At 34.3% G+C, this 57,671-nt stretch carries 34 protein-coding genes and 7 pseudogenes (2 of these 41 only partly in view); 13 read left to right on the top strand and 28 right to left on the bottom strand.

The annotated features are described in order from the left end of the window. Positions 1-763 (top strand): annotated as a pseudogene (locus ACPWTF_RS15675) (M16 family metallopeptidase) (it extends 1,285 nt beyond the left edge of the window). Between the two features lie 229 nt (positions 764-992). Here ACPWTF_RS15675 and ACPWTF_RS15670 read toward each other — a convergent pair. Continuing rightward, positions 993-1,859: a DMT family transporter gene (locus ACPWTF_RS15670; RefSeq protein ID WP_427872024.1), complete on the bottom strand. Its 867-nt coding sequence runs from the start codon at positions 1,857-1,859 to the stop codon at positions 993-995. 102 nt (positions 1,860-1,961) lie between these two features. Between ACPWTF_RS15670 and ACPWTF_RS15665 the strand changes: the two genes are divergently transcribed. Continuing rightward, positions 1,962-2,339 (top strand): heavy-metal-associated domain-containing protein, encoded by a 378-nt coding sequence (locus tag ACPWTF_RS15665; RefSeq protein WP_250834223.1) that lies wholly within the window; start codon positions 1,962-1,964, stop codon positions 2,337-2,339. A gap of 319 nt (positions 2,340-2,658) precedes the next feature. Here ACPWTF_RS15665 and gldD read toward each other — a convergent pair whose 3' ends face one another. The 4 genes and pseudogenes from gldD to mutY form a co-directional block, all read right to left on the bottom strand. Next, positions 2,659-3,219 (bottom strand): gliding motility lipoprotein GldD, encoded by a 561-nt coding sequence (gldD, locus tag ACPWTF_RS15660; protein ID WP_427872022.1) that lies wholly within the window; start codon positions 3,217-3,219, stop codon positions 2,659-2,661. Then, on the bottom strand, positions 3,212-4,522 hold the full coding sequence (locus ACPWTF_RS15655) for a gliding motility-associated protein GldE (RefSeq protein WP_427872021.1): 1,311 nt from the start codon (positions 4,520-4,522) through the stop codon (positions 3,212-3,214). The genes gldD and ACPWTF_RS15655 overlap by 8 nt, the downstream gene beginning before the upstream one ends. Positions 4,523-4,541: 19 nt before the next feature. Further along, the gene (locus tag ACPWTF_RS15650) at positions 4,542-4,979 is read right to left on the bottom strand and encodes a single-stranded DNA-binding protein (RefSeq protein WP_095928033.1); all 438 of its coding nucleotides are present in this window, start codon (positions 4,977-4,979) and stop codon (positions 4,542-4,544) included. A 35-nt stretch (positions 4,980-5,014) separates the two neighbouring features. Next, positions 5,015-6,060: pseudogene (gene mutY, locus ACPWTF_RS15645) on the bottom strand (A/G-specific adenine glycosylase). A 140-nt stretch (positions 6,061-6,200) separates the two neighbouring features. On the opposite strand from mutY, the gene ACPWTF_RS15640 reads away from it, so the two are divergent. Together ACPWTF_RS15640 and ACPWTF_RS15635 are read left to right on the top strand one after the other, a co-directional pair. Further along, positions 6,201-6,491 (top strand): HU family DNA-binding protein, encoded by a 291-nt coding sequence (locus ACPWTF_RS15640; RefSeq protein ID WP_007805026.1) that lies wholly within the window; start codon positions 6,201-6,203, stop codon positions 6,489-6,491. A gap of 413 nt (positions 6,492-6,904) precedes the next feature. After that, positions 6,905-8,448 (top strand): annotated as a pseudogene (locus ACPWTF_RS15635) (Rne/Rng family ribonuclease). A 315-nt stretch (positions 8,449-8,763) separates the two neighbouring features. Here the strand turns inward: ACPWTF_RS15635 and pbpC are convergent. Both pbpC and ACPWTF_RS15625 read right to left on the bottom strand, forming a co-directional pair. Continuing rightward, on the bottom strand, positions 8,764-11,139 hold the full coding sequence (pbpC, locus tag ACPWTF_RS15630) for a penicillin-binding protein 1C (protein WP_427872018.1): 2,376 nt from the start codon (positions 11,137-11,139) through the stop codon (positions 8,764-8,766). 212 nt (positions 11,140-11,351) lie between these two features. Beyond that, positions 11,352-17,040 (bottom strand): annotated as a pseudogene (locus ACPWTF_RS15625) (alpha-2-macroglobulin family protein). A gap of 151 nt (positions 17,041-17,191) precedes the next feature. On the opposite strand from ACPWTF_RS15625, the gene ACPWTF_RS15620 reads away from it, so the two are divergent. Then, a complete protein-coding gene (locus ACPWTF_RS15620) occupies positions 17,192-19,924 on the top strand; it encodes a COR domain-containing protein (protein WP_427872016.1) in 2,733 nt (910 codons plus the stop codon). Between the two features lie 10 nt (positions 19,925-19,934). Here ACPWTF_RS15620 and ACPWTF_RS15615 read toward each other — a convergent pair whose 3' ends face one another. After that, entirely contained in the window at positions 19,935-20,378 is a 444-nt protein-coding gene (locus ACPWTF_RS15615; protein ID WP_095928040.1) for a nucleoside deaminase, read from the bottom strand. A 60-nt stretch (positions 20,379-20,438) separates the two neighbouring features. On the opposite strand from ACPWTF_RS15615, the gene ACPWTF_RS15610 reads away from it, so the two are divergent. From ACPWTF_RS15610 to ACPWTF_RS15585, 6 genes and pseudogenes are all read left to right on the top strand, one after another. Further along, positions 20,439-21,404: an energy transducer TonB gene (locus ACPWTF_RS15610; RefSeq protein ID WP_427872014.1), complete on the top strand. Its 966-nt coding sequence runs from the start codon at positions 20,439-20,441 to the stop codon at positions 21,402-21,404. 80 nt (positions 21,405-21,484) lie between these two features. Next, positions 21,485-22,303, top strand: a complete 819-nt coding sequence (locus tag ACPWTF_RS15605) for an energy transducer TonB (protein WP_427872012.1) — start codon at positions 21,485-21,487, stop codon at positions 22,301-22,303. Further along, positions 22,303-22,944 carry a hypothetical protein gene (locus ACPWTF_RS15600; RefSeq protein ID WP_427872010.1) on the top strand — a complete coding sequence of 214 codons (642 nt, stop codon included), beginning with the start codon at positions 22,303-22,305 and terminating at the stop codon, positions 22,942-22,944. Before ACPWTF_RS15605 ends, ACPWTF_RS15600 begins: the two co-directional genes overlap by 1 nt. A 134-nt stretch (positions 22,945-23,078) precedes the next feature. Then, complete coding sequence (locus tag ACPWTF_RS15595; RefSeq protein WP_427872009.1) at positions 23,079-23,651, top strand: hypothetical protein; 573 nt, start codon at positions 23,079-23,081, stop codon at positions 23,649-23,651. 37 nt (positions 23,652-23,688) lie between these two features. Further along, positions 23,689-25,477, top strand: a pseudogene (locus tag ACPWTF_RS15590) (1-deoxy-D-xylulose-5-phosphate synthase). Positions 25,478-25,511: 34 nt separating this feature from the next. Next, positions 25,512-26,512: pseudogene (locus ACPWTF_RS15585) on the top strand (DUF3078 domain-containing protein). 60 nt (positions 26,513-26,572) lie between these two features. On the opposite strand, the gene ACPWTF_RS15580 reads toward ACPWTF_RS15585, so the two are convergent. The 17 genes from ACPWTF_RS15580 to ACPWTF_RS15500 all read right to left on the bottom strand — a co-directional run bounded on the left by ACPWTF_RS15580 (position 26,573) and on the right by ACPWTF_RS15500 (position 49,471). Further along, on the bottom strand, positions 26,573-27,919 hold the full coding sequence (locus tag ACPWTF_RS15580; RefSeq protein ID WP_095928204.1) for a deoxyguanosinetriphosphate triphosphohydrolase: 1,347 nt from the start codon (positions 27,917-27,919) through the stop codon (positions 26,573-26,575). Between the two features lie 98 nt (positions 27,920-28,017). After that, positions 28,018-28,260 carry an Lrp/AsnC ligand binding domain-containing protein gene (locus tag ACPWTF_RS15575; protein WP_427875761.1) on the bottom strand — a complete coding sequence of 81 codons (243 nt, stop codon included), beginning with the start codon at positions 28,258-28,260 and terminating at the stop codon, positions 28,018-28,020. 73 nt (positions 28,261-28,333) lie between these two features. Next, positions 28,334-28,849 carry a hypothetical protein gene (locus ACPWTF_RS15570; RefSeq protein ID WP_427872007.1) on the bottom strand — a complete coding sequence of 172 codons (516 nt, stop codon included), beginning with the start codon at positions 28,847-28,849 and terminating at the stop codon, positions 28,334-28,336. A 79-nt stretch (positions 28,850-28,928) separates the two neighbouring features. Beyond that, a complete protein-coding gene (locus ACPWTF_RS15565; RefSeq protein ID WP_427872005.1) occupies positions 28,929-29,321 on the bottom strand; it encodes a hypothetical protein in 393 nt (130 codons plus the stop codon). Next, a complete protein-coding gene (locus tag ACPWTF_RS15560; protein ID WP_427872004.1) occupies positions 29,305-29,712 on the bottom strand; it encodes a hypothetical protein in 408 nt (135 codons plus the stop codon). The genes ACPWTF_RS15565 and ACPWTF_RS15560 overlap by 17 nt, the downstream gene beginning before the upstream one ends. 140 nt (positions 29,713-29,852) lie before the next feature. Next, complete coding sequence (locus ACPWTF_RS15555; RefSeq protein ID WP_427872002.1) at positions 29,853-30,365, bottom strand: hypothetical protein; 513 nt, start codon at positions 30,363-30,365, stop codon at positions 29,853-29,855. A gap of 12 nt (positions 30,366-30,377) precedes the next feature. Continuing rightward, a complete protein-coding gene (locus tag ACPWTF_RS15550) occupies positions 30,378-30,539 on the bottom strand; it encodes a hypothetical protein (protein ID WP_427872000.1) in 162 nt (53 codons plus the stop codon). Between the two features lie 93 nt (positions 30,540-30,632). Next, on the bottom strand, positions 30,633-31,061 hold the full coding sequence (locus ACPWTF_RS15545; RefSeq protein ID WP_427871998.1) for a hypothetical protein: 429 nt from the start codon (positions 31,059-31,061) through the stop codon (positions 30,633-30,635). 3 nt (positions 31,062-31,064) lie between these two features. After that, on the bottom strand, positions 31,065-31,670 hold the full coding sequence (locus ACPWTF_RS15540) for a hypothetical protein (protein ID WP_427871996.1): 606 nt from the start codon (positions 31,668-31,670) through the stop codon (positions 31,065-31,067). Then, on the bottom strand, positions 31,615-33,774 hold the full coding sequence (locus tag ACPWTF_RS15535) for an RHS repeat domain-containing protein (RefSeq protein ID WP_427871994.1): 2,160 nt from the start codon (positions 33,772-33,774) through the stop codon (positions 31,615-31,617). The genes ACPWTF_RS15540 and ACPWTF_RS15535 overlap by 56 nt, the downstream gene beginning before the upstream one ends. 525 nt (positions 33,775-34,299) lie before the next feature. Beyond that, on the bottom strand, positions 34,300-34,749 hold the full coding sequence (locus ACPWTF_RS15530; RefSeq protein WP_427871992.1) for a hypothetical protein: 450 nt from the start codon (positions 34,747-34,749) through the stop codon (positions 34,300-34,302). Between the two features lie 110 nt (positions 34,750-34,859). Next, the gene (locus ACPWTF_RS15525) at positions 34,860-39,626 is read right to left on the bottom strand and encodes an RHS repeat domain-containing protein (protein ID WP_427871990.1); all 4,767 of its coding nucleotides are present in this window, start codon (positions 39,624-39,626) and stop codon (positions 34,860-34,862) included. Positions 39,627-39,725: 99 nt separating this feature from the next. Continuing rightward, a complete protein-coding gene (locus tag ACPWTF_RS15520) occupies positions 39,726-40,529 on the bottom strand; it encodes a hypothetical protein (protein WP_427871988.1) in 804 nt (267 codons plus the stop codon). Then, entirely contained in the window at positions 40,451-44,749 is a 4,299-nt protein-coding gene (locus ACPWTF_RS15515) for a SpvB/TcaC N-terminal domain-containing protein (protein ID WP_427871986.1), read from the bottom strand. Before ACPWTF_RS15515 ends, ACPWTF_RS15520 begins: the two co-directional genes overlap by 79 nt. Positions 44,750-44,793: 44 nt before the next feature. Continuing rightward, positions 44,794-47,748, bottom strand: coding sequence for a T9SS type A sorting domain-containing protein (locus ACPWTF_RS15510; RefSeq protein ID WP_427871984.1), 2,955 nt, complete (start codon positions 47,746-47,748; stop codon positions 44,794-44,796). A 328-nt stretch (positions 47,749-48,076) separates the two neighbouring features. Next, a complete protein-coding gene (locus ACPWTF_RS15505; protein ID WP_427871982.1) occupies positions 48,077-48,664 on the bottom strand; it encodes an outer membrane beta-barrel protein in 588 nt (195 codons plus the stop codon). 222 nt (positions 48,665-48,886) lie between these two features. Further along, positions 48,887-49,471 (bottom strand): outer membrane beta-barrel protein, encoded by a 585-nt coding sequence (locus ACPWTF_RS15500; RefSeq protein ID WP_427871980.1) that lies wholly within the window; start codon positions 49,469-49,471, stop codon positions 48,887-48,889. 148 nt (positions 49,472-49,619) lie between these two features. On the opposite strand from ACPWTF_RS15500, the pseudogene gldA reads away from it, so the two are divergent. Continuing rightward, positions 49,620-50,517 (top strand): annotated as a pseudogene (gene gldA / locus ACPWTF_RS15495) (gliding motility-associated ABC transporter ATP-binding subunit GldA). Positions 50,518-50,889: 372 nt separating this feature from the next. After that, a complete protein-coding gene (locus ACPWTF_RS15490; protein ID WP_427871978.1) occupies positions 50,890-53,010 on the top strand; it encodes a TonB-dependent receptor domain-containing protein in 2,121 nt (706 codons plus the stop codon). A gap of 266 nt (positions 53,011-53,276) precedes the next feature. On the opposite strand, the gene ACPWTF_RS15485 is transcribed toward ACPWTF_RS15490, so the two are convergent. From ACPWTF_RS15485 to ACPWTF_RS15475, 3 genes are all read right to left on the bottom strand, one after another. Then, positions 53,277-54,434, bottom strand: coding sequence for a PepSY-associated TM helix domain-containing protein (locus ACPWTF_RS15485; RefSeq protein ID WP_427871976.1), 1,158 nt, complete (start codon positions 54,432-54,434; stop codon positions 53,277-53,279). Between the two features lie 99 nt (positions 54,435-54,533). Beyond that, positions 54,534-55,763, bottom strand: a complete 1,230-nt coding sequence (locus tag ACPWTF_RS15480; protein WP_427871974.1) for a DUF4374 domain-containing protein — start codon at positions 55,761-55,763, stop codon at positions 54,534-54,536. Positions 55,764-55,787: 24 nt separating this feature from the next. Next, positions 55,788-57,671 carry the 3' portion of a TonB-dependent receptor gene (locus tag ACPWTF_RS15475; protein WP_427871973.1) on the bottom strand. 480 nt of this gene lie beyond the right edge of the window, so the window shows 1,884 of its 2,364 coding nt (coding positions 481-2,364); its start codon lies off the right edge, out of view; the stop codon is at positions 55,788-55,790.

The following is a 57,671-nucleotide window of genomic DNA, read 5'->3' as shown; positions in this document are numbered from 1 at the left end:
TGTTAGACAATATGCGTATCGTAATTGTTGGTAAAGGTTCTGATGTACTTCCTGGTTTAGAAAAATTACAAATTCCGATTCATTATTTCGACAAATACGGAAATCCAGTTGAAAAACCTGCTACAAAAAAGAGGCTCCTAAAGATGTTAGCGCAAAAACGGTTTTTGAAAACTACATTAATGCAATTGGTGGAGAAAAAGCTGTTACCGCAGTAAAAACATTATACATGAACGGCACAACAACGGTTCCGCAGGCTCCTAATCCATTAACTTTTATTTCTAAATTAGATTCAAAAGGAAAAATGATGGTTTCGCTTTCTATGGGAACTATGAATTTAATGAAACAGGTGGTTAACGAAAAAGGCGCTTATGTTGAACAGCAAGGCCAAAGAAAAAACCTTGAAGGTGAAGATTTAGCCGAAATGAAAGCTAATGCCGCTCCTTTTGAAGAATTACAACTTGTAAAAAGAACAGACCTTAAAGTAGAAGGAATTGAACCAATTAACGGAAATGATGCTTACGTAATTAAAGATGGCAAAACAAAGTATTATTACGACGTTAAATCTGGATTAAAAACTGCAGAATCTAAAGTTCGCGAACAAGGCGGAAAATCAGTTGAACAAATCACTAATTTCAACGATTATAAAGAAGTAAAAGGCGTTAAGGTTCCTTTTAACTTAGTTCAGAATGTTGGTTTTGAATTGGATATTAAAATGTCTGACATTAAGATCAACGAAGGAGTTTCTGAGAAAGATTTTCTTTAAAAGATGCTAAGTTCTGAGATACTGAGATACTAAGTTGCTAAGAACCTAAGATTTTAAGGCTTTGTCAAAGTTTAAAACTTTGACAAAGCTTTTTTTATTTACTAAGTTTTGTTAGGCTCAATGATTTGATACTATTAAAGAAAAAAGCCCCTCTTTTGTCAGGCTGAGCGGTGACATTCGCATCAAATTACATTTTACCTTTTACAAGCAACATTTTACATTAAAAAAACTACTTCTTCGCCGACAAATAAACTCCAATCAAAATAATAAACGCCCCGACAGATTGAATTGGCGTCAGGAATTCGTTATCTAACAATCCCCAGAAGAATGCTACGATCGGAATTAAATATGTCACAGATGTTGCAAAAACTGGCGATGACATCTGAATTAGTTTAAAGAATAGAATGTTCGCGATTCCTGTCCCAAGAACACCTAAAATCGCTACAAAAAGTATAGAATGTTGTGTTTCTGCTAAATGTATTTTCTGACTGATATCGGTTGTGCTTAAAATGATTAATGCCGGCAAAAGCAAAACTGCAAAATTTCCTGTTGTGATACTTACAGAATTTAGATCGTGAAGATATTTTTTAATCAGATTTACGTTGATAGCATAACTAAGCGTTGCAATAACAACCAATAAAACATAGAGGTAATTTTGAGTTCCACTTGCAGAATCTCCGCTTAAAACCAAAAGAAGACAACCTACAAGTCCGACAAAAACACCTAAAACCTGTCGCTTTTGAAACTGAATCCCAAATGCTATAATTCCTAAAATCAAAGTATTTAAGGGTGTTAGCGAATTTAAAATCGCTACAATTGAGCTGTTAACCTGAGTTTCTGCAATGGCAAAAAGATAGGCCGGCATGAAAGTTCCGAAAAGCGAAGTTATGGCGACATATTTCCATTGGCGACGAGAAATCTTTTTCAGACTATTAAAACCCACAATCAATAAAAACAAAGCAGCAAAAATAATTCGAAACGATCCTACTTGAACAGCACTTAAGCCTATCAATCCTTTTTTTATCAGAATAAAAGAGCTTCCCCAGATAAGAGAAAGAATAGTCAAGTAAATCCACTTTAACTGTTTTGTTTCCATAAATTGTTATTTACTGCAAATTTGTAATTATTTTACGAACTAAGCATTCTCTTTTTATTAATTTTGCAAGAATCATATTCGCAATTTTTAAATTTATATATAATGAAAATTTCAAAAATCTTATTCGCTGCAGCAATCGCTGGTTTAGTATTTGTTGGATGTAAAAAAGCAGAAGACAAAAGTCTTGAAGTCGTAAATGCAGAAAAAAGTGCTCCAAAAGAGCACAAACCTATTGCTGCCGAAAATCTTCAAACAGCAAGCTTTACAATTGACGGAATGACTTGTGCTATGGGATGCGCAAAGACAATAGAAGAAGAATTAGCTAATCTTGACGGAGTTGATAAAGCAACTGTCGATTTTGACAAAAAAACTGCAACGGTAAGTTTTGATAAAACAATCCAAAACTCAGAATCTTTAACAAAAGTGGTTCAAGAAACTGGAGATGGAAAAACATATAAAGTTTCGAATTTTAAATCTTAAATTCTAGATTAAAAATCAAATAGGCACTCAATTGAGTGCTTTTTTTTTGTAAAAACATTCCGTAGGAATGTCTGGTTGGTAGTAGTAGTAGTAGTAGAATTAAATTTGAATTATGATTATACGTTCCGTAGGAACGTTTGATAAACACATTCGATTTTTCTAAAAATCAGGTATCCCTACAGGACACGATGCAGCACAACATTATCTTTTTTCTACCGACGAGATATTCCTACGGAATATTATACATAGCTATAGATATAACTAATAAAAAATAATCTTTTAAACGTAAAAAAAAAGGATTCAAAATTGAATCCTTTTTTTATTTCCATTTCAATGTTTCCATCAAACGCTGCATATCGTTTTTAACGTAACTCGCGGCAGGCATAATCGAGTCGAAATTTGGTTTTGCGTAAAAATAAACAGAACCTATTAAAAAATGTTTTGTGCTGTCTGTAACGTAAAATTGAGAGTTTGTCGCTGCATTTCCATCCACTTGATAAAACATTCCGTAAACCTTTTTCTGCGGATTTAAATACGGCTGTTCCAAAATATCATCGGCTTTAATAACGTGTTCGTAAGTCAGTTTTTGTGCATCACGCAATAACTTATCAATATTACCATTTACAGGCTTATATGTCAAATAAATGGTCGCTTTCATCTTTGGATATGTGATAGCAAATCCGCATTCTTTCTCTCCTTTGATAATTGCATCTTCATTCATTTGAAAAGCAAACGGACAATTGTTTTCAAAATTCACATATTTTGCTTCCGGATAATCTAATCGCAGGTAACTTGCTGGTTTTGGCAAAACATCATTTTTACAGCTTATAACCGTTAGAGCAAGCAAAATTACTGTTATTGAAAGTATTTTATTAAACATTTTTATTTATGGTTACTTTTATTTGTTTTACACGCTTTTTATCCACTGTTTCTATGGTGAAAATACAGTTTTCAAAAGGCACTTTTTGATCTTTTTTGGGGAAATTACCCAATATCTCCAGAATGAATCCGGCCAATGTTTCGGCTTCTCCTTTGTGAGCTTCAAAAACATCTTCGTCGACATCTACAATTCGATAGAAATCTTTCAGGTTTATTTTTCCTTCAAAAAGAAAATTATTTTCATCGATCTGCGAGAAGTTTAGATTTTCATCGTCAAACTCATCACTAATATCTCCAACAATTTCTTCGATAACATCTTCTAAAGAAACTAATCCAGAAGTACCTCCATATTCATCAACCACAATGGCTAAATGGCTTTTTAAGCTCTGAAAATCCTTTAGCAGATTATCTAATTTTTTATTCTCAGGAACAAAAAACGCTTCTCTAATCAAAGAAGTCCAGTCAAATTCTTCTTTATCAATATGAGGCAATAAATCTTTTACGAAAAGCACGCCTTCAATCTGATCGATATTATCTCGATAAACCGGAATTCTCGAAAAACCAGTTTCTATAATTTTAGGATAAATCTCCGCAAATGTTTCTGATATTTCCAATGCAAAAATATCAATTCTCGGACTCATTACCTGTTTTGTATCTGTATTTCCAAAAGAAACAATTCCTTCCAGAATTTTCTGTTCTTCTGTAGATGTTCCTTCCGAATCTGTAAGTTCCAATGCCTGAGAAAGTTGATTAACAGAAAAATTACTTTTTTGCTTTCCTAATTTATTTTGAAAATATATCGTAACGGCGCGCATTGGCAAACTAATTGGAGAAAGCACTTTGTCTAAAAATGCCAGCGGATACGCAACTCGCTTAGCAAAACGAATACTATTTCTGCTTGCGTAAACTTTAGGAAGCACTTCGCCAAATAATAAAATTAAAAAAGTAACTAAAATTACCTCTAGAGTAAATTTAAAGGCTGGCGAACTTATATTGGCAAAAATATTTTGCCCTATATAAGCAAACAAGATTACTACACCAATATTAAAAAAGTTATTCGCTACCAATAAAGTTGCCAAAAGCTTTTTGGGCTTTTCTAGTAGATTCGAAATAATTTTACCTTTTGCTGGACTATCATTTAAAGAATCATCGATGTCTTGCTGCGATAAAGAAAAAAGAGCTACTTCGGCACCAGAAACGATTGCTGAAAGAAATAATAAAATAAAAATTCCGACGAAACCAATAATTAAATTGGCGTCAAGATTTGTAGAAAAAAGTAAACTGGGCTCCGGTCCAAATTGCATAAAATTAGTTAAACATCGTTTAAAAGGGCAGATCGTTAATTGGAAGCCCTTCAGGAGCATCAAAGTTAGTGTTTTTTGCCGACTCTGTATCCTGGTTTTGTTTAGTATACGCAGTTTCTTTTTTAGTTGTCAGGAAAGTAAACTCCGTTACCTGAATTTCGGTCGTATATTTTGTCGTTCCGTCTTCTGTTTGCCACTGGCGAGATTTTATTCTTCCTTCGACATAAATTTTGTCTCCTTTAGAAAGATATTTTTCGCAAATCTCTGCGGCTTTATTACGCACAACCAAATTATGCCATTCTGTAGAGGTTATTTTTTCATTAGTCGTTTTATTGATATATACCTCATTGGTAGCCAGCTGAAAACGTCCGATGCAGTTTCCTCCATCAAAATAATGCATCTTTACATCATCGCCTAAATGGCCAATAAGCATCACTTTATTTAATGTTCCGTTCATAGTTTTGGTGGTATTTCTCCCAAAGATACATTTTTTTAGCAATTTATTTCTTGCTTTTCTATAAAATTATACAACACAATAGGAAAAGGAAAAGTTTTCAATTTTTGAGCATCCACTCCATTTTCAACTTCTTCTTTCACTTTAATTTTCCAAAACTGAATATGTAAATGTTGGTGCGAAAGCTTGTGTATAAGGGTCGATTCTCTACAATCTTCTATACTTATAATAGTGTACTTTGCAAAAATCTCATTTTTTACTGTTTGAGAAATCTCTTCAAAATCAACAATTGATTGCGTTTCCAATAACGGAAACTCATATAAATTATGCCAAATTCCTTTTGCAGTTCTTTTTTGAATTAATGTATTTCCTTTAGCATCTTCTAAAATCAAATAATTAAAGTAACGATTGGTTACTTTAATCTTTTTTGACTTAACGGGCAGCGTATTTACTTTTCCTTTTTGCAAAGCAGCACAGCTTTCGTTAAAAACGCAAATTGCACAATTAGGACCTTTAGGAACACATTGCAGCGCACCAAACTCCATTATGGCCTGATTGAATATCGCTGGATTATCTTTAGGCATTAATTGCTGTGCCAAAGCGGCAAACTCTTTTTTGGTTGCTGGAAGCGCAATATCAGATTCAATATCAAAATAACGAGTCAATACCCTAAACACATTTCCATCTACTACAGGACCGCTTCATTATAAGAAAAAGAAGCGATTGCAGCGGCTGTATATTCGCCAACACCTTTGAGTTTTAGCAGCTCTTTATAAGAATCAGGAAAAACTCCATTTAAGTCATTAGATATATATTGAGCTGTTTTATGAAGATTACGAGCTCGAGAATAATACCCCAGACCTTGCCAAAGTTTCAAAACTTTCTCTTCTGAAGCATCTGCTAAATGTTTTACGGTAGGAAATTCCTGAGTAAATGAAAAAAAATAAGGCATTCCTTGCGCAACTCGAGTCTGCTGAAGCATGATTTCTGAGAGCCAAATCTGGTACGGATCGACCGTTTTTCGCCACGGTAAATCACGCTGGTGCTGTAAATACCATTTTATCAATATGTTATGAAAATCCATTGCAAAATACTTAGATTGCAAAAGTAAATGTTTATGTAATTAAAATTTAACGAATTAGCTTGATTAATTATTTTTTTAATTCCTATATTTGCAAACTCAAAAAAATAGTACACCATTTATAAAATAAAATAGGAAAGAAAATGACGAAAGCAGATATCGTAGCGAAGATTTCAGAGAAGCTAGGTCTTGAAAAAGGAGACGTTCAAGCAACAGTAGAAACTTTTATGGAAGAAGTTAAAACTTCTTTAGAGACTGGAGACAATGTATACCTTAGAGGTTTTGGTAGTTTTATCGTTAAAACTAGAGCTGAAAAAACTGGAAGAAACATTTCTAAAAACACTACTATTAAAATTCCAGCACACAACATTCCTGCTTTCAAACCTGCAAAAGTTTTTGTAGAAGGAGTTAAAACCAACAACGAAGCAAAATAATATTAATTAACATAAATCTGACACAATATGCCAAGTGGTAAAAAAAGAAAGAGACATAAGGTAGCTACTCACAAACGTAAGAAAAGAGCGAGAGCTAACCGCCACAAAAAGAAAAAGTAGTTTTAAACTACTTTTTTCTTTTTAAACGTTCATTGAAATTTGGGAAATTTCAAAAATTCCAAAAAATAAAATCCAAAATCCAAAAATTAAGAAATCAATATTGATTTAATTGGAATTTGGAATTTAAAAATTTGAAATTTAAGTTTCCCTCCCGGGTTCAATACCTGTTAAAATATTGTTTAATCCATCTGTAGATAAGATTTTAGATTTTAGACTTAAGATTTTAGATTTTTATTAATCTATACTCTTCTCTCTTTTTCTATTTTCTGAAAAAACAGATAAAAATTTACAGTGTGAATAAAGAATTAATCATTAGATCTAGTTCTGAAGCAGTAGATTTTGCCTTATTAAAAGATGGAAAACTAATTGAATTACACAAAGAAGAAGAAAAAAGCAACTTTCAGGTTGGTGATATTTTTATTGCCAAAATCAGAAAACCAGTTGCTGGACTTAACGCCGCTTTTGTAAATGTAGGTTTCGAAAAAGATGCCTTTTTACATTATCACGATTTGGTCTAAATCTAGCTTCTCAGCTGAAATTCATAAAACTTGTAAGCGCAGGTAAATTAAAAGATTTCTCCCTAAAAACCTTTCAGTTTGAAAAAGAGATTGACAAAGATGGCATCATTACTGATATTTTAAGTGCCAATCAATCTGTCTTAGTTCAAGTAGTTAAAGAACCTATATCAACCAAGGGTCCAAGAATAAGTGCTGAGCTTTCTCTTGCCGGAAGATTTATCGTTCTAGTTCCTTTTTCTGATCGTGTTTCTATTTCTCAAAAAATAGAAGATAAAAAAGAAAAGGATCGTCTAAAAAAACTTGTTCTATCGATCAAACCTAAAGGATTTGGTGTTATTGTTCGTACAGTAGCCGAAGGCAAAAACGTAGCCGAATTAGAAAAAGATTTGCAGAACCTGCTAGGCAGATGGTCTGCAATGTGTAAAAAATTACCAACTGCTCATCATCCATCAAAAGTATTAGGAGAGCTTAATAGAGCTTCTTCGATATTAAGAGATGTATTTAATGATACCTTCAGTGGTATTCAAATAGATGATGAAGAGTTGTACCATCAAACTAAGGAATATTTGCAAGAAATTGCACCTTCAAAACAATCGATTGTTAAGTTTTATCAATCAAATGACACTCCAATTTTTGAGAAATACAATATAGAGAGACAAATCAAAACTTCTTTTGGCCGAACTGTTTCCATGAGCAAAGGTGCGTATCTTATTATAGAACACACTGAAGCGTTACACGTTATAGACGTAAACAGCGGAAACCGTTCTAATAAAGCGACCAACCAAGAAGACACAGCCATGGAAGTAAATATGATTGCCGCAGCAGAAATCGCACGACAACTTCGTTTGCGTGATATGGGCGGAATAATCGTAGTTGATTTTATCGATATGTCTAATCCAGAAAACAGGAAAGTTTTGTTCGACTTCTTGCGAGAAGAAATGAGCGACGATAAAGCAAAACATAAAATATTACCGCCGAGTAAATTTGGTTTGGTCCAGATTACAAGACAGCGCGTAAGACCAGAAGTGAATATCAAAACCAGAGAGGAAGATCCTAATAAACATAATGGTGAAATTGAAGCTCCAATTTTAATCATTGATAAGATCACCGCTGATTTAGAAAGACTTTTAAAAACCCACAACAAGGTTGTACTAAACACACACCCGTTTGTGGCTGCATACCTCAGTAAAGGTTTTCCATCATTACGTTCAAAATGGTTTTTTGAACATAAGAAATGGGTGAAAATCATACCTCGTGACGCTTACACGTACTTAGAATACCATTTCTATGATAAAAAAGGAAATGTTATTTCAGAATAAAAACAAAACCGCCTTTCGTGAGATTGGCGGTTTTTTTGTGGCTTTTTTTTTTATTTAGAAGCAATTTCCAGCTATCCGCTTGTATCTTTTCCTGGCTAAAGAAGCCAGAAAAAGGATACCGCTCCTATCTGGGCTAGGCTCTCGTTTTCATAAGATCATTACATAATAAAAAGTCATTCTAAGCACAATTGTCACCCTGAGCGAAGTCGAAGGGCGCTCCAATTGGCACATGGGCTTCGACTTCGCTCAGCCAGACAACCTAACCTCTTTTTTTTGGAATTTGGAATTTTAAAAATTGGGCTTTATATTTACCGTTTAGTCTCTCACAATTTCAATTCTCCTTCTTATTTCATTTCCAGAAGCATCTACAACCGTAATGTAATGTATTCCTGTTGTGGGCGTAATAGGCAATTCGTGAAAGGTTTTGGTTGTAGCCTTATAAACATCATCAACATACCAAAACAATTCTTTATCTCTTTCAGAATACGCTACTTTCAAAATTACGGGCTGTATGTTACTGTTAAAATCCTTTGTTAAATATATTTTACTATTCGCTTTCGGATAAATAAAGTCCATTGTAGTGGTTTGCGTTCCTTCGCATCCTTCTTTAAATGGCGGTAACGGCAAATATTCAATATGCTGGCTTTTATAATACCAAGCTATAACAGGAGGCAGTACAAACCAGTTTCTAATCACAATATTATCGATACTCTCGCAGCTGCTATTTACCTGAAATTGCTCTGTTTTATCCAAATGAATGGTTCTATGATACGGACAAACCTTTGTCGATTTACCTTTTTTAGAGACCCATTGTTTAATTTTTGGGCAATTTTCTTTTGCCAAGTAACCGCTTAATCGACAGACCTCAACTTCTGCTAAATCATTATATGGAGTATCAAACCATCTTTGCCTTGGCAGTAAATTAAAAACATCAAATAAAATTGGTGCGGCGCTAGTAACTCCAGTTAAAGTTGGCCTTCCCTCACCCGTAGCATTTCCAACCCAAATTCCGACCACATATCTTGAATTGGTTCCAATAGCCCATGCATCACGATTCCCGAAACTGGTTCCCGTTTTCCATGCAATTTTAAGCGAACTGTCATAAAACTTCCACGCTTCATCTCCTTCCGGTCTATTAACCTCTTCCATTGCATTATACGTTAACCAAATTGATCCCGCACCCAAAATATTCTTCTGGTCGGTTTCTGAGCCAAAATCGGGCTTAAAATCATTTTTATAATTGAGTTCGGTAAATTCGTTAGTCCGATACTTACTCTTATTTTTAGTATAATAATTGACCGTAGACGAAAGATTTGCATACGTTCGGCATAAATCCCATAAATTACTTTCAGCACCTCCCAAAATAAGCGATAGCCCATAATGATCGGGAGTTTTATTTATGTTTTTTAATTTAAATTTTTGAAGTTCTTCATAAAACTTGTTTACAGTAAATTCCTGAAGCATTAAAACCGCAGGAATGTTCAACGAACGTGACAATGCACGATGTGCAGGAACAGCGCCATCAAAAGTTAGATTGAAATTTTGAGGCGTATATCCAGAAATCTGTGTTGGAATATCAGCTACTAAAGTATTGGGCAGAAATTCGCCATCATCCAACATTGCTCCATACAAAAGTGGTTTTAAGATACTTCCTGTACTTCTTGGCGCATCGATAATATCAACATCTTTTTGATGATCTGCATCTGCTGGAGAATTTCCAACATAACTCATTACATTTCTACTCTGAACATCAATAACCAAAATCGCCAGATTATGAACCTCATTCTGTTTGTACTGGTTGTAATAATATCTTGCAATTTGATTGACACGATTTTGCAAGGCATAATCAATAGTAGTTTTCACTCTTGTTCCTTCTTCATTTTTTGCGACTCTTTGTAATAAATGCGGAGCGATTTGAGGCAGATCGTATGGCTTTTGAGGTAATGGTTCTTCTATTGAAAGTTCGTACGTCTGCTTATCGATAATACCTTCCTGATGTAGTTTTAGTAAAAGTCGGTTTCTTTTGTTCAATAATTTTATCTGGTTTTTTCCCGGATAAATTAAACTTGGTGCATTAGGCAAAACAGCCAAAACTGCATTTTCTGCCCACGATAACTGATTGGACTGCACTCCGAAATAACGCCATGAAGCCATTTCTAGTCCTACGACATTTCCCCCAAAAGGCGCATGCGCAGCGTACATTTCGAGAATTTCATCTTTAGAATAACCCAATTCTAATCTTGTAGCGAGAATAATTTCTATTATTTTTTCAAAATACGTCCTGTTTTTTCCTTTTCGGGATAATCGAATAACCTGTTGCGTTAAGGTACTTCCTCCTCTGACCACTTTTCCTGCTTTTCTGTTTTGCTTAAAAGCATTAATCATCGCTCCAGGATTGAAGCCAGGATGTTTATAGAAATACTCGTCTTCAAAATAAACGATACATTTCTTGAATTTATCTGGAACGCTGTCTTGTGCTGGAAAACGCCATTGTCCGTCTCGGGCAATTTTAGCTCCGAGCAATTCCCCTTCTTTACTTTCTATAACGGTAGAATATGGTTCTTTGAACAAAGTTCGAGGTATAGAAAAATAGTAAATCAGCAAGAGCAGAAATGCAATTGCTGATTTTATTTTATTTCTTTTTATCCAGTTTAGAATGCGCTGAAAGAACGCTTTAAATTTATTTTTCAATGCTTATTTTTTTAACCGCAAAGACGCAAAGATTTACGCAAAGTTCGCAAAGTTTTTCTCTCGCAGATTCAGGAAATCTTATATTATCTACTTGATCTGCAAAATCTGCGAGAAACTTTTTTGCTAAGTTCGCAAAGTTTTTACCACAGATTAAAGGATTAAAAAAGATTTTGAAATCTGTGATAATCTGTGCAATCTGTGGCTAAAAAATTTTATTTCACAACCTCAACCCAGAATCCTTTTGTTCTTGCTAAGAATGTATTATCGTACATGGCTTCGCATTGCAATCCAGGTAAATAATAGTTTCCTAAATACGATGCATTTAGCAGAATTCGGAAAACTTTAGTTTCTCTTGCTTTCATTCCGAAATAGAAATTCGTTCTGTCATCTCGGATATCAATATAATCTGCAATGTTGTTTACAGCATCTCCATAATCGGTAAAACGAGTATTTACAATTTCGAATCCTGAAGGCAGAATTTGAGATAACGCTACGTTTTGAACGCTTTCTCCTCTTTGATTTTTAATTGTAACCTCGGCAACAAATTCAGTTCCCTGATTAATTCTTGAAACATTGATTACGCTTCCTTTTCTGTTTTTGAAAACAATAGAAGCCGTAACATCGCTTTGAACCGCATTTTCTTGTCCGATAGGCAATATTCCACTGTTCAATACACGAACATAAACTGTATTGGCTTTATTGTTTTTCAGCGTAATACTGTTTGAACCCGAAGCAACAGACAAACTGCGATCTGCAACCGATTTACCTGTATTGATTGTCTCTCCTTTCCCGTTTTTACTAAATTGGATATTGATTCCTTTCGGACCATTACTCACCGCAAATTTCGACATTGCATACAAACAATAAGCTGTTGTCTGCGTACTCATCCATTGATTAGCTGACATTTCTTTGGCTAATTTTGCTGCAGTAACAAATGCTTTTTGTTTTTGATCTAAAAGAAGCATCGTTTCTAAAGCCATTGCTCGGTTTCTTTCACTTGAACCATAATAGTAATAGCTGTAACCATCTGAACTTCCATCAATGCTGGTTTTCAAGAACAAACTTTGCCCAGCCGATTTCTGACCTGCTAAAACATAAGCGGCTGCCAAACGAAGCATACTTTCATTCGAAATACCTTTAGTTTCACGTAATCTGTTCATAGACGACAAATCTGCATGTCCTGCTAAAGCTAAAGTGTATAAACGATATGCCTGAGCTAAGTCATTTCCATATTTAGGTTCAAAACGCCATTGTTTCGCTTCTTTCTGCTGATAGGAAAGCCATTTCGATTTGAAATTAATTGGCAGTACATATCCTTTTTTCTCTGCTTCAATTAAGAAATGTCCAGCATAAGAAGTTCCCCAATCATCTGCAATTGCATTTCCTTGCCAGTACGGCATTCCGCCATTTGATAATTGGAAATTACCCAATCTCTGAATTCCAGCCGCAATATTTTTTTGAATTAAATCTTTGCGTTTCGCATCTATATCTGCCACATCGCCCAAATACAATTGCGGGAAAACAGATGAAGTAGTCTGTTCTACACAACCATGCGGATATTGAATCAAGAATTGTAACCTTCCGTTCAAATTCATTGACGGCATAGACGAAACTTCTAATCTGGCTTTATTACTTCCGGCAATTCCGAAAGTTTTCCATGAAATTGTCTTCGTACTGTTTGGCGTTAAAACAACATCTGTAAAAGTACTCGTAACTGGATTTGGATTCGTCATGTCGATTTCGACATCATAAGTTGATTTCTCGCTTCCAGATGTCGCAATTACCTGAACTTTTGCAATTCCAGTTGCAGAACCAACAACCAAATTAAAATAGGCCATTTTTTCATCTGGCTGTGCAAAACTTAGTTTTTGAACTGCACTTCCCATTACTTTCAATCCGTTACTGGTTTTTACCTGAATCGAAACATTTTTGATCTTATTTTCAGTTGCAAAAACTGTTACAGGCAATGTTACTTTTTCTGACGGAGAAATTTTTCTAGGCAACGAAGCCAATACCATCAACGGACTCTTAACCTGTGTTGCTTTTTCGACGCTTCCGTAAGCGCTTGTATTCGCATCACCCGCTACTACCATTGTTCGAACAGAACCAATATATTTTGGAAGCTTTAAATCATGCGATTTCGTTTCTCCTTTTCCTAATTTAAATGGTCCATAATATAACACTACAGGTTTAAAACGGTTGGCTTTTTTAGCTTTTCCGCCTCCTAAATCCTGATCTCCACCAATACTGAAAATCTGATTTATTTTTCCGCCATAAGCGCCAATTACATCATCGTAAACGTCCCAAGTTTTTACTCCTAAAGCTTCACGCACATAAAAACTATCCCACGCATTTGGTGTTTTAAAACGAGTTAAATCCAAAAGACCTTCATCTACAACCGCGATTGTATAAGTCATTTCTTTACCTGATTTTTCACCCACTTTAACCGTAAATGGCTGTTCTGGTCTTAAAACATCAGGCATATTTAAAGTTGGTGCCAAAAGGGTGTTTTTATCTACAACTTCAACAGGAACAATTCCATACATACGAATTGGCGAATCGTTTTTGGTTGAAGCATGAGGCTGTAATAATGTAATATTAAAATATACGTTTGGCGCCATTGCTCCTGTAATTGGAACTTCAACTTTTGTTTCTCCGTTTTTAGTTTCAGCCCAAATAGTCTGCACTACTCTTGATCCGTTTTCGATAGAAATCAATGCACGGCCACCTTCACTTGAAGGGAAAGAAATTTGTGCTTTTTCTCCCACTGCATAATTTTTCTTATCGGTAGAAAACACTAACATATTGGCTGTAGAAGCATCTCTGTTTCGTGTTTTTCCAGACCAGATTGGCCAATCGATATTTACGGTTAAAGATGTTGCATGACCATCTTGCTGATCGGCAACACGAATTAAATAACGCCCCCATTCTTCATCTGTCAAGGCAAATTGGAAACTTCCTTTTCCGCTAGAATCGGTATTGATGACAAAAGTTTTGTATGAAGTCGTTGCATTCGAAGAATTATAATTTGATAGATTATCGCTTGAAGAATCCCACCACCATCTCCAGTCTACTTTATAAACTCGTACTTCGAGATTACGAACCGATTTTGGTCTTCCGTTTTCATCAACTGTTACAACATCAAAACGATTGTTTGTTCTCGTTTCAAGCATGCTATATTTATTCAGTTCCGGCGTTTTTAAACCTACATAGGTTTTGTACGGAGAATAGGTTGTTGACATTACATCTGTACTAAAATCTCCTCCTTCTTCGTACACTTTTGTAATGAATGAAGCACGAAGCATTCCTGGTGCCTGACCTTGTAATCTTGGCTGAATGTTAACTGATGCTTTACCGCTTTCATTTAATTTCCCAGAGAAAATATTGATTTCTTCTGTACTGAATTGGCGTGCCAAATCATCAAAAGTATATTTTTCATAGCCTTTAAATGTTGTGCTTTGTTGAGAGAATTTCGCCTGCATTTCTACATTCAAATTCTTAGCAATTGCACCGTGAAGCCATGTTACCTCAAGATTGTCTGTATTTGGATACGAAGCCGAAAGTGTTTTTCTGCTAAATGTATTCTTGATTTTTAAACGATTTGGTTTAATCGTTTCAATCTTAATGCTCTTGTAGAATTTCGCACCTCCAACACTAACCATTGCTTCCCAATTTCCTGTTGGGGCATCTTGGTTTGTTGGCACTATAAAAGCATAATGGTTTAGATCATTCGTTTTTTGAACAGTTTGATAAACTGTTTTGCCATTCGGATCATTTAATCTGAATTTAATTGGATGTGATTTCGGAAGTTTATTCGCTGCATCGTTCAAAATAAATGATAGATACAGGTTATCTCCTGGACGCCAAACACCTCTTTCTCCGTAAATAAATCCTTTTAAACCTTTTTGTAAAGTCTCTCCTGCAACATCAAAATTACTTACCGATAATGAAAGTCCATCATCCAGTTTCACATAAGTCGATTGGTCACCTAAAGTTACAATGGCGAAATAAGCAAATTTGTCCAATTGGAAAGAAGCAATACCTTCACTGCTAGTTGCTTCTGTTGCAATTTTTTGCTGTTGGAAGTTGTATAAATCTACTCTTGCGTTTGAAACGGGTTCTGTTGTAACGATATTATTTACAGCAAACAAGTACGATTTATTTTCACCTCTTTTAGCAATAACTCCTAAGTCTGAAGCCAAAATATTAGTCGCAATTCTGGCATTGTAATAGTAAGAACCTGTACATGGATCCTGACTTTCTCTCCAATCATAATCGTCATAATAATAGTAATCGTCGTAAGAGTTGCCGCTGTAGTTTACATCATTTTCATCAACTTCTTCTTCCTCGGTTTCATCGTCATTTCCTTCTGATGTTTCGCATTTATAAAGCGAATATTTCTTTTTATACACAAATTCAACTCTGTAAATTGCTCCTGGTTCTGGTTTAATGATTTTAGATAAATCTAAAGCATACGTATTCCATTTAGAAAGATTTACGAGCGTACTTTCTTTTAAATTTAAAGTGGTTTTAGCAATTGGCTGTGCGACTTTTTTAAGATTTTGCCCGCCATTTAATTCATTGTATTGAAGAAATTGCAGAATGTTATTTTTATAAATCTTATACACTTTTACATCTACAGCGCTTAGATTTACGGCTTCGAAATTCAATTTTAAATTGTTTGAACTTGGCAGAATTGTTCCGTTTTTAATGAAACGAATGTTTGGTTTTATCTGATCAAAAGAAATTTTCTCGCTGTAATTGTTTTCCAGTTTTTTACCATATTGACTCTCGATTCCCTGAAAAACTTCCAATAATAGTTCGCCCGTAACAACTTGTTCTGGTTCTTCGTCTGGCACATATTCAACAGCTTCTTCTACAACTGCGGCGGCTGAATCTACGGCAACAGCGGCTGAATCAACCACTACCGCAGCCGAATCTACTGCTACTGCAACTGGCTCCTGCACAGCTACTGCTACAGGCTCTTGTTTTTTAGAAGCATTTTGGTTTGTAAAATATACTTTAAGTAAATTTCCTTGGGTAGAAAATTTCAGATTATTGGTGTTTTGAATTGAAACCAATCCTGCAAAATCCTGACCTTTTTCTAAAGGCTCCGAGAAATTAATTAAAACCTGCTGATTGTTTCCGTCTGGAATTTCAACTTTTATAACTTTAAATTCGTTGATGCTTGTAATCGGGAAATCTATTTGCCCTTTTTGATCAATGTCAAAATCATTTCCATCATAAATAATCTCTAAGTTTGAAGCTTCTGAGTGGCGTTGAATACTGTCAATTATAAAACGAAATTCTTTAGCACTGACCAGCTACTTTCTCAAATTTAATTTTAAGATTATTCCCTTTATGTTTCGCTTCAACCAGCTTTTGAGCGGTTTCCAAATCAATATTGTCAGCTGTTTTTAAAACACAGTTTAAATATTGGTATTCTTTGCTGTACGATTGAATATCGCCCGTATTGATGGTAAAATCTTGTTTAACCGTTTTAACTGTAAAGTTGAATTTTGACAGTTCTTTTTCTTTCTCTTTCGGAATGGCAGTCAGTTTATCTAAGTTTAAAGTAACCTGATATTCTGTTCCCATTTTGAGTTTTTTCTCTGGAATAAAAGCCAACGTATTTGTTGAAAGCGCTATAACTTTCCCGTGAACACTCGGCGAAATATCAAACAAATCGTCATCTAATTCCTGATTCGGTTTCCAATCTTTTTTATCGAAAGCCAAAACCACACGAATATCAGAATCTGCAGAAACGATTCCGCCCGTAAAACTGGTAATGTAATCTTTAAATAGTGAAAAATCTGAATTGAAATCTGCTGCTGATTTGCGCCCGCAAGATTGAAAAATAAAAAACACAAAAAATACGAGAGATAGTCCTTTTGCTTTCACTTTTATTTAGAGTTAATGGTTAACAAATTGAGAATTTAATACGATTTAGCGCTAAAAGCCTTAACACCAAAATACAAATTAAATTGGGATAAAAGTAAATTATTTTTAAGAAGAATATTCGTTATATTTGAAAACATTCAAAAAAATTAAAATGAAAGATATAGATGTAATTAATACACTTGAAAAAGAAAATGACATTTTAATTATAAATACTAATGACGAAGATTTTGATGAATATTTTGACAACTCTTCACAAGACTATTACACCGTTAATGATAGAGGTGAAATTGTAACACTTATCATCAATAATGCAGATGTTTTTAATTTTTCTTCCATTAGTTCTTTACTAAACCTAGAAAGGCTATCTATAAATTCGGCAGAATTATTAGACTTTGAAAAAATCGAATCCTTTAAAAAACTCATATCGCTAAATTTGCGAGAATGCTATATTAAAGATTTTTATCCAATTAGTAGATTAAAAAAATTAGCTTATTTAGATTTAAGTTCAACGAATATATCTGATCTATCAATATTAGAAAACTTAAATGCACTTAAAAGTCTAGAATTGAGAAATAATAAAATAAATAACATTTTACCGCTCCAAAATTTAAATAAGCTGGAAGTGTTATTTTTATGGAATAATCAAATTTCAGAGATAAACATCTTAGTGAATTTGAAAAAATTAAAAAATTTGGATATAGGGAGAAATAATATCGAATGCATCAGTTCTCTCTCTGTCTTAAATGATTTAAGACTTATCGATATTTCTCACAATAAAATAAATGATATACGACCTCTTGAAAAATTTATCACAAAAGGATATGAAATAATTTTGGATGGAGATTATGAAGAACATCTTGAAAATTTTATTTTTTTAGAAAATAATGATTTCACTATACCTCCGTATGAAGTTATCACACAAGGAAACGCTACAATAATTCAGTATTTTGAAGATGCTAGAAAATATAATTTAAAATCATTGAATGAGTGTAAATTAATCTTTGTTGGTGATGGTGGATTAGGAAAGACTAGCTTAATGAAGAAAATTATTGGCCTGCCATATAGTGACGAACCAACAACTCATGGCATAAACAAAAAATCGTGGAACGAAATTAAAAATAATTTTGACGAAAACATAAAAGTAAATTTATGGGATTTTGGTGGACAACATATTCAACATTCATTACATCAATTCTTTTTAACTGAAAAGGTCGTTTACATTCTATTATTAGATCCTAGAAATGATTCTTCAGCAATTTATTGGTTGGAACAAATAGAAAAACTAGGAAAAGATTCCGAAATTTTAATAGTATACAACTGGAAAGAGTTAAAAGATAAAAAATCACACAACAATAAAAACTTTTATGAGTTACGAAAAACTTATCCTACGCTAAGAGAACCCTTTTTGTTGTCATGTAAAAATGGTGATGGATTTAATGAATTTAAAGAATCATTAAGCCAAATTATTTTATCCCGAAAAGATTTATTAGTTCAATACCCTATTAATTGGTTTAAAATTAAAGATGAGTTAGAGAAAGATGTAACTATAAGTAAAAACTACATTGCATACAACGAATATGATTTAATTTGCGACAATAATGAATACTATAATGAGATAAATCGAAAAAATCTTTTGAAACAATTGGATAAAATTGGTTCTATAGTGTTTTTTGATAAGCCAATATTAGAAGAATTACAAGTTCTAAATCCTGACTGGATAACTACAGGAGCATATTCTGTAATTACGTCGGAAATAACAAGGATAAAAAAAGGACATTTAAATTCTAATGATTTAAAAGAAATTTTTAAAGACGAAAAATATTTATTCGCTAATAAAAAAGTAAAGTTAAAATATAAAGCAAAAGATTTTCAATTTATACTTGCATTAATGAGTGATTATGATTTATGTGTTTATAATCCATTTTTAAAAGATGAATTTTTAATTCCTTGTGCATTTGAAGGAGAAAAACCGTCTGAATTCGAAAGATACAAGCTTGATTCGAAACATTACCGCTTTCAATTCGAATCTGCATTTGAAATGCTAATAATGTATCGTTTTATGGCAAGAAATATCTCTAAATGTATACAAGATGGATATTGGCAATCAGGAATTGTACTTCAAGATTTAAATAAGGAAACATATGCACTAGTAGAAACTAATCAGCATTCAAAAATAATTGATTTTTGGATAACAGGAAAAAATATACGGGGCTTTTGGGAAGTTCTCAGAAACGATATTAAAGACATAAATAGAAAATATTCTTTAAAATTCAAAGAAGAAGTCAAATATGATTATGATGATAATGAAGATTTCTTTTATAACGATTACCGTGAAATATTTCTTTCGTATGACGAAATGATAAGTAGTTTATATCACGGAATAGATGTAATAGAATATCATCCAACACACAGAATTAAAAATATCAATGTTCTTGAAGTTATCGAAAACTTTGAAGATTCAAAAAAAACAATTAAAAAAATGGAAAAAGAAGGAATACATTTTCATGGTAATGTTATAAATAATGGACAATTATTGGGGAATAACAACACACAAACGATTTATAATAATTATTTCTCCAATAACCAAAAATTAGAAGAACTTAAAGATATATTAGAAGATTTCGAAGATGCAAGCAAAACAAATAAAGAGTGGCAAGATAATTTTACAAATGCTCTATTGGAAATTTGTAGATTAGAAAATGCGAAAAATGAAATTGAAGAAAAAAAATCAATTAGTAAGCTAAAGAAATTTTTTAATAAGGCGAAAGAAATCAAAGACTGGGTAGCTATTGGAGTATTACCCGCAGAGTTAGCAACAAAAGGAAGTAAAATGATAGAATTAGGAAATGATTTATTTCAATTTATAGAAAAGCTACCCTTTTAAATAGACAAAATTATTTCCTTCTTTCCAGAAAAAAACGTTTCATCAAATCCGCAGCTTCATTAGCCATTACGCCAGAAACAACAGTCGTTTTAGGATGCAATTTTGTTCCCATATTGATAAAACCGCGTTGTTCGTCTCTTGCGCCAAAAACAATTTTAGAAATCTGGCTCCAGTACAAAGCGCCAGCACACATTTGGCAAGGTTCAAGAGTAACATAAAGCGTACAGTCTTTTAAGTATTTTCCGCCTAGAAAGTTTGCTGCTGCTGTGATAGATTGCATTTCAGCATGAGCTGTAACATCATTTAATAATTCGGTTAAGTTATGACTGCTTGCAATTACTTTATCTGCAACGACAATTACAGCGCCAACAGGAATTTCGCCTCTTTCAAAAGCTATTTCTGCTTCCTGCAAAGCTTTTTTCATAAAATATTCGTCTGTAAAAGGATTTATCATAATTGCAAAAATAGGATTTTAGAACTTATTTTTATTACATTTAATCTTTGATATCTGAATATGGAAAGAAATTACAAAATCAGCATTCCTGAACCATGCTCTGAAGACTGGAACAAAATGACGCCAAATGAAAATGGCCGTTTCTGCATGAGCTGTTCAAAAACTGTTGTTGATTTTACCTTGATGTCTCCAGAAGAAATTCAACAATACATTATTAAAAATCAAGGCCATAAAATGTGTGGCAGATTTAAAAAATCTCAACTAGATTCGATAACAATCCAAATTCCGAGTAAGGTTCTTTATACGCAAACGCATTTTCATAAAATGTTTTTACTGGCTTTATTTATTGCCATGGGAACTACTTTGTTTAGCTGTCAGAATAAAGAAGGAAACAAACAAAAAATCGAGAAAATTGAAATAATTGAAAATGCTCCTTCTCCAAAAACTGAATCCAACGAAAAGCAGGAAGTATCTACTACTAAACCAACAACCATTAGCAAAACAAAATCTAAAAAGGTTTCTACTCTAAAAAGCAAAAAATACCTTTCTTTAGTAAAAACAGAATGCGCAGAAACGCTACCCAATGAGGATATTTATGAAGACAATACCGTCTATGGAGGAATGGGAATTGATGTTATACCTGATTACCCTGGAGGGAGAGATTTATTTTACGAAGCTTTTAAATCTGAATTTAAAATACCCAAAGAGTTAAAAAAATCTACCGGAGTAATCAAAATGTCTTTTGTTATTGAAAAAGACGGAAGTTTAAATGAAATAAAAACCATTGAAGATCTTGGTTTTGGAACTGGAGAAGAAGCTATCAGAGTTTTACAAAAATCTATAAAATGGACTCCAGGCGAAATCCAAGGAAGGAAAGTTAGAACTTTTTACAATCTACCCATCACATTGGAACTCGACACTTTAAATCCGAAAAAAAGGAAGAGAAAGTTTTCAAAAATTACGACCATGCAAATTGTTAAAACTGGTGATAGTCAAGAACAAACCGAATTAAGTTTACAACCATAAAGAACTAACTTTAAGAGATTTTTCTATAAAAAAATTGCTTGTGCTTATTATTTATTACATTTAATTCTCTGAATTTAGAAATGGAAAGAAAAGGAAAAATAACAATACCAGAACCATGTCATGAAAACTGGGACAAAATGAAGCCAACTGAAAATGGCCGTTTTTGTCTGAGCTGTTCTAAAACGGTTATAGATTTTAGTTCTATGCTTCCAGAAGAAATTCAGCATTATTTTATTCAAAATCAAAATGATAGAATTTGCGGAAGATTTAAACAATCACAGTTAGATACCATTACGATTCAAATTCCTAATCGCGTTTTATATTCTCAGACCAACTATCATAAAATGTTTCTACTTGCTTTGTTTATTGCCATGGGAACAACTCTTTTTAGCTGCCAAGATAAAGAAGGAAACAAGCAAAAAATTGATCAAATTGAAATCGTCGACAATCCAACACAAAATCAAGATGAAGATGTTTCCTCCTGCTATGGCCATGAGATTGAATCTAAAAAAGAAAAAACAAAAAAGCCAAGAGAAAGAATCACAATGGGAGCGGTACTTCCTCCTATAGCTAGTGAAAATGAGAGACTACATTTTAAATATAGTATTATATATAATGCCGTTGATTTGGATATTCTACCTGCTCCAAAAAACGGAATGAAAAAATTCTATTCTTATTTTGCAAAAAATTATACTGCTTCAAAAGAAGGAGAAATGTCCGTTTTATTTGTTGTAGAAAGAGATGGCACTTTAAGCAATTTTAGAGTAACTCAAAACAAGTCGTCAGAAAATGAAGCAAAAGTTATTAAAGTATTAGAATCTGGCCCAAAGTGGATTCCTGGAAAAACAAATAATCAGTTTGTTCGATCAACTTTTATTTTGCCAATTACATTTAAATAATGAAAATAAAACATAAAATAACTACTTATATAAATCGCAAATCGTTTTTGCCAACGTTGTATGTAGTTATGGCTGTAGTTTTTTTCGGTTGTCAAAACAAAGAAGCCAAACAGCAAGAAATTAAGAATATTGAAGTTATTGAAGATACTCTGACAGCAAAACCAGAAGCTTTGGATGCAACTGCAATTAGTACAAAAAAATTAGATCAAGCGCCCTCAGATGTATCAAAAATTGAGCAACTTAAAATAAAACAAACGACAACAATAGCCTCTAGAGAAGTGGATGATAACAAATCTTCGAAATCTGATAAAGCAAAAAAAGATGATGCTTCTTCAACTCTGAAACCACTTTCGAATACAAATGCCGAATTTCCTGGTGGTATTGATCAATTTCATACTTTCTTCATGAAAGAATATAAAAAACCAGAAAATGTAAATTACTGGAAACTCAATTTTACACTTGCCTTTGCGATAGAAAAAAACGGAAGTGTTTCATTTCTTGAATGTTCGCCGCCTGTTGAAGAGCCTTTAGAAAAAGAAATTATAAGGGTTTTAAACTTATGTCCTAAATGGCAACCAGGCGAATCAAACGGAAAAAAAGTCAGAATGCAATATTCTGTGCCTATCGCTTTAAAACAATAATTTAAAATATTCCTTATTAAAAAAAGTAAGATTATACTTATTTTTAATTATTAGCGTTTTATCTAAAAATGCTAATAATGAAATCTAACTTCAAAATTACAATTCCAAATCCCTGCAATGAAAACTGGGATGAAATGACACCTGATGAAACTGGAAGATTCTGCCGTGTCTGCAACAAATCTGTAATTGATTTTACAAGCAAATTACCAGAGGAAATTCAGCACTTTTTTCTCCAAAATCAAGATCAAAAAATTTGCGGACGATTTAAAAATTCACAATTAGATTCTGTAAGTATTCAAATTCCGAGTCAGATTTTATTTTCCCAAACGCAGTATCATAAGATGTTTTTGTTGGCCTTATTTGTTACTATGGGAACTTCTCTGTTTAGCTGTTCATCTGTGAATGGTAACAAACAAAAAATTCAAATGATTGAAGTTGTTAATCAACAAAAAACCTCATCTCTAAATAATTCTAAAACACAAACAGATTCTAAAAAAAATGAAATAAATTCAGTAAAAATTGGCAATGGAGAAGCCACAATGGAGCCAATGCCTATTGAAGTCAATTTTGGTTTGGAAAAAGAATTATTGAAATCTGAAGACATCATTATTAATAAGATTGAAATTGGGGATATAAATTTAACTTCTCTAAAAAGTCAAATTGGCATGCCTAGGTGCAAACCTCAATTAAAATTTGGAAAACAATAATTAAATTTAAAACTGTAAATTTGCTTTTTACCATACAATGAAAAGCGATTTACTTTCGAACATATACAATCCGGCCGATTTACGTCTTTTAAAAGAAGAACAGCTTACTCAGGTTGCTCAAGAACTTCGTCAATTTATTATTGATATCGTTTCTGTAAAAGAAGGGCATTTGGGAGCAAGCTTGGGCGTTGTAGAGCTTACAATTGCTTTGCATTATGTTTTTAACACCCCAGATGATTTATTGGTTTGGGATGTTGGGCATCAGGCATACGGACATAAAATATTGACCGAAAGAAGAGAAAACTTTCATACCAATAGGCAAATAGAAGGTATTTCTGGTTTCCCTAAAAGAAGCGAAAGCGTTTACGATACTTTTGGCGTTGGGCATTCTTCTACTTCGATTTCTGCAGCTTTAGGAATGGCGATTGCTTCTAAGCTAAAAGGTGATCTTGACAAAGAACATATTGCTGTAATTGGAGATGCTTCTATTGCAAGCGGAATGGCGTTTGAAGGACTTAATCATGCTGGAGTTACCGATGCAAATATTTTGGTTATTCTAAATGACAATGCGATCGGAATTGACCCCAGTGTTGGCGCTTTAAAACAATATCTGACTTCTGTTAAAAACGGAAAAAATCCAAGGCAGAATAATATCATCAAGTCTTTAAATTTTGATTACTCTGGTCGAATAGACGGTCACGATCTTCTGAAATTAATCAAAGAATTAAAACGTTTAAAAAAGATTAAAGCAACCTAAATTCCTGCATATTGTTACAACTAAAGGAAAAGGTTTGCTTCAGGCTGAAGAAAATCAGGTAAAATATCACGCGCCTGGAAAATTTGATGCTTCGACTGGCGAAATTCATTTAAAATCGGAAGAAAATCTTCCTCCAAAATATCAAGATGTTTTTGGCTTAACCATTTTAGATTTAGCTAAAAAGAATGAAAAAATAATCGGAATTACGCCTGCAATGCCATCTGGAAGTTCATTAAAATTTATGATGGACGAATTGCCAGATCGCGCCTTTGATGTTGGAATTGCCGAACAGCATGCTGTTACATTAGCGGCTGGTATGGCAACTCAGGGAATGATTGTTTACTGCAATATTTATTCGACTTTTTTACAGCGCGCTTACGATCAAGTAATTCATGATGTGGCGCTACAAAACCTTCCTGTTATTTTTTGTTTGGACAGAGCAGGTCTAGTTGGAGAAGATGGTGCAACGCATCACGGTGTTTTTGACATTGCGTATCTGCGTTCGATTCCGAATATGATTATCTATGCGCCTTTAAACGAAATTGAACTTCAAAACATTTTGTATACTGCGCAACTTGGATTAGAGCATCCAATTGCAATTCGATATCCAAGAGGTCGAGGCGTACTTCCAAATTGGGAAGTAGAAAATTTCGGACATTACAAAAAAATTAATTTAGGTGAAGCAAAATGTTTAAAAGATGGTACAAAAGTTGCTGTATTGTCGACCGGAACAATTGGAAATAATGTTATAGAAGCCCTCAAAGAATCAACCCATTCTGACGAGATTGCGCATTATAACTTTAGCTTCATCAAACCACTAGACACCAATACATTAACCACTATATTTAAAACTTTTAAAAACATTATTACAATCGAAGATGGAGTTAAAAATGGTGGTTTTGGAAGTGCTGTTTTAGAATTTGCAGCATCAAATAATTTTAAAAATTCGATTGAAATTTTGGGTGTTCCAGACCAATTTATTGAGCATGGAACAGTAAATCAATTACAACAATTGTGTAAAATTGACGTTAAAAATTTAATAAATCTTTTTTCTAACGGTTCAAAATAATTATTTTGCGATACCAAAACAAAAATTACCTATAATGAAATTATTGCGTTCTACCCTTTTGCTATTATTGCTTTTGTGTACTTCTAATAACTTTGCCCAGATTATACAAACAACTCTAAGCCCCAATCAAGCACCTAAACCGCCTTCTAACTGGACAGAAAAAAACCAACTTGGTTTTGACCTTTCACAAATAGCTTTTGTAAACTGGAGCGCGGGGGGACAAGTTCTATCTCTGGATTATTTAAAGGAGAATTCTCTAGAACTTATTTGAAAGGAAATCATAAATGGTTCAACGAACTTATTATGAAATATGGTCTAAACAAACAAGAAGATATTGAAACGAGAAAAACAGATGATGCGATTCAATTGAACTCTACTTACGGTTTTAGAAAAGATACCGCTTCAAATTGGTACTACTCAGCAAAGTTTAACTTCAATACGCAGTTTACCAACGGTTACAATTATCCTAATCGAGACGTTCCCATTTCTAGACCTTTTGCACCAGCATATGTCTTTTTAGGAGCCGGAGCAGAAAATTCAAATAAAGAAAAAAACAGAACATTTTATTTCTCACCAATTACTTTAAAGACTACATTGGTATTAGATCAAAATTTGGCAAACCAAGGTTCTTTTGGTGTTAAAAAAGCCGTTTATGCGCCAGATCCTTTAGATCCAACTCAGCAAATTTTGATTGAAGAAGGTCAAAAGGTAAAAGCCGAATTTGGTATCCTTTTTACTGCCTACATGAAAAACGAAATCTATAAAAATGTTTTTTACGAAAACAGACTTTCCTTATATACTGACTATTTAAATCGATTCGGAAATGTCGACATTGATTATGATACACGTCTAGATTTGGTTGTAAATGCTTATGTCAAAGCAAACATTGGCGTTCATTTAATTTACGATGATGACATTAAAAACAAAAAAGACGTTATTGATCCTGCCACTGGAACAAAAAGTCAAGTTACTGAAAGTCCAAGAATGCAGTTAAAACAAGTTCTTGGTGTTGGTCTCGTGTATGCTTTCAAATAAAGAAATCAATAAAAATAAAAAAAGCTTCTTTTAGAATATTTCTGAAAGAAGCTTTTTTATTTAACGCTTTTTTTGTCCTTGAATCATTTCATAGAGTTCAAGCGCATTTCCGTCTGTTAAGAGCGAAACATAATGGCAGATATGCAATAGGCGCTCATATAAATTGGTTTTCTCTAAATGATGTTTTTCTGGAAGCATTTTCAAAATCAACTTATCGTAGTTGGAGGCAGTTCCATCATATTTATTATTAAATGCTGTAATAAATTTATCCAACAGCGTTTGAATAATCTGGTAACCTACAATTTCTTTTTCAATTACTTCTCTGCTCTGGTAGATTTTTTCAACACTCAGTTTGATAATATCATTCATCTGTGCTTTGTATTTGCTTTTATCTGTTAAAGCATACGGGAAATTTCCCGCCAGAATTGCTTCTTCATTTTCAACAAAAACATTTACAGCATCATTAATCAAAGTTCCAATTGCCAAAGCTCTCAAATAACTGATACGATCTTCTTTTGTAGTTAACGATTTGTATTTAGAAACCCCAATATTATCTTTTACGAGATTAATCAGATATTCTAAAGCAAAATCTTCAGAAACCAAACCTAAATTAATTCCGTCTTCAAAATCAATAATCGTATAGCAAATATCATCTGCAGCTTCAACTAAATATGCTAAAGGATGTCTTTCAAAACCAATATCGTCTCCAGATTTATTGGCAATCATTCCCATATCTTTCGCAACTTCTTCAAAGAATAATTTATCTGTTTGAAAGAAACCGTATTTCTTATCGGCAATATTATTAGTCGGCTTTTTAGGAAGACTCTCTTTCGGATATTTCATAAAAGCTCCCAAAGTAGCATACGAAATACGAAGTCCGCCTTCAATTCCAGGGCGGCTTGCGGTTAGAACTGAAAATCCGTTTGCATTTCCTTCAAAATCAATTAAATCCTGCCATTGCTTATCTGTTAGCTGATTTCTATATTTCTGCCCATTTCCGATAGCAAAATATTCGCCAATTGCTTTTTCTCCAGAATGCCCAAAAGGCGGGTTTCCGATATCGTGCGCTAAAGAAGCCGCAGCCACAATTGCGCCAAAATCGTTCATATGATAACCATGAACTTCTTTTAAATAAGGGTATTTTTCAATTATTTTTTTTCCAACCAAACGTCCAAGCGAACGTCCTACAACAGAAACTTCCAAACTATGCGTTAAGCGCGTGTGTACGAAATCGGTTTTAGAAAGCGGAATAACTTGTGTCTTATCTTGCAAACTTCTAAAAGCGGCAGAGAATATAATTCGGTCGTAATCGACTTCAAATCCTAAACGAGTATCATCTTGTTCTACACGTAATCTTTTGCTTGTATCTCCCTGACGTTTTAATGATAAAAGTTGTTCCCAGTTCATTTTAATTTTTGATTGTAGATTAACGATTTTAGATTTTTGATCTAAATTGATGATTTTAGATTTCAAAAATACGTTTTATTTTAGGATTTTCTTCTGCTTTAAAATTCTAAAGCGGTGCTGTGTTTGATTTCTCCCATTACAAAAATACTGTTCGTGTTTCCAATGTTTTCAATCGTTGACAGCTTATTCATTACAAAATCCTGATAACTAGCCACATCTTGCTCAAAGATCTTGAGCATAAAATCGCAATCGCCTGCAATATTGTAACATTCTATAATTTCTGGAAGCGCGACAATATCTTTAACAAAATTGCCTCCAACATTTTTAGCGTGTTCTTTTATTTCTATGCTCTAATCTGATACATTACCAAAACATAAAAACCTCGCATTTCTGCGAGGTTAATTTTTTCTATTATTAATCAATTTTCTTTGCCTTCCTGAGCGGGATGCTCGAACCGTCTGAGGAATTTTTAGATTTCCTGTAAGCATCCAATGCAGGAACTTTAATCTCATCTATTTCTAAATATTTTAAAATCCTAGCCAAAAAATGATCTGATTTAAATCTCCCTTTAGAGTAATGTATAAAATATTCATTATTAGGCTTAAAAACTATTCCCGTAGAAAGCAGGTTACTAGCATCATAAGAACCATCGCTATTATTTTTATAAAATTCTATCAATATTGCTCCGTCAAAAGGTCTAGATTGTAAATCATTCTCTTGATTTAAAGATAGCAATTCCTTACAAAATGATGCTATTTCCTTTTTATCCCTAATCTTATGTTCCTCAAGCCCCCCAAAACTTTCTGGGCTACTATTTTTAATATGTATTTCGTAAACAGAATCTAATAATTTTTTATTAATTCCATCTTTAGTACTATTACAGCTTACTAAAAGAAAACATAAAAAACCAAACGCATAAATTTTATTCATAATTATTATTCATTTTTAGGGCCAGGATTAATTGACAACTTTACTCTAACGCTCTAAAAACGTATTTTATAAAAATGCCCTAATCTGATACATTAACCATATTAGCGATTTCTTCCCTTAAAAATCCAGCTTTTAAAATAGCTGTTGTATCTGTGATTTGTTTGGAATAACCTCCTCTAATTATTTCAGGAGAACTTGGTAAATATCTTACCTCATAAAATTTTAGCAGATCATCTTTTGTTATTCCAGTACCTAAATCATCCTGAGAGAAAACATACTTTTTATTATTTATATAATAAGAAAGATATATAATTGACCATTTGGGTAATCGTTCAATACTATCAATTCTACCAATTGTTGTTTTCCCATTTTTCTTTAATTCTTTATCAGTCCAATTACTTCGGAAATATGCAACTGCAAAAACAGTAATCAAAGGAGCTAAAACCAATATAATTTTAATTGTTTTTTTCATAGCTTACTATTTTACTTCCTGATGAATTTTTAGATTTCCTGTAAGCATCTAATGCAGGAACTTTACTCTCATCTATTTCTAAATATTTTAAAATCCTAGCTAAAAAATGATCTGAAATATATTGACCTCTAGAATATGTTATATAATATTCGCTATTATGCTTAAGAATAATACCTGTTGAAAGAATATTAATATACTCACCAACTCCATATTGATCTTTTCTCATAAATTCTATAACAATAGTTCCATCATAAGGTCTTGTTTGCAGATTGTTTTCTTCTTTTAATGAAATTAATTCTTTACAAATAGAAGCTATTTCTTTTTTATCTTTAATACTAATTTCTTCAATTCCCCTGCTGTGCGAAGTCTCCCGACTTCGTAACCGCTCCAATATAACTTATACAACTTTTATACTGCTATCTTTCAAAGATTGTTTTATTATTTATTATTAAACACCTCTAGACGTTTCATTTATAACAGAATAAGACATAAAAAAACCTCGCATTCTGCGAGGTTTAATTTTTTCTATTCTTAATCAATTTTCTTTTCTTTCCCGAGTGGAAAGCTCGAACCATTTGAAGAATTTTTAGATTTCCTGTAAGCATCTAATGCAGGAACTTTACTCTCATCTATTTCTACATATTTTAAAATCCTAGCCAAAAAATGATCTGATACATATTGACCTCTGGAATTAGTTATAAAATACTCCTTATTGGGTTTAAGAATAATCCGTGTAGAAAGAATATTAATATATTCTCCTGTCCCGTATTGATCTTTTTTCATAAATTCTATAACAATAGTTCCGTCATAAGGTTTAGTTGGTGAATTATCCTCTTCTTTTAATGTAAGTAATTCTTTCAAAATAGAGATTATTTCTCTTTTATCTTTTATTCTATATTCCTCAATCCCTCCAAAACTATCTGTAGCCCTATTTTGCACATGAATTTCACATACAGAATCCATTAACTTCCTATTAAAATCATCGTTTGTTTTACAACTACTCATTAAAAAATATAATAAGCAAAATAAAAAAAATTTATACATATTTAGTCTTTTTTAGGTCGTGGTTCTGTTGATTAAATCTTTTATTAATTTGGCTCCAGATAATTCAAAACTTTTATTATCTCTTTTTCCTCCAAAAACCTCCTTAGATTTGCCAAATCCAGCTGAAATTCCATAATAAGATTGATCAGCTGCAATGAATAATGATCCATTCAAAATACCGCGGCTAGCCCCTATCGAACTTTCAAGCCCCTCAAAAGTAGATCGGTCAAAATTTTTATAATCTATGCCCTAATATGATACATTACCCTAATCTGATACGTGACCACTTTTTTTTGCCCACATTGGAAGCTGTTTCCAGCCTTCAGGTGGGGCATCCTTTACACTATCTGGAACAGGAATATTCTGAAAAATTTTTGCACCTCCGAAACTATATTTTAAAGAATATTGTATCAAATAACGTTCTCCTTCTTTAGGCTTATATTTATCATCGTAAACTGCAGAACTGATATATTGCTCATTGTTTTTTTGATATGAGTACATTATAGATTGATGTGATACAATAGGCCAATATTTTTTAGTTACTAAACCTATTGAATAATTTCCTTGCTCGATAGATATATTTTTTTGATAAAGATAAATTCCTAAAATAATAACAGGCACAATAATTATCCATAGATTCCAATAAGAATTTTTTTGAGACGTATAAATAATTTTTTTTAAGATTTTATTGAGCATAATTTATTGAATTTTATTTTGGATTACTCCAGCACCGTAAACGGGAGCATTGGTTAAAAGTCCATTTGTTATATTTCCTGCTACATTACCAACTGATTGTCCAAAACGCACGGTAGTAATCATATCTGTACCAAGAGTTGTTCCTTTAAACCATGATGAACCACTCATTTTCTGAGCAGCAGCCCCTCCTGCAGCACTGAATATAGTTTGGGTCGCAAATGATTGACCACTCATCGTTCCATTAAAAATACTTTTTTGATCTATTAATGATATGTTTGTAGAAGAAGAAAGCAAAGCATTCCCCATATAATTCATTCCTACTCCAGCTAACGCAGTCTGAGTCAAGTTTACTCTTCCAAATGCATTCCCAAAGTCGCCTCCATTTGAACTAAAGTTAACTGCAGTCTGTACAGAAGCATCGACTGCCATTCTTCCACCGATAGCTCCAACACTCATTTCTCCAGATAGTGTAAAAGCACTTACCAAAAGACCTTCAGTAATTGCTACTGGAAAAATCACTACACCAGCAGCTATTAAAGCATGATTAAAGTCTTTAGACAGTTCCATACTCCCCAGAAGACACATAATTGCTTTTATATGCTTTAACATTTACATTTTCTAATTCAATAGTGTTTCCTATGTCTCTAGATCTTGTTCCGTCTTTATTTCCATACTGTCCTATCCAAGTAGTAGATGCTTTATCATATATCCAAATACCAGTAACATCCATATATTTTTGCCCGTCTCTTGCATCAACACCAGTTGGAGGATCTGGTTCCATTCCTGTAGGATTGGTAAACTTAACAGGATTATTTAAAGCATAAGCGTAAGAACTCACTCCTTTAAATTTCTCAGCTAACGGATCGACAGATATAAAGATTCCAAGTTTCGGATCTTGGTAACGAGCCCCAAAATAGTACAATCCTGTCTCTCTATCTAACTCTTTCGAAGTAAACAAATACGGTGTATTCCACTTAGCATTCTTCTCTTCCAAGAAAACTTCCCCAAAAGGCACATATTCAACATGCTGAACTACCTCACCATCTAAGTTGCTAATATACGAAGAACTTCCCAAATGGTCAGGGTGGTAATAAAACTGTTGCAATTCTGCATTGTCATTCTTGCCTGCCATCAGTTTACCGGTTGTAGAACCTGATGTACTAGAACTTGATGAACTTGTTTCTCCAGTAGGATTACAACAGAAACCTAAACCATTTACATAATCATTATTGTCAAGCCCATAATATGGCACTTCAAAAGTATCATAATTAGCTTTTACAACATCTAATGATTTCTTGTATTTAGCATCGTAATTCACTTTCACGCCAGAAAAAGATTCTCCTGCTTTCTCTACTCTTCTCGGATCTGCTCCGTAAGAATCAAAATCTCCAAGCTTGCTCACAATACGTTGCGAGCCAATATAAATATGTTTCGTATAACGCCCACCATTCTGCGCCACTAAATATGGATTCACATACAATGTAAAATCTGATGTAGAGGTTTTTCCTCCAGCAAAAACAGAATTTACAAAAATACCCTGTCCGCCTCCTGAAAGTTTCGTTACTCGCTCGCCTCCCGCATCGTAAGTATAGTTAGAAACATACCCATTAATGTCAACAGCTCCAAGTCTGTTTTCTTCATCCCAGATAAATTTCTTCTCCTGTGCTTTTTCTGCAATCTTACCGTCAGTTTTGACTTCTTCGGTATTTACATAAATCATGTTACCGTTTTTGTCGTAAACATATTTGTTGTTTTTATTCTTGTCTACTTTCGGGTCTGTGTTTTTAGTTCTGTATTCCGTTTCTGTTACATTGTCCAACTGGTGTTTGTTCGTACTATTATAATTATAGTTCATTGTATAGCCTGCTTTCAATGCGCCTGTTTCTGTCACTTTGTTCTGCATCACGTTTTGTGTTTTGCTCACAATATTGTGCAGATCGTCGTATTTCATTTCCAAGTTATAATTGGCCGTTTTCTGGTCGGCTCCTGTGTAAACGCCGTTTGCTGAGGTTAACTGATACAGATTATCATAGCTGTAATTGTGTGCCATGATTCCGCCCATTTTATTGGCTACGCCTGCGGCGCTGTTGGTTACATTCAAGACATTGCTTACTTTGTCATACTGGTATTTGTTGTTCATGAACATTCTTGGCGTGTTAGTGCCCTGATATCCTGTTCCTGAAGCTACGGTCATATTATCGAGTCTTCTTCTTAACGGCTCGTAATTGTATTTGGTTTCGGTTCCGTTGCAGTATTTCAGGTAGCTTCTCTGCTCAAATTTATCATAGCCAATTTTGTTGACATAGTTGTAGCTGTAGGCTTTCTTGCCTGCAACTGCCTGCAGTAATCCGCCTGAATTATACGTATAGCTGATCTTTTCCTGATCTGGATAGATCATTTCCTGAAGACGGTTCCATGAATCGTATTTCCAGCTCGTTACATAGGTTGCTACAGCAGAATTAGGTACAATTACCGTTCTGCGGATGCTCTCGATCTCGCCCATCACGCCATATGAAAACTCTTGCGCTCCTGTGGCATCTTCCATCAGAATCAGTCTTCCCTTGCGGTTCTGGCTTTCATTTTTAGAACCAAAAACATATCGCACATCGTTCTGCGGATTCTCCGGATAATGAATATTGGTTAATCGGTTAAACTCGTATTCATAAGTAATCTTTTTGCTTTTGGCTTCCAGATTTGCCGTTTGTCTTTCCAATAAATTGCCTAAAGCATCAAACTTAAACGTGCTTTTTCCTGCATCGGGTTGGACGACTTCTGTTCTTCTGTCGGCAAAATCATATTTGATTGTTTAATGATTTGAAGCAGAAAATCTTCGTTTCCAAAAACACCTTTAGTCCCGCTATCCGCTATATCTTTTGTGGCGAACCCCGCCACAAAAGGATACCGCTTCTATCGGGGCTAGACATCACATTTTCGTTTTTTCAATGAACTTTCTTCAACAGCATACAGCTTCAAAGATTGCTTTATTATTCAACATTAACCGCCCTCAAAAGCCTAATATTAAACAGAATAAGACAAAAAAACGTTTATTTTCATGCCCTAATCTGAAACACTCTAGAGTAAAAACCTCATTTTAAAACTGTTTAAAACTCTAAAAACAAAAAAGACAGCCCGAAGACTGTCTAATTTTTTTTATAAATTAATATTTATCCTTTATTTAAATGTTCTTAAAAGCATATTCTTGAAAATGCCCTAATCTGATACATTACCTTATTATCAGCTAATTACAAACATTCATATCTTCCTCGGTTAATCCGCCGCCGCCTAAAAATAATGCATCATAAGTTACAATCAATTTACCATTAGAATAAAATTTTTGCTTTCCATCCTCATTCATATTTACTTCTACATAATCAACTTTGTCTTCTTCAACCAAAGTAGAACTTGCTGTCATTACGGCTGTTCCATTTTTAATTTTAAGACCTAATGACTCATCAAGGCTATAAAAAGAATCAATATTCGTATAATCTAACTTTACACAAATCATATATAATCGTTGTGTTTTCTTAGAATTTATTATATGCCCTTTGAATTGGATTTTGAACTTTTCAGAATGCCTATTTTCAATTTCATTTAATTTATTTGAATAATACTGGGTAAGTATAATAACAGTAATAAATAAAACTATTACCCCTCCTAACAACAATAACAATTTTTTTTCTTTTTTCATTTTTAAAATCTTAAAAAGGTGACGTTATTTTTTGAGCCCAATTTAATATAATACTTCCCCAACTTCGATCTTTTGTTTTAACTTGTGGGGTAATCAATCTTGTTGTTCCTTTATGCCCTTCCGCACTTACACTTCCACCTGCAAAAATACCACCTGAAGCAGCCTACCGCGATAGAAGCTCCTAAAGAGTATACCATCCATGATTTATCTGTTGATTGAGATATTTGTCCATTTAAAGCAACTTTACCTAGTAACGGTTCATAGGAGCCTCCAACACCACCTCCTGTATAATCACCTTCAAAACCTTTTGGATCATTTGTTAATTTTCCCGACTTAGGATCGTAGACTGCTAAAAACCAACTCTTTCCTATACCTGCACTTACTTCAAATCCTGTTGCTCCAATTAATTGCCCTTCAATTCCTGCGTAATCATACCAATAACCTGCATGTTCATTCCCTAAGAAAAGAGTACTTATTTTAGCAGCACCGCCACTGACACCGGTACCTGCAACTGATGTAACTGTTGCTGATGTTTGATAGCCAATTGCTAAGTTAGTCGCATCTGCAATAGTATGATTACCTTTAAAATCAATATCTGAATTTAAAGTAAGATCTATTGTACCTGTTTTTATCGTTAAGCTTGAATTATTCTTTCCTTTAATGATAATATCATCTGGTTCATTACCATCAGGATCGACAAATTTAACAGGATTATTAAATGCGTAATTGTATGGTGACCAATTTGGATATTTTTCAGCCATCTGGTCAACTGATTTCATCATTCCATCTTTCGGATCTTGATACCTCGCACCGAAGTAGTACATTCCAGTCTCTCTGTCCAACTCCTTAGAAGTGAACAAATATGGCGTATTCCACTTCGCATTTTTCTCTTCCAAAAATACTTCCCCAAAAGGCACATATTCAACATGCTGAACAACTTCTCCGTCAAGATTGCTAATGTACGAAGAACTTCCCAAATGATCAGGATGATAATAAAACTGCTGCAACTCTGCATTGTCATTCTTACCCGCCATAAGTTTCCCTGTTGTACTAGAAGAACTTGCAGAAGCTGTTTCCCCAGAAGGATTACAACAGAAACCAATTCCATTTACATAATCATTGTTGTCAAGCCCATAATAAGGCACTTCAAAAGTATCATAATTAGCTTTTACAACTTCGAGAGATTTCTTGTATTTAGCATCGTAATTCACTTTCACGCCAGAAAAAGATTCTCCTGCTTTCTCTACTCTTCTAGGATCTGCTCCATAAGAATCAAAATCGCCAAGTTTCGAAACTATTCTTTGGCTTCCAATATAAATATGTTTCGTATAGCGACCGCCATTCTGTGCCACTAAATATGGGTTAACATACAATGTAAAATCACTCGTAGAAGTCTTTCCTCCAGAGAATGCAGAATTCACAAAAATCCCTTGTCCCCCTCCAGAAAGCTTGGTTACTCGCTCGCCTCCTGCGTCATACGTATAGTTAGAAACATAACCATTAATATCAACAGCTCCAAGTCTGTTTTCTTCATCCCAAATAAATTTCTTCTCTTGGGCTTTTTCATTTACTTTTCCGTCAGTTTTGACTTCTTCGGTATTTACATAAATCATGTTCCCGTTTTTGTCGTAAACATATTTGTTGTTTTTATTCTTGTCTACTTTCGGGTCTGTGTTTTTAGTTCTGTATTCCGTTTCTGTTACATTATCAAGCTGGTGTTTGTTCGTACTATTATAATTGTAGTTCATTGTGTAACCTGCTTTCAATGCGCCTGTTTCTGTCACTTTATTCTGCATCACGTTTTGTGTTTTACTCACAATATTGTGCAGATCGTCGTATTTCATTTCCAGATTGTAATTGGCTGTTTTCTGGTCGGCTCCTGTGTAGACTCCGTTGGCAGATGTCAATTGGTATAAGTTATCATAAGCATAATTGTGTGCCATGATCCCGCCCATTTTATTGGTTACGCCTGCCGCGCTGTTAGTTACATTCAAGACATTGCTTACTTTGTCATACTGGTATTTGTTGTTCATGAACATTCTTGGCGTGTTGGTGCCCTGATATCCTGTTCCTGAAGCCACGGTCATATTATCGAGTCTTCTTCTTAACGGCTCGTAATTGTACTTGGTTTCGGTTCCGTTGCAGTATTTCAGGTAGCTTCTCTGCTCAAATTTATCGTAGCCAATTTTGTTGACATAGTTGTAGCTGTAGGCTTTCTTGCCTGCAACTGCCTGCAGTAATCCGCCTGAGTTATACGTATAGCTGATCTTTTCCTGATCGGGATAGATCATTTCCTGAAGACGGTTCCATGAATCGTATTTCCAGCTCGTTACATAGGTTGCTACAGCAGAATTAGGTACAATTACCGTTCTGCGGATGTTCTCGATCTCGCCCATCACGCCATACGAAAACTCTTGTGCTCCGGTTGCATCTTCCATCAGAATCAGTCTTCCCTTGCGGTTCTGGCTTTCGTTTTTAGAACCGAAAACATAACGCACATCGTTCTGGGGATTCTCCGGATAATGAATATTCGTTAATCGGTTAAACTCGTATTCGTAGGTAATCTTTTTGCTTTTGGCTTCCAGATTTGCCGTTTGCCTTTCCAGTAAATTGCCTAAAGCATCAAACTTAAACGTGCTTTTTCCTGCATCGGGCTGCACGACTTCTATTCTTCTGTCTGCCAAATCGTATTTGCTTAGGGTCTGTTGCCCCTGCGCATCGATTACGGTAATATTTCTTCCAATTCCGTCATAACCAAACTGCGTCATTACGCTGTTGGCATCCAAGGTTTTCATCGTCAATCCAGATCCGTTGGCATAGCTTGAATTGGTATTATTCAACGCATCGGTTACTTCTGTTTTCAATAAACCGCTTTCAATCGTGTACGCCATTTTGGTTTCTGCACCGTCAGGCAAAGTCGTGGTTACAGGTCGGTCCAGAATATCATACGTAGTTTTCGTCGGCTCCACCGAATCAAAACTGTCCATCAATTTATTCCAGTCGCCAAGCGGTGCAGTCTGCGGGTAATAGGCCGCTTTTACGCGCCCGAAAGCATCAAACTTCGCTCGTCCCGAAACAATCATCACATCACTCTGCTGGTCAGGTGTTTTATTATCGGTAATTGCCCCATCTTTTTTCACTTGGATCGCTCTTCCCAGTCCATCAACAAAAGTTACGGTTTCAATAGGATCATTCGGGTGCTGTGCATCAAAATGTTTGGTTCTTGCATAAGCCGTTCTGCTGATGTTTCCGTTAGACACTATAGTCGTCGGGAAATATTCCATCATAATCGTATACGGCTGTCCTACTGCTGCTTCTTTTGGTCCCTGAACTTTGGTCAGACGACCAAATTCGTCGATTTCTTTTTTGATCACATAACCGTTTACATCTTCTGTTTCCAGAGCAATTCCGTAACGGTAATCATAATTTCTCGCATAACTGCGGTATTCAAAATTATCTGAGATTTCTTCTACGTACATTCTAAATTTATCGTCGTAACGGTATTTATAAAACGGACGTTCTTTTTTGTAATTCTCTGGTAATGTTTTCTGCGTTATGTTTCCGTAAGCATCATATTTAAGATCTGTAACTGCCCATTGGCTGTCATTTAATTTCTGGCTTATTTGCGTGAGATGATTAGCATAATTGGTATCATAAACTGCTTTTACCTCATGCACGGTTACGCCGCCCATAGTGACTTTACTGCTCGTTGGAAGTCCCAAAATATGTTTTGACAAATTAGTAGTATATCCAATTTCTGTCTTATAATTTCCGGTACTGTTGTCTTTAAAACTATAGCTTTTTAAATCCCCAAAATCGCCTGAACCCAAATAATACTCATTGTGAATTTCGTTTAATTTCAAAGGTGCTGTACCGCCTTCATACGCTAATGAAGTTATATTTTTAACAGGGTTAAAACTCACTCCTCTGTCTGAACAGATTTTAGCTATAGGCGTAAAATCGTATTTGTCTCCGCTTGCTTTTACGGCATACGAATAATAATCCTGAGTACTCTCTGTATATTTTGCTCCTGTATTGGATGTAGCATTTACACCTTCATTACTTTCCAGAACAGTACTTAGTAATTGTCCGGCATTGTAATAATCGGACACATCATAGTTTTGCGTTAAGGTTCTGTATACTTTATCGCCATTTTCGGTATCGATGTTTTGTGTTTTCACTTCGCCAAAGCCAAGGAAACTTCTTTCGTGGCGTTCGTATTTCCCTTTTGCATAAGCAAATTGTGTTTTCATATCAGGACCGTCACTGGCGATTCCGTCTTTTACCACCACACTCTGCATGACCCATTTTCCTCCCGGATGATCGTAAGTTGGTGTACTGCGGCTATAGTCTACTATAAATTCTCCACCCAATGGCGTATGAACCGACTTTAATTTATTGGTACGCGCAATGGCAGAACGTTTTACATTTAACAGATCATCTGTAGTCGAAGTTAAATAATCAGGGAATCCGTCTCCGTCAATATCCTGCAATTGGGTTTCTACACGGTTACTTGAAAGTCCTATACTTGCACCTGGGTTAATCGCTATTTTAAGACCTGCAGTTGGTGGAATTGGAATAGGTATACCAACAGTAAAAGCAGTATTTAGCGATTCAGCTGTAGCCGAAACCTTTCCTAAAACATCAAGACCACTCCAAGACATTGGAGCGCTATAATGATCTCCTAAATTCAAACGAACCAAATCATTTTTAAATACCTGATCGACCAATCCGTCTCCATTAACATCCTGCAAACTAAAATCGTTCCAGCTAATATTTTTATTTACTCCATATCCTGCTGTGATAGAAGAAGATCCAAAATCAACTCCTAATCCGAAACTTGGAAAAATTGATTCTCCTTTAGAAATATCTTCCAAACCATAATCAATAGGCTCAGTAAAACTATATCCTAAGTTAAGTTGTACTTTTTTATCGCTTAAAATTTTATCTGGTAAACCATCTCCATTTACATCGGTTCAAGTCTGTACTGTTGCCTCCTTATTATAAGCAACTCCACCACTATAAGTAAGTGAATTAGAATCATTTTTAGCTTTTCCCAAAGCTGCTTTGGCAGCATCATTAGCATCTAATGCTTTTAGTGCTGCATCTAGTGTTGTTGTTATATTAATTCTACCTACGTTTGATTTTGTTTTATTATAATTTGCTCTTGCACTTGTTACCGAAGAAGAAAAGAAAGCTTGGCCTCCGTAAGAAACAGAATAGGCTTCGTTGCTGCTACTGTGTACGGTAGAAATAGGAATATTTTCGCCATCAAAGCCTCCCTTACTATTGGTCATTTGGATATTATTTTTTGTAATAATGTCGGGAAATCCGTCCCCATTCATATCCTGAAAATCGGTAATTACCTCAGAACTTCCAGTCGCTGTATTCGCTGTAACCCCGCTCAAACCTGCTTGTACAGAAACACTCTGAGATTTTGTTGTTTTGTTAATTCCAAATGCAGCTGAACCTTCTGTACAATAGGGGTTATTTGTATTTACTTCTCCTGCAATCAATCCTTCTAGTGGATTCTTTAATATCACATTATCTTCACCTAAACGAGAACTAGAAACTACAGTTCCATTGACATAAGTGAGATTATCTGCTCCTGACCAGTATTTTTTGGTTGTTACATCCGGAGTCATTACACTAAAGATCATTTTTCTCGGATCCATTTCTGCCTTATCAGAATTCGGCAATACTAATTTACTTTCATCAATAGGCTTATTATAACGCCCATCCATAGCATTATAAATAAATTGTCCCCAATGGCGTTGCATTGGTCAAATTTTTCTGTATCGGCTAAAACAGATGCAAATACTGCAGCCACTACTTGAGTTCCGTTTGCGGTTACTGTTGGTATTGTATTCGCAGATGCTGGAATTGTCCCTAATGCTAAACGATCGGCAATAGTATATTCTATCCAGATTTGATCTCCTGCATTTGCTATAACCGTTAGTGGTGTTGGAACAGTGAGCACTCCATTTAACATCGTATAATTACTTTTGCCCAATAAAACTCCTGTACTTGTTTTAGCAGACAATGTTACCTTATAAGAAATTCCATTTGTATTGACTGCCGTTAAATTGGGCACTAAGGTAAGTGTACCAGTACTTGTCGCAGTATAGATTTTACCTTCAATTAAATGACTGGCAAAAATGCTGTAGTCTTTAAAAGGAACCGTTTCATAATCTGATGTTCCAGTAATAACTGCTGAATTTGCCCCTGTACAATTTACATCTGAAGGCGCTGGCATTATCGCTGTAAAATTGCCCGCAGGGTAATGGGTTAACTTCGCATCCCAGGTTATTTTGTCCCAAGCTACGTTTGTCTCGCTGGTTATGGCAATTTTTAATTCCTGAAAATCTGCAGTAATAGCTGGTAAAACAGTATTCGCTGTCAATATTCCATTTACAACATCTGTTGCAGCGTAGTTTTTACACCAAAGGGTAACAAATGTTCCTGAATTATTTTTGCCCAAAAGACTAACCTGAATTGCATCGCTGGTTACTGGTTTTGTAAAAATTCCAGTTACTTGTATGGCTCCTGCTTCGTTAGGCTTCTGAATGATAACATTTGTCGTGCTGTTTTCTACCACAAAACCTTCGCTGGCTTTATAGCTAAAACGCTGCTGCCCATCAGGATTTATTGGTAAATTGGTTCTGTTTGCATCGGTATAAGTGATTACGGGATTCCAATCGACCTGATCAAAAGCTCCATTTGCCAAATCTGTACGACCTGATTGTACTCTAAAATATACTTTCTCTCCTTTTGTTATTGTCTGCGAAAGAACAGAAAGATTGGCTGAAGGAGTTGTTTTGGTTAAAGGCTGTTGCGACACAATTTGAATTCCTCCTTTTTGAATACCCACAAACACACCATCTGCCAAAGCATATTCTGCTTCATCATAAGTTCCTGTTGGCGGTATCAGTTTAGCTGTGCTTTCTATTTTTATGGTCCCATCAAAAGGCGCTTCCCACACTCGTACCACATCTTGCAAAGGAGAATTGGCAATAGCTTCTGCCTGTTCTGCAGGATCTACTGCTGTTACACTGCTATCTATTTTTCCGCCTCCTTTTATTGGACTGGCAGTATCAGAACTTGAAGTAGTGAAAGTTGGTATTGCATTACCGTTAAGATTCACAATATGATTAAAATATACCACGCCATCTCGTACCAAATCTACTAAACCATCATTATTAACATCTTGAAAATAAGCACTAGTTGTTGTTTTAGTAGTTTCATAACTCGTTCCCGCAGTAATAACTGCACTGCCAAATCCCGGCTTGGTTTCTACTCCATAACTTGTTCCTGCTGATTTAGTAAATGAAATAGTAGAAATTCCATGAACTTCTAATTTATCTCCAAAAGTATTGCTTCCTGTATTTGGACGATAATAAATTCTACCCGATTCATTAAAAACTTTATCTGCTAAGCCATCACCATTAATATCTACCAGTGCTAAAAGTCCCTTTGATTGGGATGGCGAATAGGAAAAACTTGCTCCCACAGTATTACTCGTAGAATTTAATCCCCCATCATTCGGACCAACTCCTACAAATAAAGAAAATCCTTCAGAAGTAGAAACTCCCCCTCCCAATGCCGAAATTTTATCACTAAAGATAACGCCATCTTTAGTAATATCTTTTTTGGTAATCACACCATTTCCGGTTACTCCATCATTTCCAGTATTCCAATCTTCTGTAGTACTACTAAAAGGCACATATCCTTCCGCAGCTTTTACATCATCGTAATAGTCAAAAACATGCTCGTTGAATTTTGCTCCGCTGGCGTCATTCTGCACTATTTTTTCTAATAAGGTTTTCTTGAAGGCTCCATCGTCTTTTTTATAGACAAAATCATAACTACGTAAAGTGGCGCCAAATTGCGTTACTTTAATATTAGTCAGTAATTTATGTTGTGAAGTTAAAAATCCATAACGACCATTATTTGTTTTAACTGTTTTGCTTACTCCATTTGTAAATGTAATACGAGTGTGTGCCCCAACATCTGGGCTACCATATTCAATGTAACTTAGATAGTCCGACTCAGATAAAAGTTTGTTGCCTACTAATTCGTATATGACACTATTATATCGGTAATTAATGTAGCTTCCATGTAAATCGGCTACATTAATTAAATGCCATTCAGCAATATTTCCATTTTGTCCTTTAATCGCGTCTCTATAAGTGTATACTACTCCATTTTTATCCGTTAACTGCCAAAAGTAATTTTTAGGATCAGTTCCTTTTCTAATGATTTTAGTAAAACTGCTTTCGTTTCTTGGATAAAACTGAACATCGCCACTCTTACGGGCAATTTTTTCTCCACGGTGTGCCACAGTTGGATTTTCACTATCCATCTGAACCAGCATGACTCCATTTAAACTATAGGTTTCTGTTTCTTCTGTAGGGCTAAAACGCGGTACGCCCCAACGGGTATCTACTGTAATTTTTGGTATTTGTATGTCCCAACCTTCACCAAGCCAGCCACTGCCACCATCACTATTATACGTAACGTTGATATCGGGTATCATACCATTTCGAGCAGGAGGCACTTCAATATGATAACTTAAATTGGCTGAACCTTGTTGATTGGCGGTTGGCGGTTGTATCATTTGAATTGCCGCTGTCGGGTCTGCTGCTTTAATGTCATTCATCATCGTTGCTGCAAAACCTTGTGTATCGGGAGATTCTGGTGTTTTGATAACACCATTGATCATATCTGTAAAATGAGTTGTTTTAGAAATAATAATCTGATGGGCAACATCAAGACTATCGCGCTCCAAAGCTTCCCAATGTCCTGTATTTTTGTCAAAAAAGAAGGTACGGATATCTTCCTCGGTATAGCCTGGAGGCAGTAACTCTTTATTATATCCTAATTTTACTAGAGCTCCCTCTGCAAAATGTTCGCCATGAGGCAGGAAACGATAGCCTCTTCCGTTGGTTAAATTGGTCATTGTAGGATCTAATGCCGGCAAATCCAAAGAACGCAATGGGGTTATACTTAGTGTTTTATTTTCTAATAAAGCTGTATTGTTCACTTCGATACTGGCTGCTCCTACAGAAAGCATCATTTTTTGTCCTTTTATAAATGTTTTGGCTTGCCCTGCAAGAACATTCATTAAGGGTTCCTGATGCATTACCGAAACAGGTTTTACACTAATATTTTGCTGTAAAGTCTGGCCGTTAGCCGTTATCGTTACTGTTGCTTTTGAATTGTTTGAAATTGGCAGCACCGTTTCGAAAAATCCATTATAATGCGGAATCATTTTTCCGTCAATACTAATTTTGCTGTCTGCAGATAATCCATCAACAAAACCACTTACATAGCTTTCGCCTTTGTAACTTAAGGCTGTCATGTTATCTAACCTAAGTGATTTTGCTTTTTCTTTCTCTATAATAATAGATAAGTTACGAACCTGATATCCGTAAGAAGCATTTTCTGGAAGTGAAAATAATACTGTATTATCGCCAAGATGTAAACTTGAGGCACTGATATATTGTTCCTGCTGGCTCCACTGGTCGCTTTTTTGCACCCAGTTTCCTCCTCTTGAAAATTCATCATTGATACTTATAGCTGCTCCATGATAATCTGAAATTCCTTGTAACTCGTAAACCAGTTTCACACGGTCTTCTGATGCTGGCTTTTCTTTAAGACTAAAATGAAAAATATTGTCTGCCGGATTATCTAAAAGCTTGCCTGCGTAAACTCCAATAACTCCTGCTTTTTCTTCTGCAGGAATAATTTTCTGAGTTACTTTAGCAAAAGTTTTATCTGCGTTTCTAACTAAATTATTAGATGCTGATTGATTTGATACCCCAGCAGATTCAGTATGTTCTTCACTATTGCTGGAACTGCTTTTAGAAGATGTATTAAAAAATACTTCCGTTGCCGATTTAAAATTATAAGCAAGGGCACTCTGCCCAAATATTATAACGGCCAGAACACTTGCGGTGATTCTCTGTATTGTTGATTTTAAGTTTTCTTTCTTTTCCATTTTTACTGGTTTTGGCGTATAACTAATTTTTATTGACTTGCTGTCTAATTGATGATGATTGATTTCGAGAACTCACCCTCTGTTGTCAAAACTTTTATAAGATAAATTCCTGGTGCTGGAAGACTGGTGGTAATAACAGCTTCTTTTTGCAATTGAGGATTACGCAGCTGCTGTATTAAGGTTCCTGATGTATTAAATATCAAGACCATCACTTCTGAAGGATTGTTTAATTTGACATTGATATTAAAATTCGCCCCTGCTTTTGAAGGTACTGGCGACACAACAAGGTTGTCTGTTACTACCGGTGTAACTGGAGGTAGAATCTCATTACATTCTGGAGCTGTGAGTATTATTTTTTGTGTTACTTTACTTGAGACACCATCACCTTCTGTGATATTTAGATACGTTGCTGTTCCCCAAGCGAGCTTGATTGGACTGGTTACAAAACCGGTATGGACTAAATTGTAAATTGCATTGTTGCCTGCATCAAGAGCGACAAATCCAAAATAAGTTAATCCTACATCTGCAGTCGCGATATTTTGAGTTCCTTTCAGAATACCATCCACAGAACATTGTAAAATGCCATTTTGGATTTCCAGTTTTATTTTACTGCCTTTAGTTAATGTCGCTAAAGAAGTAGCAGATGCGACTCCTTTATTCCAGAAATACAATTGATCTTTTTTGATTTGAACACCATAATTTAATACCGCCGATGTTTTTGTCGTTTTTTGATTGATAAAACCAATATATTTATCTGAAGCAAAATCGATTACTGCCCATTCTAAACTTCCATTTCCTCCAGCTGGCAATGAAGTAGTTGTGGTTACACCAACCTGACTGCTTCCTCCCGATCTTTCAAAATTGGTTCCTATCATTTCTAATGTCAAATCATAACTACCTGCTTCCAGGTCTGTTATTGTTATTTTAGAATCATAAAAAGTGTCTGACTTCAAAACCGTGGCAACTCCTGTTTTGCTTAGAGAATATTTATATCCTGGAATTCCTTCTTTTACTTCAATATTAATTTTTCCATCCTGCTGCAGAATACCATTTGCACAAGTAGGAGAAATTCCATCTTCCAACGCTATTAGTTTAACTGTCGCGTCTTTATATCCAAAAGAAAAAACATCTTTTCCGTTACCATCTGCATCCCAAATGACATTGTTGAAAATAATCTTCTTTCTATTTTGATCTATATCACTAACAGGATAATATTCTACATTTTCAACCTCAAAAGAACCAGTACCCGAGCGGTCTATAATCAGGAAGCTTCTATCTGTATTGTTTGCAAATTCAGCCGCTCTTGAACTATCATACGAAAGTTCTACTTTTGATCCTGTGGCTGCAAAACCACCATGAATCAAGTTTATTGAAAAATCTGTTGTTTTTTTCTCTAACAAAACAGCCCCATAAAAAGCCTTGTTAGCATCTGAAGGCAATATCGTCAGAATTTTTGTAGCACTATCTTTATTGCCAACTGGATTATAGATATTTATAGCAACTTCATTTCCTTTTTTCTCAATGGTAATTTTATGATAATTGGCAATTATGGTTCCCAGTCTATAAGGTTGTTTGGTATTTTCTATTGCATAAATAGCTCCACTTGCATCTATTCTTACACCATAATCTGATGCATCTGCTGTACCACTTTGCGATCCAAATTTTACTATCATTGAACTTCCTATAGCTACCGGTTTGAATTCTAAATAACCATTTAATCCTAATAACGGCGTTTTTGTTACTCCTGTCCCAATGCTTGAGTTTATCGTATTAGTAAATGTCGCCTTGCCAAAATTTGATTCTATAACTAAATCTGTAGTATTAAAAAGTAATGTTTTTTGCTCTGCTGTTGGAGGCAAAGTATTAGTAATAAGCTTCCACGTTCGTTCCATCCTTTTAATTCCTGCAATACCACCTGCATTTTGCGTAGTTAGAGCGCCACCATCATCTCCCCATAAAGAAGCATTTTTATCTGCTAAATCATTCGCAGGAAATTGTCCCATTGCCAACAAGCGATAACGGGTAGATAAATCTTTATAATTGGGTTCCTGATAAGAATCATAGCCATCAGAAAAATAAGGCCCTTCTTCATAACTTGTGGTAGAAAATGGCTGATTTAAGGCACTTGCATCATCCCGTATAATTCCGGTTATTCGATTATTATACGTTTTATTGGCATCCCAGTCCCATAGTAGTTTGTCGTCGCTAGAGATATAAGAATTACTTAAACTGACACCATACTTTATAGCCAGATAGGTTTCTGCTTTTCGACGTTCAAGAGGATTTAAAACACGACTATAAACCAATAATTCTGGAATATAACCGTAAAAATTATTGCTGAAATTTTTTAGTGAATAAGTAGATAGCCCGTTTGCAGTATTAAGATATCCATATCCCAAAGTCAAATTTGATTTTTGATCTTCGCCCCACACCGAAATGTTAGGCTGCTGGTATTGGTAATAGGAAACAATTTTTAAGGAACGTTCTCTAAACTTTGCTTCTGTTCCTTCACTATTGTCTTGTTTACGGTACAAATCTTCACCATTAGTACTTCCATAATCTAGAATTTCCCCATCTCTTTCTGTACTATTAGCTACTTTGTCATTAGTGATTATAGTCCCTTCATTGGCTCGGCCTGTGATACCAAATAAAATATTTTCATAATTAAAATAAGCTGCTGTATAACCAAACAACCCTATAATAGTTCCTTGCTGCAAATTGGTTTGATTTAAAAAAAACTGTCTGCTCCCTCCATCAAGATAAAGAGCTTCATTAAAATTAAAATACCTTGCACTGCTTGAGTATTCATTCTCAGAATTCCATTTATTTAATTTGACACCATCACCACTGAAATCTTGCCAATTGAAATACCCATTTGACAGTTTACCAGTTTTAAACCAAGCCTGAAATCCAGAAACACCTCCAGGAGATTGGCTAAAGGATTTAACATTAAAAAACAAAATAAAACTTAAAATCAGTAGGGTTTTAATTTTTCTCATAAGGCTTCATTATAAACAACATTTTTTTTTAATATAAATTTCCTACAATTTTATGTTATTTTTTTGAATTAAAAAACTAAATTGAATGATTTTTCTTATTTATTTAAAAAACTAGATGAAGTTCATCACAAGGGCTTAGTATTCGATCAATGTTTCTAACATTGAATGCCGCATTGAAAAAAATAAAAAAGACTCTAAAATTGAATAATTTTTAAAGCTGTATTTTGCTAACAGAAGATCGAATTATAGATTTCGGTTTGGATTATACAAAAAAAAGCATCTGCCACGACAGATGCTTGATAAGATTAAATCATGTAAAAATCTAAATCTAGAAGTTTTTAGAAATTCCTATGTTTACGGTTTTTCCAAAATTGACGAAAAATTTACTATAATCAACATCAGTACCACTTATATCATAGTTTAATGTTTCATATCCTAATCCTCCAATACTAAAATTTAGGCCAAAACCTTTTTTCATATTAATAAAAAGAGCTGGAGTGATGCCTGTATAAAAACCATCCGCTTTGTTTTCTGATACAAGCAATCCATTTTCGTAATTTTTGATTTTTTGATTTTGAAACCCAGCCCCCAAATCAGCAAAAACTGAAAAAGTTTCGTTCAATGGCATTGTATAACGTACAAAGGCTCCTGTTTTAAAAGTATTCGCTTTACCTTCACCCTCTCCAAGATTACTTTTTGAAGATTGTACCGAAAATTCGACTCCAGCTGTCCAGTTATCATGAAATTGATATCCTATTTTTGGAGAAAACTCAAAAAAATTGTTTTTTGCTGATACAATTTCTCTATCCGTTTTTTCAGAAGTATAACCAATATTTCCTCCAACTAAAATTGTTCCCTTTTGGGCATTTGCAAAGCCAAAAACTGACAATGCAAGAATAAGTAGCATTTTTTTCATAATGGTTTATATTTAAAATTTGTAGGTATTAACCAACAACAATGCCAGCAGACAATCAATAATAATCGAAAAACCAAACATTTACAGTTACTTAATACATTCTAAACACATTGACCATAATTGCGTTTTTTATTACAAATTGGTAAACAATAAATTTACATTAGAGCATAAAAAAAGCGCTCCAAATGGAGCGCTTTCTGAAATTGAATATAAAAACTAAGATTAGAAGTTTTTAGAGATTCCAATGTTAAATGTTTGACCAAAGTTGAAGTAGAATTTACTGTAATCTGCTCCATTATTGTCATAGCTTAAAGTTTCGTATCCTAAACCACCAATGCTGAAGTTAAGACCAAAACCTTTTTTCATGTTGATGAAAAGAGCTGGAGTTACTCCAACATACATACCATCTCCTTTGTATTTTGAGAAAGCATTTCCATGACCGTATACTTTGTCTTTTTGAGTTTGGAAACCTGCACCCATATCAGCAAAAACTGCAAAAGTTTGACTTAATGGCACAGAGTAACGAACGAATGCTCCTAATTTGAAATTGTTGTTTTTTTCTTCGATACCAGCTGTAGTTTCGTTGTTAGATGAACTTACTGCAAATTCTCCTCCTACTGTCCAGTTATCGTTAAATTGGTAACCTACTTTTGGAGAAAAAGTAAATGTACTTGTTTTGTCTTCGCTAAATCTGTATTCTGATTTTTCAGAAGTGTAACCGATGTTTCCACCAACTAAGATTGTACCTTTTTGTGCGTTTGCAAAACTGCAGATAGCTAAAGCAGCCATCACTAGAATTTTTTTCATGATTTGGGTTTTATTTTAATTTTAGCATTCCTTTAACAATAACGATGCCGTGAATACTGGGCTGCTGAATTTTTTTATAATTACTTTAAGAGATAAAATTGTAGCAATCGAAACTATTTCTCGCTACTTTTGTAACAAATAAAAAGTCATGTCGATAGAAGTAAACAGTATATCAAAAAGTTACGGAGAGCAAAAAGCTCTTAATGAAATTTCTTTTAAAATCGAGAAAGGAGAAATCGTAGGATTTCTTCGTTAGAAACGGAGCTGGAAAATCTACTTTGATGAAAATTTTGACCACTTATTTACTTGCCGATAGTGGCTCAGCCCTTGTAAATGGTCACGATGTCATGACAAACTCAAAAGAGGTACAACGCTCGATTGGTTACTTACCAGAGCACAATCCGTTATATTTGGATTTGTATGTTCGTGAGTATTTGGCATTTAATGCTGATGTTTATAACGTGCCAAAATCAAGAATTGAAGAAGTAATTCAACTGACAGGACTGACACCAGAAAGTCATAAAAAGATTGGACAGCTTTCTAAAGGATACCGCCAACGCGTTGGATTGGCAAATGCTCTGCTTCATGATCCAGAAGTTTTAATTTTGGATGAACCAACTACCGGACTGGATCCTAACCAGTTAATGGAAATTCGAAATGTGATTAAAAATGCAGGGAAAAATAAAACTGTTTTTTTATCGACACACATCATGCAAGAGGTTGAAGCAATTTGCGATCGTGTCATAATTATTGACAAAGGACAAATCGTTGCAGACAATAAATTGGATCATTTAGTTACTACCAATAAAGAGCAAGTAATTGAAGTAGAGTTTGATTACAAAGTTGAAGAACAGCTTTTGGCTAGATTAGAAAATATTTCTTCTTATGTAAATACGCATGACATGACATGGGAGCTAACTTTTATTACAGAGAAAGATATGCGCCCTGCTATTTTTGACTTTGCCAACGAAAATGGATTAAAAACTTTACAACTCAATCAGAAAAATAAAAATCTTGAGGCTGTTTTTAGAGAAATTACTAAGTAAGTTTTCAGTCGCAGTCACGGTTTTCAGTTAGAAAGCGGTTTGTTTTAAATAAAACAAACCGCTTTTCTTATTCTCTTTTTTCTGTAAATCAGTAAAATAGGGAGTTTTCAAAAAAAATAATTACTATTTTTATTTAGACTTGTTTTAAATAGTATTATATTTGGCAAATCAAATTTTAAATGCCACGGTATGTTACCTATTCTCCTTACTCTTAAAAAACTTATTTCTGTTGTACCAAATCAAGTAATACATCTTCGAAAAAGATTATCAGACAAATTAGAACAAATTGTACTGCGATAAACTCTGATTTTAAAAATTACAAAGATTATTATGTTCTAAATCGCGGTTTAGAATAGGCCAAATTTAAACAACATGAAAAAAATAATAACCTCTCTTATGCTCGCTTTTTCGGTATATGATGGATATTCTCAAACAGAAAAAGAAACCGATAGTATTGTTGAAACCACTATAAATGCTTTAGATGAAATTGTGATTAGTAAAAAGAAAGTACTTTACACTCAAAAATCGGATCGTCTTGTTTTTAATGTAGAAAACAGCATCGTTTCTGAAGGCGGGACCGCGCTTGACGTCTTATCACGTGCGCCAGGCGTTGTTGTGTCTCAAGATGGCGATTTGTCCATTCGCGGGCAACAAGGTGTTGCCGTAATGATTAATGGTAAACTAACGCAGCTTTCTCAAAAAGAATTGGCTAATTATCTAAAAGCTACAACTTCATCCAACATCAAACAAATTGAAGTAATTACAAATCCTTCCTCTAAATATGATGCAGCCGGAAAAGCTGGAATTATTAACATCATACTTAAAAAGCCAAACTCATCTGGTTTAAAAGGCACTGCTTTTGCGAGTTACGGAAGAGGACGAAAAAACAGAACCAATTCGGGTTTCAATTTAAATTATAATAAAGATAAATGGGGCGTTTTCGGAAATTACAGCTATACTTTCCGTGGCGAAGAAGAGCATAAACAATTCAATCAGACTCAATATACAAGTCTTACACACCAAGAAATTGCTTCTACCAATCACCAAACTTCTATAACAGATGAACCTTTGACTTCTAATAATTTCAAAGTGGGAACTCAATATGAGGTTTCGCCTAAAACCAATTTAGAGTTCTATGTTGATGCCAAAATCGGGCGCTATGAAAATATGGCGGACGGAACAAATAAAGTGTTCAACACTTCAAATCAGCCCATTTTTGATGCTTTGACTTACAATGATAGCAAAGAAAAATGGAACGACTATACGTATGCTTTTTCGGGTACGCATAAATTCAACGACGAAGGAAAAAATATGATTTTTGATTTTGAATATGAAACTTCAAAGTTTAGATCTAATCAATTTCAGAGTGCAGATAATACTGCAAATGCCACTGTTGTAAACGATCGTCGCGGTTATATTCCTTCTCAATTAAAAGTCTTTACAGGAAAAGTCGATTTTGTAAATCCGTTCAAGGAAAAACAATCTATTGAATGGGGTTTTAAAGCCAGTATTAAAAACAATGATAATCCATCTGTTTACGAATATTATGAAAACAACGAATGGCTTATTGATTTTAACTCGACCAATCATTTTGAATATAGTGAACAGATTTACGCCGCTTACGCCAACTACAAATATCAGTTAGAGAAATTAAATATTCAGGCTGGTTTAAGAAGTGAATACACCGCAATCAATATTGATCAGAAAACATTGAATGAAGAACACAAAGATGATTATTTGAAATGGTTCCCGAGTCTTTCTTTAAAATATGAATTCACAAGTAATCATTCTGCACATGCATCGTATAGCAAAAGAATTAATAGACCCAGTCAGTTTGATTTGAATCCGTTTCGTTTTTACGATGACTCATTCAATTATTCGCAAGGAAATCCGAACTTGATTCCTGAGATTACACACGCTATGGAAATTGGTTATGCTTGGAAAAGCAATTTTATGGCTTCTGTTTATTTTAATAGCACCAAAGATGTTTTTACGGAAGTATACAACTACAATCAAGACACGAATACAACCGTTACCACTCAAATAAACGTTGATAAATCATACAATTACGGAGTTAACATTACCAATACTTCTGAGTTAAGCAAATGGTGGTCTGTCAACACTTTATTGAATGTTTTTGAAAATAAATTTATGGGGCAAATTTTAAACAGCAATACAATTGATCCTATTATGACAATGAATCTGAGTGTTCAAAACTCTTTTACTATAACCGAAACCTTGAAAGCAGAAGGAAACGCACAATACCAGTCAAAATCTAATCTTGGAATTTACCAAAGAGACGGTTTTTTTGATTTTAGCATTGGGATTTCTAAGCAAGTTTTGGCTAAAAAAGGGAATATCAAACTCAATTTTACCGATGTTTTCAATACCAATAATTTCTACATTAAATCTGCTGTTGCGCAAACTACTATTGATAAAAGATATGATCTTGACAATCGTATAGCGACAATTGCATTTACTTACCGTATATAAAGTTTCGTTCTTTAAATACCTTGTTTTTTGTTTTTTTTTGTGTTCGTCAAGAGCCTGTTCCTTCAAACAGGCTCTTCTATTTTTGGATTGTATAAGATTTTAGATTTTAGATTTTAGATTTTAGATTTTAGATTTTAGATTTTAGATTTTAGATTTTAGATTTTAGATTTTAGATTTTAGATTTTAGATTTTAGATTTTGAGACATAAAAAAAGTCTTTTAAAGCTATTCGCTTTAAAAGACTTTTTTTATTTTGTTTGAAACCTCCTAGTTTTTCTTTGTTTTTTTCTTTCTTCCCCACCAAATATAAAAACCTGTAATTGGCAAGCTAGCACAGATTAGACTTGCTGTAAAATAGAGGATTTTAGTTGTTATTCCGCCAATGGCACCAACGTGAAGGCTATAATTTGAGCGGCTCATCCAATCGTGGAATTTCTCGTCGCCTATATATTTTCTAGATTTTGGAAGCAATTCTAATGTTTTCTGATCAAAATATAAATCTCTCCAATTTCCGTTATGCATATCGGTACAGGCATAAAAATCATCTTTTGGTTCATCTGGAAAATGAATAATTACCGCTTCATTATTGTGCTTAGCAATCTCATTTCTAACTTTATCAAATATAATATCAGCAGAAGTAAGCATATCATATTTAGGTTTTAAGAGCGTATCCGTTTTTATTTCGGCTACCATTTCTTTCTTTGCTTTTTCATTGCTAAAACCTCCTGTAATCCAGTAAGTGCTTTCTCGTACCCAATGAAAACTCATTATTAAACCCGTTAACGCGATTAAAAATGCCAAAAGAAGCGAATAAAACCCTAAAACATTGTGAAGATCATAATTCAGCCTTTTAAACTTGGCGCTCCATTTAATTTTAAAACTATTGTTTATTCCTGTTTTATTCCACTTTTTAGGAAACCATAAAATGATGCCACTTATTAATAAAAAGAAGAAAATAAGAGTTGCCCAAGAGGTTACTGCAGTTCCCACTTCTCTGCCCAGCCAAACATAGCGATGCCCTTCATCAATTTCATGGAAAAAATCTTCATGATCGACCATTCCGGTTATTTTTCCGTTATAAGGATTTACATAAATCAAAGAATCAGATTCTACATCTACTTTTATTGTTTTATCTAAACCATTATACCATACTCCATGAATATCCTTTTCTGGCAAGGCCTTTTTTACTGCAGCATAAATTTTAGAAGGAGGCAAAACTTTATCTGGAGTTTGTGCCTCTACATTTAACCACGGAGAAGTCAATTCTTTTATTTCATGTTCAAAAACCAAAATACAGCCTGTAATTCCCATTATAAAAACTACTATTCCAGAAGCAAGTCCAAGCCATAGATGCAACCAGGCATTAATTTTACTGAATCGAGATTTCTCTTTTGATTTTGGTTTTGGTGATTTAATAACACTCATTTTGTTCCTAGTTTAATGACGCAATAAAACCATACAATCAATGCTTTAAAGCAATAATTGTATGGTCTTAATTATGTAAAAATTAAATTGTGTAACTGCTTATTTCTTTTTTGTCAATCTTGTAATTGCTGGCAAATCAACTCCGCCTGTAATTAAAGCTCCTGCTTTTGCTACACCAGTTGCAATATCAATTTGATAAACACGTCCTTCTGTATTAGTTACAAAACTTTTGTAAATTTTACCGCTTTCAATTAAAGCACTTCCGAAACCAAAATAATTGTCTCCAGCGTGATCAGGCAATCCTGTAACTGGCGTAATTGCCTTTGTAGTAAGATCGATGATAGCAGATTTTAAATTGAAAGATTTATAGTTTAAGAATCCCCAGTTTGGTTGTGCAGCGTCAATATCTGCAGGAATGTAGTTAACTAATACTTTTTCTCCACCTGCTGGATAAGCAGATAAAACTTTTCCTTTTAGAGAACTTGTTTCAAAGTCGAAGAAGTAAGTTGAATCAAATTCTGACTGTCCTTTTTTAATTCTAAGAATTCCTGAGTGAGACGCAGTTGGCGTGTAACCACATAAAACTGAATTTGAAGAGAAAGTGTAAATATCTCCAGATTCTGTTTGTACCATACCTGTATTAGTATAATATTGCCCAATTGCTGTAGTACGAGAGTCTTCTAGAGTTTTTAAGTATTTTAAAGATGGATATTCGTAAACTTTTACAACCGCTTTTTCTTGATAAAGCTTCCAGTCTTTATCACGCTCAAATGTCGAAACAAATAATTTATCTCCTGATACATTTACACTAGTTGGCCATAAAAAGTGTCCGTTAGAAATAGCAAAGTCATCATAAACACGCTTTGAAATTGTAACTGTAGCTGGATCGTAAATTAAAATTTCATTTTGAGTAGAACTAGCATCCCATGGAGAATTAATCATAACCAATTTGTTATCATCAGTAGTTCCGTAAGCATAACTATCTCCTGTAAATAAGTTTGCCGTTGTACCTAATTTACCTTCTGTGTTAAGATAATATCCAACAGATCCTTCAGCATTTCCTGTTAAAGCAAAAAATGTATTTGCAACCGGAACTAAAGCTCCTGCTTGCTCGATACCTTTACCAACCATGTTGATTGATCCAGTCATCAATTCATCTACAGATTCAAACTGCCAAACATAAACATCCCAATCAGTTGTTTGATATGAAAGCACATAAGTTTCATCAGCTGGATTTCTTACCTCTGAATTATCATTATCACTGCTGCATGAAAAAAACAGAGCAGGCAATACTGCTAAAGCCAAAAGATTTTTAATTCTTTTATTCATTGTGTTCAATTTAAAATTATATAATTAGTTTAAAAAATATCTCAGTTTAACTGCAAAAGATCTTCCTGGTTTTTGCACTTTAAAATAGTCATAGACTTTTGTGTCTGCGACGTTATTGCATTCTATTCCGATATTGTATTTTCCATTTTGAAAAGCATAAGAAGCGGCAATATTCTGTGTAAGTTGCTCCGGAATTGTTTTTCTACTGTCAGGAGTTCCATTTTTTGTAGATACTAAGTAGTATTCATCAATGTAATTTGTAAATAAATTAATTGATAAATTGTCATCTGAAGTTCTTAGTTTTCTGAAGTTTAAACCAACACTTGCATTAGCATAAAAAATAGGAACGTTTGCCAATTGAGAGCCATTATTGTAATTGATAATATTAAATCCAGGAGGGTCAAATTTATTGGTGTCAATGGTTTTCTGATGAGTAGCATTTACTTCAACTGTCAGCCAATTTTTATATCCATAATGCAAAGAAGCATCAAAACCAGTAACTCTTACACTGTATTCGTTTTGATAAATAGACTGAAATCCTTGAGTCTGGATTCGGATAAAATCTTTCGCATCTCTATAAATGAAATTTCCTTGCACTCCAAAAGAATGATCTTCTAAAGCTTTCTTGTATGCAAGTCCTGCATTAAAGTTATCACTTGCCTCTGGTTTCAAAGTCGGTGCTGGTCTAAGATTTAAACCATCTCCCAACATTTCATCGCCTGTTGGCAAACGATATGCATGCTCGTAAGACGTTTTCAATTGTAGTTCACTTGTAACAAAATAAGCTAATGCAGCTCCATATCCTATGTCATCAAAAGAGCTTTTAAGTGGGGTATAGACATTTTTACCATTAATGTATTCTAAAACATTCATACTGGTATTCAGGAAATATTTCTTTCCAAATACGATTACAGATAATTTTCTGTCAAATGCAGCAAGATTATAAGAAAGTCCTAAAATATTTTTGTTTACTACTGGAGAACCTGGTTTAGTAATTTCACGAACTTCATCGTCTTCTTTTCTTTTCAAAGTATTAACAGAATAATTAAAAGCAAAATACTGTCTGTCATTCAAATCATACTTGAAGTTAGTATTAGCTTGAAAAGAGTTATCATCGTAAACATAAATCGTTTTTTCATCATTTAACTCTCCTCCGCTATTGCTTACTACACTTGGCGTACTACTCCCATCCCATTGATATCTATAAGATGAAGTATCTACGGAACGGCTTTGAACGACATTGTACGAAGCAATGAAGTTTACAGATAAATTTTTAGTGAATAAACTGTCTTTTTTGAATTTTAGGGAAGGCACAAAAGCTTTACTATCATTAAAAGCCTGTCCAACTACTCTTTGCATAGTAGATCCCGTTTGTATTTCTTTCTTATTTGCTGAAGCCATCATGCCAATCAACAAATAATCTGCATATTTCTTTCCTTTTACTCCAACCTCAGCCATAATAGCTCCAGATTTGTAACCGTCATGAAAGTGTTTGTATTCTCGTTCTGGGTTAAATGTCCCATCTGGATTAGAAGTAGTCGCAGTAATTTTATAGCTGTTATCGGTATAATTACCAAATGCGTTAACATTAGCCACTAAACCATTTTTACCCGTAAATCTAGTATTTACAGCAACTCTGTGTGTATTAAAAGATCCAAAACTGTAAGATGCATCAATATATCTTTTTACAGATTGGTTGGTAATAATGTTTACCGCTCCTCCTAAGGCATCGCTACCTAACTCAACAGGCACCACTCCTTTGTAAACTTCGATACGCTCTGCCATGTTTACTGGAATGTTATTCAGGGTAAATGAAGATCCGTAACTGTCGATTGGAATTCCGTCCATAAAGAATTTTACCTGATTCCCTGAAAATCCATTCAATGAAAATTTAAAATCAGAGCCCAT

This window comes from Flavobacterium sp. MMS24-S5 (assembly GCF_050320125.1).
GTDB lineage: Bacteria > Bacteroidota > Bacteroidia > Flavobacteriales > Flavobacteriaceae > Flavobacterium > Flavobacterium tyrosinilyticum.
This window is presented reverse-complemented; position numbering and strand designations above follow the sequence as displayed.

Coding starts and splice junctions, on each gene's coding strand:
- ACPWTF_RS15580 (WP_095928204.1), bottom strand. CDS start 27,919: ATGAACTGGGAACAACTTTTATCATTAAAACGTCAGGGAGATACAAGC.
- ACPWTF_RS15655 (WP_427872021.1), bottom strand. CDS start 4,522: ATGCAATTTGGACCGGAGCCCAGTTTACTTTTTTCTACAAATCTTGAC.
- ACPWTF_RS15665 (WP_250834223.1), top strand. CDS start 1,962: ATGAAAATTTCAAAAATCTTATTCGCTGCAGCAATCGCTGGTTTAGTA.
- ACPWTF_RS15670 (WP_427872024.1), bottom strand. CDS start 1,859: ATGGAAACAAAACAGTTAAAGTGGATTTACTTGACTATTCTTTCTCTT.
- ACPWTF_RS15480 (WP_427871974.1), bottom strand. CDS start 55,763: ATGAATAAAAGAATTAAAAATCTTTTGGCTTTAGCAGTATTGCCTGCT.
- ACPWTF_RS15505 (WP_427871982.1), bottom strand. CDS start 48,664: ATGAAAAAAATGCTACTTATTCTTGCATTGTCAGTTTTTGGCTTTGCA.
- ACPWTF_RS15600 (WP_427872010.1), top strand. CDS start 22,303: ATGAAAATAAAACATAAAATAACTACTTATATAAATCGCAAATCGTTT.
- gldD (WP_427872022.1), bottom strand. CDS start 3,219: ATGTTTAATAAAATACTTTCAATAACAGTAATTTTGCTTGCTCTAACG.
- ACPWTF_RS15485 (WP_427871976.1), bottom strand. CDS start 54,434: ATGAGTGTTATTAAATCACCAAAACCAAAATCAAAAGAGAAATCTCGA.
- ACPWTF_RS15565 (WP_427872005.1), bottom strand. CDS start 29,321: ATGAAAAAAACAATTAAAATTATATTGGTTTTAGCTCCTTTGATTACT.
- ACPWTF_RS15515 (WP_427871986.1), bottom strand. CDS start 44,749: ATGGAAAAGAAAGAAAACTTAAAATCAACAATACAGAGAATCACCGCA.
- ACPWTF_RS15500 (WP_427871980.1), bottom strand. CDS start 49,471: ATGAAAAAAATTCTAGTGATGGCTGCTTTAGCTATCTGCAGTTTTGCA.
- ACPWTF_RS15640 (WP_007805026.1), top strand. CDS start 6,201: ATGACGAAAGCAGATATCGTAGCGAAGATTTCAGAGAAGCTAGGTCTT.
- ACPWTF_RS15610 (WP_427872014.1), top strand. CDS start 20,439: ATGGAAAGAAATTACAAAATCAGCATTCCTGAACCATGCTCTGAAGAC.
- ACPWTF_RS15555 (WP_427872002.1), bottom strand. CDS start 30,365: ATGTATAAATTTTTTTTATTTTGCTTATTATATTTTTTAATGAGTAGT.
- ACPWTF_RS15540 (WP_427871996.1), bottom strand. CDS start 31,670: ATGTTAAAGCATATAAAAGCAATTATGTGTCTTCTGGGGAGTATGGAA.
- ACPWTF_RS15650 (WP_095928033.1), bottom strand. CDS start 4,979: ATGAACGGAACATTAAATAAAGTGATGCTTATTGGCCATTTAGGCGAT.
- ACPWTF_RS15570 (WP_427872007.1), bottom strand. CDS start 28,849: ATGAATAAAATTTATGCGTTTGGTTTTTTATGTTTTCTTTTAGTAAGC.
- ACPWTF_RS15605 (WP_427872012.1), top strand. CDS start 21,485: ATGGAAAGAAAAGGAAAAATAACAATACCAGAACCATGTCATGAAAAC.
- ACPWTF_RS15615 (WP_095928040.1), bottom strand. CDS start 20,378: ATGATAAATCCTTTTACAGACGAATATTTTATGAAAAAAGCTTTGCAG.
- ACPWTF_RS15545 (WP_427871998.1), bottom strand. CDS start 31,061: ATGCTCAATAAAATCTTAAAAAAAATTATTTATACGTCTCAAAAAAAT.
- ACPWTF_RS15530 (WP_427871992.1), bottom strand. CDS start 34,749: ATGAAAAAAGAAAAAAAATTGTTATTGTTGTTAGGAGGGGTAATAGTT.
- ACPWTF_RS15490 (WP_427871978.1), top strand. CDS start 50,890: ATGAAAAAAATAATAACCTCTCTTATGCTCGCTTTTTCGGTATATGAT.
- ACPWTF_RS15620 (WP_427872016.1), top strand. CDS start 17,192: ATGAAAGATATAGATGTAATTAATACACTTGAAAAAGAAAATGACATT.
- ACPWTF_RS15520 (WP_427871988.1), bottom strand. CDS start 40,529: ATGCAACGCCATTGGGGACAATTTATTTATAATGCTATGGATGGGCGT.
- ACPWTF_RS15595 (WP_427872009.1), top strand. CDS start 23,079: ATGACACCTGATGAAACTGGAAGATTCTGCCGTGTCTGCAACAAATCT.
- ACPWTF_RS15510 (WP_427871984.1), bottom strand. CDS start 47,748: ATGAGAAAAATTAAAACCCTACTGATTTTAAGTTTTATTTTGTTTTTT.